The 57,671-nt window shown below is 31.9% G+C and carries 50 protein-coding genes, 7 tRNA genes, 3 rRNA genes and 1 other annotated feature (1 of these 61 running past the window's edge); of the genes, 28 read left to right on the forward strand and 32 right to left on the reverse strand.

Annotated features, from left to right (window positions below; genetic code table 11):
• A protein-coding gene (locus AC0N0V_RS23565; protein WP_474461360.1) for a pyruvate, water dikinase regulatory protein crosses the window boundary here: on the reverse strand, positions 1–149 show its 5' portion. Its footprint begins 667 nt before the window's first position; 149 of the gene's 816 nt are visible here — the first part of the coding sequence; the start codon lies at positions 147–149; the stop codon falls past the left edge of the window.
• Between the two features lie 75 nt (positions 150–224).
• Complete coding sequence (locus AC0N0V_RS23570; RefSeq protein ID WP_474461361.1) at positions 225–605, reverse strand: CoA-binding protein; 381 nt, start codon at positions 603–605, stop codon at positions 225–227.
• Between the two features lie 400 nt (positions 606–1,005).
• Between AC0N0V_RS23570 and AC0N0V_RS23575 the strand changes: the two genes are divergently transcribed.
• Positions 1,006–2,238 (forward strand): BaiN/RdsA family NAD(P)/FAD-dependent oxidoreductase, encoded by a 1,233-nt coding sequence (locus tag AC0N0V_RS23575; protein WP_474461362.1) that lies wholly within the window; start codon positions 1,006–1,008, stop codon positions 2,236–2,238.
• 27 nt (positions 2,239–2,265) lie between these two features.
• Here AC0N0V_RS23575 and AC0N0V_RS23580 read toward each other — a convergent pair whose 3' ends face one another.
• The 17 genes from AC0N0V_RS23580 to AC0N0V_RS23660 all read right to left on the reverse strand — a co-directional run bounded on the left by AC0N0V_RS23580 (position 2,266) and on the right by AC0N0V_RS23660 (position 19,259).
• A complete protein-coding gene (locus AC0N0V_RS23580) occupies positions 2,266–3,552 on the reverse strand; it encodes an adenylosuccinate synthase (RefSeq protein WP_474461364.1) in 1,287 nt (428 codons plus the stop codon).
• A gap of 109 nt (positions 3,553–3,661) precedes the next feature.
• Positions 3,662–5,038, reverse strand: coding sequence for an NAD(P)/FAD-dependent oxidoreductase (locus AC0N0V_RS23585; protein ID WP_474461365.1), 1,377 nt, complete (start codon positions 5,036–5,038; stop codon positions 3,662–3,664).
• 304 nt (positions 5,039–5,342) lie between these two features.
• Entirely contained in the window at positions 5,343–5,552 is a 210-nt protein-coding gene (locus tag AC0N0V_RS23590) for a DUF3006 domain-containing protein (RefSeq protein WP_474461366.1), read from the reverse strand.
• Between the two features lie 54 nt (positions 5,553–5,606).
• On the reverse strand, positions 5,607–7,226 hold the full coding sequence (locus tag AC0N0V_RS23595) for a response regulator (protein ID WP_474461367.1): 1,620 nt from the start codon (positions 7,224–7,226) through the stop codon (positions 5,607–5,609).
• A 163-nt stretch (positions 7,227–7,389) separates the two neighbouring features.
• A complete protein-coding gene (locus AC0N0V_RS23600; protein ID WP_474461368.1) occupies positions 7,390–9,126 on the reverse strand; it encodes a phosphoenolpyruvate carboxykinase in 1,737 nt (578 codons plus the stop codon).
• Between the two features lie 185 nt (positions 9,127–9,311).
• Positions 9,312–10,646, reverse strand: a complete 1,335-nt coding sequence (locus tag AC0N0V_RS23605; RefSeq protein ID WP_474461369.1) for a replicative DNA helicase — start codon at positions 10,644–10,646, stop codon at positions 9,312–9,314.
• Positions 10,647–10,671: 25 nt separating this feature from the next.
• Positions 10,672–12,567, reverse strand: coding sequence for a Lon family ATP-dependent protease (lonC, locus tag AC0N0V_RS23610; protein WP_474461370.1), 1,896 nt, complete (start codon positions 12,565–12,567; stop codon positions 10,672–10,674).
• A 12-nt stretch (positions 12,568–12,579) separates the two neighbouring features.
• Positions 12,580–13,023, reverse strand: coding sequence for a 50S ribosomal protein L9 (gene rplI, locus AC0N0V_RS23615; protein WP_474461372.1), 444 nt, complete (start codon positions 13,021–13,023; stop codon positions 12,580–12,582).
• Positions 13,023–15,008, reverse strand: a complete 1,986-nt coding sequence (locus AC0N0V_RS23620) for a DHH family phosphoesterase (RefSeq protein WP_474461373.1) — start codon at positions 15,006–15,008, stop codon at positions 13,023–13,025. The genes rplI and AC0N0V_RS23620 overlap by 1 nt, the downstream gene beginning before the upstream one ends.
• 15 nt (positions 15,009–15,023) lie before the next feature.
• Complete coding sequence (locus AC0N0V_RS23625; protein ID WP_474461374.1) at positions 15,024–16,016, reverse strand: YybS family protein; 993 nt, start codon at positions 16,014–16,016, stop codon at positions 15,024–15,026.
• A gap of 11 nt (positions 16,017–16,027) precedes the next feature.
• Entirely contained in the window at positions 16,028–16,345 is a 318-nt protein-coding gene (locus AC0N0V_RS23630; protein ID WP_474461375.1) for a MazG-like family protein, read from the reverse strand.
• Between the two features lie 348 nt (positions 16,346–16,693).
• Positions 16,694–16,948, reverse strand: coding sequence for a 30S ribosomal protein S18 (gene rpsR, locus AC0N0V_RS23635; protein WP_474461376.1), 255 nt, complete (start codon positions 16,946–16,948; stop codon positions 16,694–16,696).
• Positions 16,949–16,968: 20 nt separating this feature from the next.
• Positions 16,969–17,415 carry a single-stranded DNA-binding protein gene (locus tag AC0N0V_RS23640; protein WP_474461377.1) on the reverse strand — a complete coding sequence of 149 codons (447 nt, stop codon included), beginning with the start codon at positions 17,413–17,415 and terminating at the stop codon, positions 16,969–16,971.
• A gap of 12 nt (positions 17,416–17,427) precedes the next feature.
• Complete coding sequence (gene rpsF, locus AC0N0V_RS23645) at positions 17,428–17,715, reverse strand: 30S ribosomal protein S6 (RefSeq protein WP_474461379.1); 288 nt, start codon at positions 17,713–17,715, stop codon at positions 17,428–17,430.
• 100 nt (positions 17,716–17,815) lie between these two features.
• Entirely contained in the window at positions 17,816–18,013 is a 198-nt protein-coding gene (locus tag AC0N0V_RS23650) for a DUF951 domain-containing protein (protein WP_474461380.1), read from the reverse strand.
• Positions 18,014–18,018: 5 nt separating this feature from the next.
• Positions 18,019–18,891, reverse strand: coding sequence for a mechanosensitive ion channel family protein (locus AC0N0V_RS23655; protein WP_474461381.1), 873 nt, complete (start codon positions 18,889–18,891; stop codon positions 18,019–18,021).
• Between the two features lie 116 nt (positions 18,892–19,007).
• A complete protein-coding gene (locus AC0N0V_RS23660) occupies positions 19,008–19,259 on the reverse strand; it encodes a putative Se/S carrier protein (protein WP_474461382.1) in 252 nt (83 codons plus the stop codon).
• 319 nt (positions 19,260–19,578) lie between these two features.
• Here AC0N0V_RS23660 and AC0N0V_RS23665 point away from each other — a divergent pair, with 319 nt between their 5' ends.
• The 3 genes from AC0N0V_RS23665 to yyaC all read left to right on the forward strand — a co-directional run bounded on the left by AC0N0V_RS23665 (position 19,579) and on the right by yyaC (position 22,536).
• Positions 19,579–20,733: an aminotransferase class V-fold PLP-dependent enzyme gene (locus tag AC0N0V_RS23665; protein ID WP_474461384.1), complete on the forward strand. Its 1,155-nt coding sequence runs from the start codon at positions 19,579–19,581 to the stop codon at positions 20,731–20,733.
• 9 nt (positions 20,734–20,742) lie between these two features.
• Positions 20,743–21,798, forward strand: a complete 1,056-nt coding sequence (gene ytvI, locus AC0N0V_RS23670; protein WP_474461385.1) for a sporulation integral membrane protein YtvI — start codon at positions 20,743–20,745, stop codon at positions 21,796–21,798.
• Between the two features lie 135 nt (positions 21,799–21,933).
• Entirely contained in the window at positions 21,934–22,536 is a 603-nt protein-coding gene (yyaC, locus tag AC0N0V_RS23675; RefSeq protein WP_474461386.1) for a spore protease YyaC, read from the forward strand.
• A 29-nt stretch (positions 22,537–22,565) separates the two neighbouring features.
• Here the strand turns inward: yyaC and AC0N0V_RS23680 are convergent, their stop codons facing one another.
• The 13 genes from AC0N0V_RS23680 to rpmH form a co-directional block, all read right to left on the reverse strand.
• Positions 22,566–22,820 (reverse strand): YkuS family protein, encoded by a 255-nt coding sequence (locus tag AC0N0V_RS23680; RefSeq protein WP_474461387.1) that lies wholly within the window; start codon positions 22,818–22,820, stop codon positions 22,566–22,568.
• 68 nt (positions 22,821–22,888) lie between these two features.
• Positions 22,889–23,389: a DUF4446 family protein gene (locus AC0N0V_RS23685; RefSeq protein WP_474461388.1), complete on the reverse strand. Its 501-nt coding sequence runs from the start codon at positions 23,387–23,389 to the stop codon at positions 22,889–22,891.
• 316 nt (positions 23,390–23,705) lie between these two features.
• On the reverse strand, positions 23,706–24,572 hold the full coding sequence (locus tag AC0N0V_RS23690; RefSeq protein ID WP_474461390.1) for a ParB/RepB/Spo0J family partition protein: 867 nt from the start codon (positions 24,570–24,572) through the stop codon (positions 23,706–23,708).
• Positions 24,573–24,580: 8 nt separating this feature from the next.
• Positions 24,581–25,348: a ParA family protein gene (locus AC0N0V_RS23695; RefSeq protein ID WP_474461391.1), complete on the reverse strand. Its 768-nt coding sequence runs from the start codon at positions 25,346–25,348 to the stop codon at positions 24,581–24,583.
• A 284-nt stretch (positions 25,349–25,632) separates the two neighbouring features.
• A complete protein-coding gene (noc, locus tag AC0N0V_RS23700) occupies positions 25,633–26,409 on the reverse strand; it encodes a nucleoid occlusion protein (protein WP_474461392.1) in 777 nt (258 codons plus the stop codon).
• A 105-nt stretch (positions 26,410–26,514) separates the two neighbouring features.
• Positions 26,515–27,234 (reverse strand): 16S rRNA (guanine(527)-N(7))-methyltransferase RsmG, encoded by a 720-nt coding sequence (rsmG, locus tag AC0N0V_RS23705; RefSeq protein WP_474461393.1) that lies wholly within the window; start codon positions 27,232–27,234, stop codon positions 26,515–26,517.
• 25 nt (positions 27,235–27,259) lie between these two features.
• Positions 27,260–29,146 (reverse strand): tRNA uridine-5-carboxymethylaminomethyl(34) synthesis enzyme MnmG, encoded by a 1,887-nt coding sequence (gene mnmG / locus AC0N0V_RS23710; RefSeq protein WP_474461394.1) that lies wholly within the window; start codon positions 29,144–29,146, stop codon positions 27,260–27,262.
• A gap of 9 nt (positions 29,147–29,155) precedes the next feature.
• On the reverse strand, positions 29,156–30,535 hold the full coding sequence (gene mnmE / locus AC0N0V_RS23715) for a tRNA uridine-5-carboxymethylaminomethyl(34) synthesis GTPase MnmE (RefSeq protein WP_474461395.1): 1,380 nt from the start codon (positions 30,533–30,535) through the stop codon (positions 29,156–29,158).
• Positions 30,536–30,597: 62 nt separating this feature from the next.
• A complete protein-coding gene (gene jag, locus AC0N0V_RS23720; RefSeq protein WP_474461397.1) occupies positions 30,598–31,224 on the reverse strand; it encodes an RNA-binding cell elongation regulator Jag/EloR in 627 nt (208 codons plus the stop codon).
• A gap of 11 nt (positions 31,225–31,235) precedes the next feature.
• Entirely contained in the window at positions 31,236–31,895 is a 660-nt protein-coding gene (locus tag AC0N0V_RS23725) for a membrane protein insertase YidC (RefSeq protein WP_474461398.1), read from the reverse strand.
• A gap of 20 nt (positions 31,896–31,915) precedes the next feature.
• Positions 31,916–32,125, reverse strand: coding sequence for a membrane protein insertion efficiency factor YidD (yidD, locus tag AC0N0V_RS23730; RefSeq protein ID WP_474461400.1), 210 nt, complete (start codon positions 32,123–32,125; stop codon positions 31,916–31,918).
• Complete coding sequence (gene rnpA / locus AC0N0V_RS23735; protein WP_474461401.1) at positions 32,126–32,458, reverse strand: ribonuclease P protein component; 333 nt, start codon at positions 32,456–32,458, stop codon at positions 32,126–32,128. It lies immediately after the preceding gene.
• 55 nt (positions 32,459–32,513) lie between these two features.
• Entirely contained in the window at positions 32,514–32,648 is a 135-nt protein-coding gene (gene rpmH / locus AC0N0V_RS23740; protein WP_474461402.1) for a 50S ribosomal protein L34, read from the reverse strand.
• A gap of 596 nt (positions 32,649–33,244) precedes the next feature.
• Here rpmH and dnaA point away from each other — a divergent pair.
• The 24 genes from dnaA (at position 33,245) to AC0N0V_RS23860 (ending at position 57,376) form a co-directional block, all read left to right on the forward strand.
• Positions 33,245–34,594: a chromosomal replication initiator protein DnaA gene (gene dnaA, locus AC0N0V_RS23745; protein WP_474461403.1), complete on the forward strand. Its 1,350-nt coding sequence runs from the start codon at positions 33,245–33,247 to the stop codon at positions 34,592–34,594.
• 260 nt (positions 34,595–34,854) lie between these two features.
• Positions 34,855–35,958, forward strand: a complete 1,104-nt coding sequence (dnaN, locus tag AC0N0V_RS23750; protein ID WP_474461404.1) for a DNA polymerase III subunit beta — start codon at positions 34,855–34,857, stop codon at positions 35,956–35,958.
• Between the two features lie 23 nt (positions 35,959–35,981).
• Positions 35,982–36,188, forward strand: coding sequence for a S4 domain-containing protein YaaA (gene yaaA, locus AC0N0V_RS23755; RefSeq protein ID WP_474461405.1), 207 nt, complete (start codon positions 35,982–35,984; stop codon positions 36,186–36,188).
• A gap of 102 nt (positions 36,189–36,290) precedes the next feature.
• Positions 36,291–37,391, forward strand: coding sequence for a DNA replication/repair protein RecF (gene recF / locus AC0N0V_RS23760; protein WP_474461406.1), 1,101 nt, complete (start codon positions 36,291–36,293; stop codon positions 37,389–37,391).
• A gap of 14 nt (positions 37,392–37,405) precedes the next feature.
• Positions 37,406–37,669 (forward strand): extracellular matrix regulator RemB, encoded by a 264-nt coding sequence (remB, locus tag AC0N0V_RS23765; RefSeq protein ID WP_474461407.1) that lies wholly within the window; start codon positions 37,406–37,408, stop codon positions 37,667–37,669.
• Between the two features lie 15 nt (positions 37,670–37,684).
• Positions 37,685–39,598 carry a DNA topoisomerase (ATP-hydrolyzing) subunit B gene (gene gyrB / locus AC0N0V_RS23770; protein ID WP_474461408.1) on the forward strand — a complete coding sequence of 638 codons (1,914 nt, stop codon included), beginning with the start codon at positions 37,685–37,687 and terminating at the stop codon, positions 39,596–39,598.
• 16 nt (positions 39,599–39,614) lie between these two features.
• Complete coding sequence (gene gyrA, locus AC0N0V_RS23775) at positions 39,615–42,074, forward strand: DNA gyrase subunit A (RefSeq protein WP_474461409.1); 2,460 nt, start codon at positions 39,615–39,617, stop codon at positions 42,072–42,074.
• Positions 42,075–42,603: 529 nt separating this feature from the next.
• Positions 42,604–44,110, forward strand: a 16S ribosomal RNA gene (locus AC0N0V_RS23780).
• 132 nt (positions 44,111–44,242) lie between these two features.
• Positions 44,243–44,318 (forward strand) — tRNA-Ala (locus AC0N0V_RS23785).
• 106 nt (positions 44,319–44,424) lie between these two features.
• A 23S ribosomal RNA gene (locus AC0N0V_RS23790) occupies positions 44,425–47,328 on the forward strand.
• An 85-nt stretch (positions 47,329–47,413) separates the two neighbouring features.
• Positions 47,414–47,530: ribosomal RNA gene (gene rrf, locus AC0N0V_RS23795) — 5S ribosomal RNA — on the forward strand.
• Together the 16S, 23S and 5S rRNA genes with 2 tRNA genes alongside form the textbook arrangement of a ribosomal RNA operon.
• A gap of 6 nt (positions 47,531–47,536) precedes the next feature.
• Positions 47,537–47,613 (forward strand) — tRNA-Ile (locus tag AC0N0V_RS23800).
• A gap of 132 nt (positions 47,614–47,745) precedes the next feature.
• Entirely contained in the window at positions 47,746–48,240 is a 495-nt protein-coding gene (locus AC0N0V_RS23805) for an HDIG domain-containing metalloprotein (protein ID WP_474461410.1), read from the forward strand.
• Positions 48,241–48,360: 120 nt separating this feature from the next.
• Positions 48,361–48,876 (forward strand): 3H domain-containing protein, encoded by a 516-nt coding sequence (locus AC0N0V_RS23810; RefSeq protein ID WP_474461411.1) that lies wholly within the window; start codon positions 48,361–48,363, stop codon positions 48,874–48,876.
• A 39-nt stretch (positions 48,877–48,915) separates the two neighbouring features.
• Positions 48,916–50,079, forward strand: coding sequence for a DUF362 domain-containing protein (locus AC0N0V_RS23815; protein WP_474461412.1), 1,164 nt, complete (start codon positions 48,916–48,918; stop codon positions 50,077–50,079).
• A gap of 5 nt (positions 50,080–50,084) precedes the next feature.
• Positions 50,085–52,802: a UPF0182 family protein gene (locus AC0N0V_RS23820; protein ID WP_474461413.1), complete on the forward strand. Its 2,718-nt coding sequence runs from the start codon at positions 50,085–50,087 to the stop codon at positions 52,800–52,802.
• 204 nt (positions 52,803–53,006) lie between these two features.
• Positions 53,007–54,398 carry an FAD-dependent oxidoreductase gene (locus AC0N0V_RS23825; protein WP_474461414.1) on the forward strand — a complete coding sequence of 464 codons (1,392 nt, stop codon included), beginning with the start codon at positions 53,007–53,009 and terminating at the stop codon, positions 54,396–54,398.
• Between the two features lie 19 nt (positions 54,399–54,417).
• The gene (locus tag AC0N0V_RS23830; RefSeq protein WP_474461416.1) at positions 54,418–54,768 is read left to right on the forward strand and encodes a DUF1667 domain-containing protein; all 351 of its coding nucleotides are present in this window, start codon (positions 54,418–54,420) and stop codon (positions 54,766–54,768) included.
• A 91-nt stretch (positions 54,769–54,859) separates the two neighbouring features.
• Positions 54,860–55,053 (forward strand) — a binding site (T-box leader).
• A gap of 55 nt (positions 55,054–55,108) precedes the next feature.
• Positions 55,109–56,389 (forward strand): serine--tRNA ligase, encoded by a 1,281-nt coding sequence (serS, locus tag AC0N0V_RS23835; RefSeq protein WP_474461417.1) that lies wholly within the window; start codon positions 55,109–55,111, stop codon positions 56,387–56,389.
• Positions 56,390–56,459: 70 nt separating this feature from the next.
• Positions 56,460–56,550: transfer RNA gene (locus AC0N0V_RS23840), tRNA-Ser, on the forward strand.
• Between the two features lie 25 nt (positions 56,551–56,575).
• Positions 56,576–56,666, forward strand: a tRNA-Ser gene (locus tag AC0N0V_RS23845).
• Positions 56,667–57,046: 380 nt separating this feature from the next.
• Positions 57,047–57,137: transfer RNA gene (locus tag AC0N0V_RS23850), tRNA-Ser, on the forward strand.
• A gap of 25 nt (positions 57,138–57,162) precedes the next feature.
• Positions 57,163–57,253 (forward strand) — tRNA-Ser (locus tag AC0N0V_RS23855).
• A 46-nt stretch (positions 57,254–57,299) separates the two neighbouring features.
• A tRNA-Arg gene (locus tag AC0N0V_RS23860) sits at positions 57,300–57,376 on the forward strand.
• Positions 57,377–57,671: the final 295 nt, after the last annotated feature.

Raw genomic sequence — 57,671 nt, forward strand, 5'->3', positions numbered from 1 at the left:
GTATTCATAAAATCATTAACGTCCTCAAAACTCTTAACATAAGGTATTCTTTGTATCTCTATCTTTTCACAAAATTGACTTGCTGTTGCTCTAGCTACTTGTTCTGCGGTTTCTCCTATAGAATCTGATACAGCATATATTTTTAACATTAGTATTCCCCCTTCAGCCAGTCTAGTAACTCAGGCTTGACTATTTCCCCTATTTAAACCTTGAATAACAGGTATTTATCTAGAATTATAGCTTGAAAGTTCCACAAGAGCACAACCTTGTATAGCTGTAATTCCCTTTTCTTTACATAATGTTAATATATCACTACTTTCGGCTCCTGGCTGTATCAAAACCTTACTAATTCCTAATTCACTTGCTTCCTCTATTAACTTTATGCCAGTTATTGGATTTATACATAAATCTATAACATCAATTTTATAAGGTACTGTCTTAAGTTCCTTAAAGGCGTTTCCAGTAGTATCTCTTGGGTTAACTCCCGATACATTAAAACTAGCATCTTGTAAAGCATTAAGTATTCTGTATGCATATTTTCCTTGATTGAGTATATCTCCAACAACTACCCAATTTTTATAATTTAATAATTCTGATGCTTCCATAAACCTATTACCCCTTTCAAGTTTTAATAAAAAATTCTATACTTTAATTAAGTAATACATACTCTATTATATACTAAATTAAAGGTAAATATAAGAAATGCGTCTTATGAAGTCTTAGAAATATATGATAATATAAAGTGAAACTTTAATCAGATGGGGTTTTAACCCCACCTGATTCTTAGTTGAACGAATCCAGGGACGTAGCCGCTCTTTACTCCCTCTTGGAGAAGAGGGAGTATTAGAGCGAATAGTCATCGGATAAAAGTTGCTAGACTTTTGGTTAATACTAAATTTATATATGATAACTCTAAAATAAAATTCTTAAAATTTATAGATTTAATTTAAAAGGTTTTTCGGGTAAAATATTATAGAATAATTTAATCGCAAGGAGTTGTTATCTTTGTTTCATGAACTAATAATAATTGGCGGTGGAGCCTCTGGTATTATGGCAGCAATCACCGCAAAAGATATAGGAAAAGATGTTGCCATACTAGAGGGAAATAGTAGAATAGGAATTAAAATATTAACTACTGGAAATGGTCGTTGCAATATAACTAACCAAAACATTAACTATTCACGATATCACAGTAAGAGCCCTAACTTTTTTGAATATACATTGGATAAATTTAACTTACAAAATACAATAGACTTTTTTTATTCGCTAGGTCTTCCACTAACTACACTTGATGGTGATAAAATGTTCCCCTTATCTCTTCAGGCGTCTTCTGCACTTGATATATTCAGAATGTCTTTAGAGGATCGTAATATTCCACTTTATTTTAATTCAAAAGTAAAAGACATAAAATATTCTACAAAAGGATTTAAAATGACTACAGAATCTGGAGATATTTATGAAAGCAAGAAACTAATACTCTGCTGTGGGGGTAAATCAGCACCTAATACAGGCTCAGATGGATCAGGATTGAGCTTAGCTAAACAACTAGGCCATAGTATAGTAAACCCTGTTCCTGCCCTTGTACAGCTCAAATTAGCGTATAATCATCTAAAGGCTCTATCAGGAGTAAAATTTAATGGCTTTGCTCAAATATTAGTTAACGGAACACTTCAGCGAAAAGAATTTGGAGAAATATTATTTACAGATTACGGTATATCTGGGCCCCCTATACTTCAATTAAGTCGTATCGCTTCTTATGCTCTATTTGAAGGTAAAAAGGTAACTCTGTCTATTGATATGATGCCTGAATTAGATAAAGATGGTTTAATAGAATTTCTAGAAAATCACTGGGGATTATTTAGCTATAGAAGTGTTTTTAATTCATTTATAGGTATTATTAATAAGAAAGTTATCCCAGTAATCTTAAAAGAAGCATCGATAGAAAACATACACAAACCATGTTCTGATTTGTCTTGGTCTGAAAAACAAAAAATATATGAATTGCTTAAAAGTTGGAGCTTTTCAGTAAGTGATACTAACTCTTTTAAGAATTCACAAGTTACTGCCGGTGGCATAAATACAGAAGAAGTAAATCCACAAACATTAGAGTCTAAAATAGTTAAAAATTTATACTTTTCTGGCGAAATATTAGATGTAGACGGAGACTGTGGAGGCTTTAATCTTCAATGGGCTTGGAGCTCAGGATTTATTACTGGAAAAAGTGCTGCTGAAAATTAATATCAGCAGCACTCATTATATTAAAATCTAAATATCTGAGATTTTCATAGTTTGATCTCTTCTTGGTCCAACAGATACTATAGATACTTTTGTATCAGTGAACTCCTCAATCTTCTTTAAATATATCTTTGCATTTTCAGGAAGTTCTTCGTAGCTTCTTGCACTTGCTATACTTTCGTCCCAACCATCAAATTCCTCATAAATCGGTTCACACTTAGCCAAATCTTCAAGACTTGCTGGAACATAATCTATAATTTGCTCATTAAACTTATAACCTGTGCATACTTTTATCTTTTTCATTCCTGCTAAAGTATCTATTTTAGTTACAGCAAAACTTGTAAGTCCTGAAATTCTAGCTGCACTCTTAAGTATTACTAAATCTAGCCATCCACATCTTCTTGCTCTTCCTGTAGTTACTCCATATTCGTGACCTTTTTCTCTTAACCATTCACCTGTTTCCTCAAGTAATTCTGTAGGAAATGGTCCTTTTCCAACTCTTGTAGTATAAGCTTTAGCAATTCCTACAGCATTTGTTATCATTGTAGGACCTATTCCAACACCATTAGACACTCCACCTGCAATAGTATTTGATGATGTTACATAAGGATATGTTCCGTAGTCAATATCTAAAAGAGTTCCTTGTGCTCCTTCAAATAGAACATTTTTACCTGCTTTAATATTCTCATATACTTTAACAGAAATATCTTTTACAAATGGTCTCATTCTTTCAGCATAAGCTAAATATTCATCATATATTGATTGAAACTCTAAGGCTTCTCCATTAAACACCTTAGTAATTATAGAGTTCTTAATTTCTACATTATCTCTTAATTTTTCTTCAAATACATTTGTATGCATAAGATCGCAAATTCTTATACCGCTTCTCTCCATCTTATCTGTATAGCAAGGTCCTATTCCCTTACCTGTTGTTCCTATATCTTTCTTGCCTCTTGCCTTTTCTTTTATTCCATCAAGAACCTTGTGGTAAGGCATTATAAGATGCGCTCTGTCACTTATTATCAAGTTTTCTGGAGTAACTTCAACTCCAAGATTTGTTAAATAATCTATTTCTTCAAACAATGCTTTCGGATCAACAACTACTCCATTACCTATCACATTTAACTTTTCTTTATAAAGTATTCCTGAAGGAATTAAATGAAGCTTATATTGTTTATCTCCAACTTCAACAGTGTGTCCTGCGTTATTCCCACCTTGAAACCTAACTACTACATCTGCATCTTCTGCAAGATAATCTGTCATTTTTCCTTTTCCTTCATCTCCCCATTGTGCTCCTAATACAATAAATGCTGACATAAAATTTCCTCCTCTTAATTACCTGGCTATAATATACTAATATAGTATTATCCATTATATTTACTATAAATACCTAAACAATAACATTATTAACTCTTTGATAAATAACTTATTCATCTATCTCATTAGCAAGAATTCTCGCTAAGTAGACTCCACTTGCCGACGCTTGTGAAAGAGAATGCGTAACTCCTGATCCATCTCCTAAAGCGTATAATCCTTTAATACTTGTTTCTAAATTATTATTAACTTCTACCTTAGAATTGTAAAACTTAACTTCTACACCATATAGCAAAGTATCCTCATTAGCAGTACCTGGTGCAATATTATTTAAAGCATAAATCATTTCTATAATACCATCTAATTGTCTTTTTGGAATTACGAGACTTAAATCTCCTGGTGTCGCTTTCAAAGTTGGTATTGTAAAGCTCTTAGCCATTCTACGTTCATTAGTTCTTCTACCATTAACTAAATCTCCAAATCTTTGAACTAAGACTCCTCCACCAAGCATATTACTTAGTCTTGCAATAGATTCTCCATATTCATTACTATCTCTAAATGGTTCAGTAAAATGATTAGACACAAGTAATGCAAAATTCGTATTATTTGTATGTAGTGAAGGGTCTGAATAACTATGACCATTTACTGTTATTATACCATTAGTATTCTCACTTACAACTTCTCCATGTGGATTCATACAGAACGTTCTTACCATATCATTATATTTCTTTGTTTTATAAACAATTTTACTTTCATATACTTCTCTAGTTATATGTTCAAATACTTCTGCTGGTAGTTCCACACGAACGCCTATATCAACTCTATTACTCTCTGTTTTGATTCCCATTTTACTGCAAATGTTTGAAATCCATTTTGAACCTGAACGCCCAGTAGCTAATATTAAATTTTTACATTGAAATGTATCTTTACTAGTAATTACTGAAAACTCTTCATTAATCTTATCAATATCAACTACTTCTGTATTAAATATCATTTCTATCTTATCACTTAAATACTTATAAATGTTAGACAAAATCACCAAATTCCTATCTGTACCTAAATGCCTAACCTTCGCATCTAGTAGATGTAAATCATATTGTAACGCTCTACTTTTTAGTTGGGAATTTGCAGTAGAGTAAAGCTTAGCTTCTGCTCCTCCCATATCACATAGCACTTCATCTACATAATTCATTAAATTTATTGCTTCTTCTTTTCCAACATATTTATGAAGTTCACCACCAAAGTTATTCGTTATATTATATTTTCCATCTGAGAGACTTCCAGCACCCCCATATCCATTCATAATATTGCAAACAGAACAGTGAATACAGGATTTTATTTTTTCTCCATCTATAGGACATACTCTTTTCTCAAGACTATTTCCTTTCTCTATCATTAATATCTTTACATTAGGATTTATCTTAACAAACTCATAAGCAGTAAAAATTCCGCTAGCACCTGCCCCAACAATTATTAGATCATATTTCATAAGTAGCCTCCTTTATAAAGATTAGAAAAACGAACATTATACTGTGCACTCAATCGTTACCCTATCTCTTAATATCTTGATATGAATCTATATTTGTATCAAACATAAATCTACTACTTTATGGTATCAAAACTAGATGTTCAAGTCAATAATAATACGAATATTTATTTATTATATTAAGTTAAGATTCGTAAATTTACATTGTAAGACGATTTAGTTTCTTAAAATTAAAGTTTTAAAATAGAACTTACAAAAAGAGCTATCTTAAAATGGGAATCAATTCCCACTTTAAGATAGCCTCCTTTTATTTCCACATGTTTTCTGTTAATATATCTGTGCATCTTTTCCTTTTTATTGTTTCTTCGAAATTTATGGTTATGTTGCTATCTATATTTAGCACATCCCCTTCTTTAGCCTGCAAAGGGATTCTTTCTCTATCAATATTAATCATCTTATTACTTTCCAATTCAACAATGGCAATACTACCTTCAAACCTATCAATAACTCCAATCATAATATACCCTCATTTCAGTAAACTATCGCTTTAAATAAAATATATATCACTTAATTATAGGAGATACAAGAATAGTGAACCCCCATCTATACTATTTATAGTACTAGTTTTACTTTCGCTAATATCAGCTTCCTTAATTACACCATAAACTGTTTGAAGCAGTTCTTCTGCATTAAAAGGTTTGGATACATAATCATCCATCCCTGCTTCTAGAATCTTCTCTTTATCTCCTTTTAAAGCATATGCGGTAAGCGCAATAATTGGCGTATGCCTATTCTTATTATGTTCAAACTTTCTTATTAATTTAGTAGCCTGTACTCCATCCATTATTGGCATCTGTATATCCATAAGTATTAAATCATATTTCTTGTTTTCCAATATATTTATAGCTTCTTGTCCATTATTAGTTATATCACATATATGGCCATACTTTTTGAATAAATTATATAGTACTATTTGACTAGCTTTATCATCTTCAACAATTAAAATATTTAATCTTCTATTTAACTTTAATGGTAGCATATTTTTATTTTTTCTTTCTGCTACATCTAGTGAACTATATTTTTTTCCTTTTTCTAAAAATATATTAAAATTGACCGAGGTTCCAACTTCCTTTTTACTCTTTATTTCTATTTTTCCATCCATCATTTCTACAAGTCCTTTACAAATAGAAAGCCCTAACCCAGTTCCATTACTTTTTTTACTATAACTTTTATTAAATCCCTTAAATAATTTAGATATATCCTTCTTATCTATTCCTATTCCAGTATCTTTTATACACATTTTTAAATTAATTTTTTTATCAATTTCTTCTCCCTTTTCAATAATTAAAGATATAGTTCCATACCTTGTAAATTTCATCGAATTATCGATAAGGTTGTCTAGTATTTGCTTTACTTTCATAGAGTCTCCTATAAGTAGCTCTGGAATAGACTCATCTATCTTTGCTTTAAAATCTATCTTATTTTCTAATGCTCTTAGGCTATTCACTCTTATAATTTCATTTATCATTTCTTTAAAATCAAATTCCACTTTATCTATAGTTAGATTCTCCAACTGAATCTTGGAAAACTCTAGTATACTATTTACTGTATTTAGTAATTTCATTCCACTAGATTTTACTAAACTAAGATTTTCTTTCTGTTCTAAAGTTAGATCTGTCATAAGAGTTAGGTCTGTCATACCAATTATACCATTAATTGAAGTTCTTATTTCATGACTAACACTTCCTAAAAACTTGTTTTTATTTAGATTACTATTTTCTATATCACTTTTTTCTTTTTTTAATTTTTCTTCTAATAACTTATGTTTAGTGAAATCATTTAAAAATAGTATACTTCCAGCATATAAGTTTTCTTCATCAAGCATAGTTTTAATATTAAATTCAAAATATCTTGAGCCAGCTTCTGTTAAAATCTCTGTCTCAAAATATATTTCCATATCATTATTATATTTGTTTGCTTCTATTTTTTCTATTATCCCCTTAAGCTGACTTTTTAAATCGATATTACCAAATAACGAAAGTGCTTTTCTATTCAATTTGTGTATTCCATTATGTTTGTCCAACATTATTATAGGACAAGGTACTTGATCAAATAAACTTATATTATTATGATTGTACTCTACTTTTTCATTAGAAAATAGCTCATTTCCTTTACTCTCCTTAATTGACAACTATAGTCCCCCCACACCTATCTAAGCATTTATTTAACTCTATCTTATCAAACATACTATCCCTATTGTTTTTAATTATAATACAGTTAAAAAAAAACTCAACACATTTATCAGAAATTTAACAAACTTTGTTCTAATAAATGTATTAAGTCTTTAGCTAAATCTACATATTTTTGATTTCCTCTAACAATCTTAATGCGGCTTTTTTAGGTCCTTCTTTTTCTTTCCCCTCTATCCCTAGATAAGTTCTAAGTTGGCCAACCTTTACTCCTGAATAAAAAAATTCTCTAAAATACATTGATAAAAGCTTATCTGTATCTTGTATTCTCTGCATTGGTCCAAATGGATTGGAAAAATATGTTTTTACAAGACCGTCTTCACTGGTAGTTCCTTTTGCCATCCTTGCCCCTTCTCTAAATACACTTATTGCAATATCCTCATTGTCAAAAAACTCTAATTCCTCTCCTTCTTCATAATTGTTTGCGTATAAAAACATATCTATAGGATATCCTTTCATAATCTCTTTATAAGTTGCTACTGGTATAATAAGTCTAGCATTTATTTTATCTGGATTCATAAATATACTTCTATCTATTTGTCTAAATGCATACCCAGTATCAAGATCATCTAATCTAACAAATGCCCCTATTTCGGTGCCATAACCTAGTGGTTTGCTACTTTTATCTAATTTTATAACACCCATATCATCAAAAACTATAGTAGTATCCGTTATATAATTTCCTGCTAATTGCCTAAATGCCTCTAAACTTTCCGATTTCCCAGCTCCACTATCTCCAACTATAACTATATTAGCTGTTTTTCCATCCTTTGTTACAACATTAATCATAGCTCCATGTATAGGTAAATATCCCTGTTTTATCATAATAAGATTATGAAGTGTAAGTGTCATTTTTTTCATATAACCAAAATAATCTATACATTCATTATAATTTACATATCCAAGCATTATGTTATTTTCCTGATCATCAAAAAAGATAGTTTTTATTTTCTTTTCTTTGTCCCTAACACCAAACACATAAACTATATCTGGCTTTTTCCCTCCATATTCTTCTTCGCTAGCCATCTCAAATAAGTTACAAAGGCTTACTCCATGAGCCATAAAATCTCTGTGGAAATATATATAAGCTAGTAAACTTCCTATTTTAGCAGGAAAACAAAACCAATGGTCTACATTTACAGAACTATTTACTAATGGATTAGTAATACATTCATTAAATATTCCATCTCTTTTATTTTTCTTTGGATAAATTATAAAGGGTGGATCTAAAAGTATTGATTGAATAAACGGAATATCTTTTAAGCATAAGTAATCCTGAGGATATTCCCATGGTACATAGCTTAATATTAAGCCTGCGTTGCCGCCAACAGGAAGCTGCCTATAGACTTTAGGACTCACCCCTATAACATTTTCTTCTATGGCTCTGTATGTATCTAAGATTAGTTTACATAGTTCATTATTTGCATCAATAAAACTAGCACTTTGTAATCCTTCTCCAATCTTATTATTTTGAACTACAGTATATCTCTCCAATCTTCTCCAAAAATTATATAAGTCTTCGATAAAAGAAATAAATTTATCTTTATCACCTAAAAGCTTATCATATTTTAAATTAAGTCTTTGTATTTCCTCTACATTTAAAACCATAAGAAGCTTAAATAATTCAGTAATACTTTTTATCTTTTCTTCAGTATCTTTTCCACCTATACTTTGTTCTATATACTTATATATATTGGATTCCTTTTTCTTTACTTTAAGCAAATATGTCCTTAGTATCGTTTTAAAACCATAACTACTCAGCAGCTTATCTGCTGAATTACAATACTTTGCAGTAAAATTAATCATAGCCTTACCATTACTTAAAGAAAATTCTTTTTGCATTGACATACCTCCAATAACACCGCTACTAAAACTAATATTATTTTAAATTCTCCGTCAGCATAAATTACAGTCTTAAAGACCCTACGTCTTTAACTATTATATGCTGATAATTGGTTATCTTGATAAAAATAAAAAAAGAACACAAACTTTTAATATCCTTAATATTAAAAGCTTGCGTTCTTTTTTTATTCTTGATGTATAACATCTAAATTACCAAACTTACTGAATTGTCCAAGCCAAGCTAGCTTTACTGTTCCTGTAGGACCATTTCTCTGCTTAGCAATTATACATTCTCCTACATTTTTTTCTTCTGTTTCTTTATCATAATATTCATCTCTATATAAGAACATAACAAGGTCAGCATCCTGCTCAATAGATCCTGACTCTCTTAAGTCTGAAAGCATTGGTCTATGATCTGTTCTCTGCTCTGGCGCACGAGATAACTGAGAAAGTGCAATAACTGGGCACTCCATTTCCTTAGCTAGTGCTTTAATAGATCTGGATATCTCAGATACCTCTTGTTGTCTACTTTCAGATCCTTTTCCACCTGACATAAGCTGAAGGTAGTCAATCATTATCATATCTATTCCGTGCTCCATCTTTAATCTTCTACACTTAGATCTCATTTCCATTACTGTGATTCCAGCTGTATCATCTATAAATATTTTAGCAGCCGCAAGAGGACCTGAAGCCTTTGCTATATTCTCCCAATCCTTATCATCTAGATTACCAGTCCTAAGTCTTAACATATCTACATGAGCTTGTGAACACAAGAGTTTATATGCTAATTGTTCCTTTGACATTTCTAGTGAAAAAATAGCCACACTTTTTCCTGACCTTAATGCTGCATTCTCAGCTATATTTAAAGCAAATGTTGTTTTTCCCATAGAGGGTCTTGCTGCAATAAGTACCATATCTCCCCTCTGAAACCCTGATGTTTTTGCATCAAGTTCTCTAAATCCTGAAGGTACCCCAGTAGTTTGACCTTTATTATTAAAAAGTCTTTCTATTTCTAGAAATCCTCTTTCAAGAACAGCACTCATTGATTCAAAATCTGCTGTGTTTGTATTGTTAGATATGTTAAATATTTCCTTTTCCGCTAAATCAATAGTTGCTAATACGTCATCTTGATTATTATAACTTTGTTCAATGATTTTAGTTGAAGACCTTATAAGTTTTCTAAGAATGGCTTTATCCTTAACTATTTTTACATAAGATTGTATGTTAACAGTTGAAAATACCGAACCACCTAATTCGCTTATATATGTTATTCCTCCTGCAGAGTCCAATAAATCCTTAGATTTTAAATTCTCTGTAATAGTTATTATATCTACCCCTATATCCTTTTGATATAACTCCAATATACAACTAAATATAATCTTATGTGCATCTTTATAAAAATCCTCTGGTTGTAAAACTTCCATAGCCTCGGCTATGGAAGTTTTGTCTACAAGCATTGAACCAATTACACTTTGTTCTGCCTCTATACTATGCGGCATACTCCTAAGAGGTGCATCCATCTGTCATCTCTCCTTAGTAATAACTTTAAAATACTAGTTCCATTAGTTCATCTATATCTTTAACAGCTTTAACTTCTATATCTTCTAATCCTGTGGGAACTTCTTTTGAGTTATCCTCAGGTATTATTACAAGTTTTACTCCTTTTCTTCTTGCACCATATATCTTCTCAAAAATACCTCCAACCGGTTTAACTTTCCCTCTTAAGGAAATCTCTCCAGTTATAGCTACATCTTGCCTTATTGGCTTGTTTAAAAGCGCACTTATAATACACACAGTAATAGCTGCACCAGCTGAAGGGCCATCAATTCTCCCTCCACCTATTATATTTACATGTATATCATAATCACTCATATCTTTATCTGTTATTTTTCTAATAACAGATGCAGCATTAAATACAGAGTCTTTAGCCATACTTCCAGCGGTATCATTAAATCTAACAGTACCTCTACCTTTTTCTTTTGCTTCAAAAACTGCTGTTTCTATTTCCAATGTAGAACCGATATATCCACTTACCCCTAAGCCATATATATGTCCAATATCGCAGCTTGACTCTTTATTAACCACCTCAAAAGGTATCAATCGACTTATAGATATAACTTGTTTTAAGTCTTCTATTGTTATTTTTATCTTGTTTTCTAGCACTACAGCTTCTCTAGTATAAAGAACATATCCATAAACATCTGCTAATATACTAACTGCTTTTCTTCCTTCTATTGTATATCTACTTATAAGCTCAGATACGCCATTTTCAAGTTCTATATTTAACTTTTTAGCTGCATTTTGTACTATTTGTTGTATATCTATTGAAGTTAATGGCTCGAAATAAACTTCCGTGCATCTTGACCTTAAAGCAGGATTAATTTCACTTGGTTCTCTAGTTGTTGCACCAATAAGAACAAAATCAGCAGGAGCCCCATTTTCAAATAGATATTTAATATACTTTGGAGTATTTTCATCATCTGGATCATAATAAGAAGATGAAAACTCTACCCTTTTATCTTCAAGTACCTTTAGTAATTTATTTTGTAACATTTCGTCTAATTCACCAATCTCATCAATGAAAAGGACCCCTCCATGTGCTTCAGTGACAAGTCCAAGTTTCGGCTCTGGTACCCCTGTTTCAGCTAAATCACGTTTTGTTCCCTGGTAAATTGGATCATGTACTGATCCGAGTAGTGGATTTGTAATTTCTCTCGGATCCCATCTTAATGTGGTTCCATCAACCTCTACAAATTTAGCATCCTTATTAAATGGAGTATGCTTTAATTTTTTAACCTCTTCTAATGCAAGTCTTGCTGCTGTTGTTTTTCCAACTCCAGGTGGCCCATACAAAATAATATGTTGAGGATATGGTGATGCTATTTTTGATAAAATGGATTTTATAGCTCTTTCCTGTCCAACTATTTCAGAAAAAGATTCAGGTCTTAAAAGTCCCTGAATACTGTTATTTAAGTTTTTAGAATCAAGAACCTCTAGCTGAGCATACTTTTTTAAAGTCTTTGCATTTTCAGGTCCTTTTTGCTTTTTTAGTATACTTAATCTAACTTCATCCATATACTTATCTTGCTTTTCCATTAGATTCTTTTCAACTTCTGTTTCAATCTTGTTCTTAACGTACTTTTTCGCTAGTACTTCTGATATCCAGTTATTTGTGTCCTCTAATGCTTCATAAACATTTGATTCATCTGGTATAGTATTTAATCCTTTTCCATCGCTTATTATCTTATTAAGCGCATATATTCTCTTGAATATATCCTTGCTTTTTATATAATTTTGCAGTTTATATTTTACTGTTCTTGATCTTACAGTTCCCTCATCTATAACCTTATTCAAAATTTCATATAAAACACTTACTTGAGTATCAATAGGTATAGTATTGATTAGCTCTTTCTCTAGTCCATCTACAAATTGTGATTTCACACAGTTTCCCCCTTATTTTTCTTCGATCACCACTTTAACCTTTGTGGAGATCTCTGGATATAATTTTATCTCTACTTCATATGTTCCAAGCTGTCTTATAATATCTATTACTATCTTCTTTTTATCAATTTTTAAATTAAACTTTTTATTTAATTCATCTGCTATGTCTTTACCAGTTATTGAACCAAATAATCTACCATTTTCTCCTGACTTAACAGTAAGCTTTATTTCTTTTCCTTTAAGACTTTCAGCAAGCTTTTGAGCTGCTTCTATTTCAGCAAGCTTTTGTCTTCTTTCAGCCTCTTTTTTATTATTTAAAACATGTAGATTCGCATCTGTTGCTTCTTGTGCAAGCCCCCTTGGAAATAAATAGTTTCTTGCATAACCATCTGAAGTGTTTACCAAATCTCCTTTTTTTCCTAGTGATTTTACGTCTTTTAATAATATAACCTTCATTACTCTTCACCTTCCATGATATATTTGCCTATGGCATCTTTTAGCTTTTCTAAAGCTTTATCTATTGTAATTAATTTTAACTTTGCTCCTGCCATAGTCATATGCCCTCCTCCACCTAAGGATTCAAGTATTAGTTGAACATTTACATCACCAAGCGACCTTCCACTAATAAAAATCTCTTCTTTTATTTTAACAAAAACAAAAGACGCTTGAATACCTGTAATATTTAGCAACTCATCCGCTGCCTGTGCAGCTAATACAGTATCTTCTATTTCCTCTGGGCATACTGCTATAGCAATGTTATTAAATACCTTAACTGTCTTAATAATCTCAGCTCTTTTTAGATAGTTATCTAAATCATCTGCAAAAAATTTCTTTACATCTACAGTATCGGCTCCAAGCCTTCTTAAAAAAGAGGCTGCCTCAAAAGTTCTTACTCCGGTTTTAAAACAAAAATGTTTTGTATCAATAAAAATACCGGCAAGAAGTGCTTCTGCTTCTATAGGTTTAACTTTTGGCTTCTCAATCATATACTGAAGCATCTCTGTAACTAATTCAGATGTAGATGATGCATATGGTTCTATATAACTTAAAAGTGAACCATCTATAAAATCTGCAGATTTTCTATGATGATCTATTATAACTATTTTTTTAAATTTATCTACTACATTAGTATTTTGAACATATCCCCTACTATGAACATCGACTAAAATAAGGAGACTATCCTCATCAGATTCTTCTATAGATTCTTTATTATTTATAAATACGCCTTCATAGTCTTCTTCACTTTTAATCTTTTCTAAAATGGGTTTTACACTATTATTAGTGGGATCAAATATTATAAAACATTCTTTTTCTAAAAGTCTGACTGCCCTATTTAACCCAACGGCTGCTCCTAAACAATCAATATCTGAGTTTATGTGACCCATTATAAATACTTTATTACTTTCATTTATTAGATCTACCAGAGCATGAGCTACAACTCGTGCTCTAACCTTAGTTCTCTTTTCAACTTCCTTAGTCTTTCCACCATAAAATAGAAGCTTATCTTTATTTTTAACAATAGCCTGATCTCCGCCTCGTCCAAGAGCTAATTCTTTAGCTGACACTGCATAACTCTCATTTTCTAAAGGATTTTCTCCCCCTCTACCTACTCCTATACTCAAAGTTACTGCCAACTTATTACCCATGTTTATTTCTCTTATAATGTCTAGTATATCAAATTTTTTTTCCAATTCCTTTTCAATATACTTATTCTGCACAGATAACACATACTTATTTTCGTCATACTTTCTAATCATAGCATTTAAACTTTGAGCGTAACTATTAATATTTCTTTCTATTTCAGCTATTATTAATGGCCTTTTATCTTCATCAATTGTTTTTACTACATCATCAAAATTATCAACTTCTACAAGCATTACAGTTTCCTTATTTGATTCTATATTATCAACTATTTGGAACATATCTGTAACGTCATAAAAATAAAGTAGAAGTAACTTATCATTAATATTTTCAGATGTGTCTACAATATTGGTATATATATCGTAATATCTTCCTCTAAGTTTAGAGTATCTAAATACACTTTGTTTTCCTTCTAATACTTGTTTTAAATTAAATTCCTTAACCATACCACGTATGTTTTTACCTAATACATCTTCGTCTTTTAATTTTGATAGAAAGTTTTGGTTATACCAAAGTATCTCTCCTTCAGCACTAACTATGACTAATGGAAATGGAAGCTTTACAAGTGTTGTTCTTGTTGCATTATCTAACTTAGAAGAAAACTCCTCCACAAACTTTTCCCATTGATTCTTTTTTAATTTGGTATTCTTTGTGTTATAAACTACAAGTAATCCATATAGACTTATACAGACTATCCCTATCATCAAATGCCCATAAATTATTAGTAAAAAGATAAGAAGTGCTATAATTATCATATACATTCTATTACTTGTCATAAAGTAATCGTATTTATTATCCATTTAATAAGCCTCCAGTTATTCCTTTATAGGCTTTCTTCTATATGGGTCAAGCTTTCTAAAATCAAATAACATATCTGCAAAACCTGCATATAAATAGATTATTGAAAGCTGAGAAGTTGATGTAAAAATTAATATAAAAGCAATAACTACTTTTGACATATTAAATCTATTCTTTAAGTAGTATGCTGCTAATGCTAAACCATCTAACAATACTATGAGTTCTAGTATAATCTGTGAAGAATTAGTTATATATTCTCCTGCAGGAAGCTTACTCTTGTTAAGAAGTAACCCTATTATGAGACATAAAACTATAAGTGTTCCAATTCTTGTATTAATATATAATTGATTAAATGGTTTTATTTCCTTCATATTATATTTTAATTTTTTTAATATAGATTTTGTTATAACATAGTTTAAATATGCTGATGCAAATGAAACCATCACTAACATCGCTGGCATAAGTCTTAATATAAAGTTAGGTGTAAAAATCTCAAAGGACTTTTCTATAGGTGCAAATTGCTCGTTTGTCACTCCTAATTTTCCATATATGTCCTTACTCATTTCTATTGATTCATGCATTACTTTTAAATTTGAATTTATGAATCCCATAATTCCTGTTTTATCCACCAAGTTTGCATAAATCGTAAAATTTATACTTATTGCAATAGCTGATGCAAGTGCTAAAAATAATATGGTAATTCCTACTTCCTTATCATTTTTTATGCAATAACCAAGTGTTACTCCAGTAGCCCCAAATAAGATAGACGCTGTTAAAGCCGATAAAGGATTATATAACATAGCTATTAGTATAGCACTTACCAAAACTGCTCCTAATGTTACCTTATGATTATGCCTTATGTAAAGTACAGTTATAGGAACAGGTAATATAAACGTACCGAGAGTTGAAAAAATTGGTACATATACATTAAGTAGCATTATAATTACAATAAGTGCTGATATCAAGCCTGCTTCTATTACTGCTCTTGTATTGTAAATTCTATTTTGCATTCTTACCTCCGCTATTCTCTTTCTTTGAGATGATTATATAACTTACTTAGATCTTTGCCTTCTTTCTCTATTTTATCTTCTTCAACAATTCCAATTTTTAACCTTTTCTTCATATTCTCATCTACTGCAGCATGAGAATATCCAAGCCTTTCTCCTAATAAATATAGTATAATTATTGCCGCGGAAATACAGTCTAGTATGGCTTCTTGTGCAACGTTACTTCCCCTAGTAAGAAGTCTAAAAAAATCTCCAATTAAACAGAGAAGCTCTGCTTTTAATTCTTCTATTATTTTAACATTATACATAATATTAAAGTCATCTCTCTTCATCTAACACATCCCCCTTAAATATATAATTATATTTTATTTATTTTTATGTATTTCTGCAATAAACTAATATTTAAATATAATCATAATTAATACATAATCTTATTATACATAAATTCTTACATAATATTAAACTAATTTATTAAAATTTCCCACAATTAAAGGCGATGAATTTAATAATATCCCAAATATTAACTAGTATCAACCTTAATCTCATTTATAATTATTGCATAAAGCTTAATTTTTCAAACATACTTTTAATATCTAGTACGTTAATTACAAAAGTTATTTTTTCATTTGAAATAAAATAAAAAGCTGAAGAATATCCAACGTTTATTCTCCAGCTTTTATTTACTCAGTTGTAAATGGTAATAACGCTATGTTTCTTGCTCTCTTTATAGCATCAGTAACCGATCTTTGATGCTTAGCACAAGCACCGGAAATTCTTCTTGGAAGAATCTTTCCTCTTTCAGTAACATATTTTCTTAATTTATTTATATCTTTGTAATCTATAAATTCAACTTTATCCATACAAAAAGCACAAACTTTTTTTCTTGCTCTTCTCATCTTAGCTGAATTTCTTCTTCCGCCTTCTCTATCTGCCATGCTTTTCCCTCCTTACCTTTTTAGAATGGGATATCTCCATCATCTACTGGAGTTATATCCTGTCCATATGCTTCTTCATTAAAACCTTGAGTTCTTACAAATTCTTCAGAATGATTTTCGTTAAATGATGATCCTACAGCCTTATTTCCACTTCCCCATTCAAGGAATTGAACTTCTTCTGCAATAATCTCAGTAACGTATCTTTTAGTGCCGTCTTTAGCATCATAGCTTCTTGTTTGAATTCTACCGCTAATACCTATAAGCTTTCCTTTGCTCATATAGTTTGCTGTAGATTCAGCCTGTTTTCCCCATACTACTATAGGAATAAAATCGGCTTCTTTCTGTCCGTCTTTAGAAAATCTTCTATCAACGGCTACAGTAAAGGTGGCAACAGCTGTACCAGACCCCGGAGTAAATTTCAACTCTGGATCCTTGGTTAATCTTCCGATTATAACAACTTTATTCAATTAAAACACCACCTAATTTTCATTCTTAACTATTATGTGTCTTACAACAGCATCTGATATTCTGAAAACTCTGTCTAACTCTTTTGGTAATTCAGGGTTAGCAGTAAAGTTTACTAGAGTATAATATCCTTCGTTAACTTTGTTTATTTCATAAGCAAGTTTTCTCTTGCCCCAAAAATCAACGTTTTCGATTACTCCTCCACCATTTTCTATTACGCCCTTAAACTTTTCAACGTTAGCTTTAAAAGCTTCTTCGTCTAATGATGGGTGTAATATGAATATAGTTTCATATTTTCTCATTAGATTTCACCTCCTCCCCTTGGACTAACGGCCGTGTTTTTCACAGCAGGGATTACAATTCTCTATTTTATCACTAAACTAACTAGAAATCAACACATTTTTATTCTGAAGTATTTTGCTTCACTATTTTTTTTGCATCTTTCTGGAACTTATTTCTTGGTATCATAACAATTCTTGAACAAATACAGCATTTTATCTTTATATCCGCACCAACTCTTATTATCTCCCATTCCCTACTTCCACATGGATGTTCTTTTTTCATTTCAACAATATCCCCAAGATTGAAAGTTTGAATCATGCTTATCACTCCTTTACTAATCTTACTTTAGGATAAGGTATATTTATATTTTCATTTTTCAAAGTTTCTCTAATTTCTTTTCTAAGTTTCATTTCTGTATCCCACTGTGTCATGGGTTTTGTTTTTCCCGCAACCCTTATAGTAACTCCGCCTTCTTTAAAGGCATGCACTCCTAATACCTTTGGTCCTTCTGTAACATTATCATTTTCTTCTCTAAATTTCACACAAAGCCTTGATATTACATCTATAGCTTTGTCGACGTCTTCATCATAAGCAATATCTGCATCAATGGTTATTCTAATATTACCTCTAGAGTGATTTGTAACTTTTGTTATAAGACCATTTGGTATTATATGTAAATCGCCGTTAAAATCCCTTAGTTTAGTAACTCTAAGTTCTATACTCTCTACTATTCCACCTTTGTCCTCGATATGGATATAATCTTCTACAGCAAACTGATCTTCAAACAATATGAAAAAACCATTAATTATATCTTTGACAAGACTTTGTGATCCAAGGCCAATTGCCACTCCACCTATTCCTGCAAAAGTTAATCCAATTCTTCCAAAACTAGTTTCAATTATAGTTAAAACTCCAATAAAATAAACTGAATATTTTACTATACTCTTTAAAATAGCACCTATTGTTCTTGCCTTCTTCTCATCCAAAGAGAATCTAAAATCTTTTTGCTTTAAAATATATCTCTCTATTATCTTATTTCCTATCTTAATAGCCAGATACATGGATATTAAAATTATTATTATTTTAACTACAGTTGAAGCTAAGCTGTATACATTTTCCTTTTGTATTATATAGTTACCGATTTGAATACTGTCACTACTCATATTAAAACTAAACAAAGAAGCTAAATTGTCCATTATATTCCCCCTCGCAATCCTCTTTGAAAATAAATAAAAAATTTTATAGATGCTATTATATACTTCGAGCGTATGAGAATGTCTAATGCCCACTTTATCTTCCTATGATACAATTTTTAAAACTCGACTATTTTATACTCATTACTATCCTTAAAATAAATATTTTTCACATTGATTTTATTTTCTTTTATCAATTGCTTTACTACTTCTATGTAATCATTACTGGTTTTTATACTTATACCACAACTTTTTGTAATTGCTGTTGGTGTAGGCATAATTTCAATCTTTACCTTCTTCTCCTTTAGAGCGCTTTCCCCATTAATAGCTCCTAGCGTGTTTTGAAAAGTTAAAATATAGTATCTATCCATAATCCTAATTTAGCTCAATAAATTGAACTACGCCTCCCTTCTAAAATTTTCCTTTTACTCATGTACAATTGTCATTGTTTGGTTTATAATATCTTATATATAATTTATAACTACAAATTTCAAGAAAAAACTATATAAAACATTATATTTAAACTTTATTTAACTATTTGTAATTGGTTATATTATAACAGAAAACTATTAAATGTGGATAACTACATTAGTAGTTTATAAAAATTTTACATACATGTATTATGTAAACTTAATTAATATGTCTTTAACTATATAATTTAAATATATTACATACTAAGGAGGATTAATCATGAAAGTTTATTTAGATAACTCAGCTACTACATATCCAAAACCAGAGGAAGTATATAACTCTGTTTATAACTATATGAAAAACATAGGAGCAAACCCTGGTAGAGGAGGCTATGTAAATGCATTGGAAGGTGATAGAATTATTTTTAATTGCAGACAATCCTTAATGCAGCTTTTTAATTTTAATAGTATTGAAAATATAGTCTTTACATCAAATATAACTCAATCATTGAATATTATATTAAAAGGTATAGTTAAGGACGGTTGGCACATAATAACCTCCTCTATGGAACACAATTCAGTTATAAGACCACTTTTTTCTCTTAAAGAAACTAAAAATATAGAGCTTGACATATTGAAATGTTCAACAGAAGGCCTAATAGATATAGAGGATTTTAAGAGTAAAATAAAACCAAACACAAAATTAGTAGTCTTAAATCATGCTTCAAATGTAATAGGTACTATACAACCTCTTGAAGAAATTGGTAGGATATGTAAAGAAAAAGATATATACTTTGTAATTGATTCTGCTCAAAGTGCCGGTGCTATACCTGTAGACTTTAATAAACTTAATTGTAATGCTTTAGCCTTTACTGGCCATAAAGGTCTTTTAGGCCCTCAAGGTATAGGTGGTTTTTTAATAGACGATACTCTAAATAAAGAAGCTTCATCTTTTATTGAAGGAGGAACTGGTAGTATATCTCAAAGTACTATTCAGCCAGACTTTCTTCCTGATAAATTTGAAAGTGGAACTTTAAATGCTCCCGGTATTGCTGGCTTACTTTCTGGAGTTAAATACATAATTAACGAGGACATCTCAGCTATTAAGGAAAAAGAAACAGAACTTTGTCAAAGACTTATTGATGGGCTTTTAAATATTAACTCTATCGAAGTTTACGGATTAAAAGATGCATCACTAAGAACTGCTACAGTTTCTATAAACTCAAGTAGAATTAATAACTCAGAACTTGGATTTATTCTGGATAAGGATTTTGGAATTATGGCACGTACAGGCTTGCATTGTTCTCCTTTAGCACATGAAACTATTGGTACTTTTCCTATTGGAACACTAAGATTTAGTATAGGGCCATTTAATGATAAAAAAGATGTAGACTATGCCCTACATGCAGTTGACTCAATCTTAAAGAGGATGTGATTATAATTAATGCATTACATTATGGATAAGATTGACAAACTACTCTTATTTTTTATTATATACACAGCTGTATTTTTTGTATTTTTTAGTACATTAAATTATACATTGCCATTTGTATTGGCATTAATATGTGCCCTTTTATTAAAAAAACCTACTAAAATCCTTTGTGAAAAATTTAAGCTGAAGCCATCTATTGCTTCTCTTATAACAACTTTTATACTGTTTACAGTTATAGTGCTTATTTTAGCTTTTGGAATAACAACTTTAAGTGAAGAAGCTATTCATCTTGGAAAAAGCACTCAAATATACTTCTCCAGGAATTCAGATAATATATATAATTATTTTGATAATCTAAAGAAGTATTATACTAACCTAGATCCTTATATAGTAAATGCTGTAGAGAAGAACTTCTCAACTTCTATTACGCGATTATCAAATATTACAGTACAATTAACAGGAAAAATAGTGTCAACATTGATAGGAATATTAACAGCTATTCCATATATATTGATGGTTATATTATTCACCTTACTAACAACTTATTTCTTTACAAAAGATATGACTTCTTCTAAAAATAAAATTTTAAATATGATTCCAAGTAATGAGACTGATAAATTATCTTTTATTTACTCAGAAACTAAAAGAATGCTTGGAAACTACCTATTATCGTATCTACTTATAATAGGAATTACATTTATAGAAACAATAATAGTTTTTTCTATTTTTAAAGTAAAATATGCATTTATACTAAGTGTAATATGTGCCATTGCAGATATCTTACCTATACTTGGAATAGGCGCTGTATATATTCCACTTGCGATCATTTACTTTTTCTTAATTAAAAGTTACGTTACCGCATTTGGAATTATAATATCCTATATACTTGTATCAGTTATTAGACAGATTATTGAACCTAAAATAGTGTCATCTTCACTAGGTATTCATCCTGTAGCTGCATTAGCTGCACTTTTTATAGGCCTTAAAGCAAATGGTCTTTCTGGAATATTCTTTTGTATGTTTCTGGTAGTATTTTATAATATTCTAAAAAGAGTAGATATATTATAAAAAAAGCACATTATTTTCATGTAGTGATTATGAAAATAATGTGCTTTTTACTTTTTATTTTTCTATATAAATAAGAAAAATAACGTATAAATAACCTATTTGTGGTTAAAATTCATAATATAGGAGGTTGTTTATATGCTAAATAAATTAATAGTAGACCCTTCATTAAAAGATTCGATTTTCAAATTAAGAGATACATTAAGTAATGAGATAAGTCCTATAATAAAATCAGGTAGACCTCTAATAGTATTATGTATAGGTACAGATAGATCTACCGGAGATAGCTTAGGACCATTAGTTGGCGATAAGCTGAAATTTCTAATTCGAGATAAAGTTTATTTATATGGTAATCTCGAAAATCCTGTTCACGCAAAAAATCTTTCCGAAATTATAAATGAAATTTATACTAAATTTAAAAATCCATTTGTTATCGCAATTGATGCTTGTCTTGGTAGCCTTCAGAATGTGGGAAAAGTAATTGTCGAAGGAAAGCCACTATGTCCAGGTTCTGCTATGAATAAAGATTTACCTAAAATAGGTGATTTAAGTATAACTGGTATTGTAAATATATCTGGTGCAATGGAATTTATGGTTCTTCAAAATACGCGACTTTTTACGGTAATGCAACTAGCTGAAGTGATTTCTAGAGGATTATATCATTCTATTATAAAAACTATTGGAGGCAAAAGATCGAATAATATTCTTCAAGATAAATTAATAGAAAACATTGAGGCCTAATAATACTTTTATATAAGGGAAGGTGTACTTTATAATAAATTACTGTAAATCCTGTTATTAAGTATGTATTCAATTTCATCAACTGTTTTACTTCCTGAGTCAATGATTAAGGTACCTTCTCGTCTTATATTATTACTCATATTTAAACTTGTTAACCCTCCATTTTTTAGGTTACATATTATAGCATCACATAAGATGTTGCTATTTTCATTTATTACACTATAACCTCTTTCTTCTAATTGTTCTTTCACAGAGTGTAAATCATTTGAAACATATACCTTCATAAGAAAACCTCCTTTATGGAATAATATTCCCACAAAGAAGGTTTTTTATTCATTATATATCTTGAATTTTAATTTCTCTCTACACAATCCTGTAATACTTGTCTTTCTTCTTGAGACAAATCATATCTTGATATTCCTCTATCTATTGGTTTAGCATAAGTAGTACTTTCGTTTCTGCCGTATATTCCAGTAATCACAACTCCATCATTATTTTCATCTAATAATGCTATAGAAAAGCTCAAGTCACTTCCTACATCTTCAAAAGCTCTATATCTTACTATTGAAACTTTTTGAACACAAGACTTAAGTCTTTTACTTAAATTATCATATAGTCCTTTTATAATTTCTACTTCCTCATTAGACTTATCTATTTTATCTAAATATCCAGTTATCAATTCTTCTAAATTCTTATTATCTACACCTCTCATAAATTTTCTATACTTATTTTCTAACCTATTTATTGACTTTAATGCAACTAGAAGAATAATAAATAATACTATTATAATACATACAAGTCCTAATATAATGTAGCCTTGAAAATTTGTAATTATACTTATGATATTCTGCATATCTTTTCTCCTTCTGTGAATGTTTCACGTGAAACATAATATTTGCTATTTTAGGTCATGTTAGATCTTGTGGCTTTTCAATGATCTATCGATATAAACCTTCAGTATAAATTAATTTAGTTATAAATATTTTGCTATATTGAATTAAAGATTATAATCTTATCATATTTTTAAATTAATAAATAAAACTATTCATTTCATTTTTAATGAATATTACAAAATTAGTTCACTTTGACTTAATAAAGTTATGCAAATTACTTATATAGATACAATCAATAATCAGGTGGCATTGAATTGTCACCTGATGTAATTTATTTTATATATGTAATATATCCAATATTCTTTGAAGATCTTCTTGAGAATAATATTCTATTTGGATCTTTCCCTTACTTTTCTTATCAGCTAATATTACCTTTGTATCAAATAAACTTTCTAATTTTTCCTTTATATCTGTATAATACGGATTATGTTCTTTAACTTTGTCTTCATCATTTTTCATTTTTTTATCTTGATTAATATTTTTAATTAACTTTTCAATATCTCTTACACTTAATCTTTCATCAATAATATTTTGAGCTAATTCATACTGCAAGTCCTTATCTTCTAAGGATAAAAGTGCTCTCCCATGTCCCTCTGTTATTACGCCATCAATTAAATATTCCTGTACTCTATTATCAAGGTTAAGTAGCCTTAAACAATTTGTAATAGCTGTTCTTGATTTTCCAATTCTAATACTTAACCTTTCTTGTGTTAAATTAAAATCATCTAATAGCTTTTTAAAAGCTACTGCTTCTTCAATAGGATTCAAGTCTTGTCTTTGGATATTCTCTATTAAAGATATTTCTAGTACTTCCTTATCTGATAAATTCATTATAATTGCTGGTATTTCTTTTATTCCCGCGATTTTAGCAGCTCTCCATCTTCTTTCGCCAGCTATTATAGTATATATCTTATCTTCCTTTTTTAATATTATAGGTTGTATTACTCCATGTTCCTTTATAGACTCAGAAAGCTGTATTATTTTATCTTCATCAAAGGCTTTTCTTGGCTGTTCTTTATTAGCCTTAATTAAATTAATGTCTATATAGGTTGTTCCAATATTATTTTCTACAACCTTTTCTTCCAATGTCTCCTCAGGTATTAAAGCTCCAAGCCCTTTTCCTAACCCATGTCTTTTATTCAATATAACCTTCACTCCTTTTGTCTTGCTAAAAATTCTTGAGTTAGACCTTCATAAGCTTCTGCACCTTTACACTTGTCATCATAAAGTACTATAGGTAATCCAAAACTTGGTGCTTCAGCTAATCTTATATTTCTTGGAATTGTTGCATTATAAACGCTATCCTTAAAGTACTTTTTAACTTCCGAAACAACTTCATTTGATAACTTTGTTCTTCCGTCATACATACTCATAATTACACCTTCAATTTGAAGGTCCTTATTAAGTGATTTTTTTACTAGCTGTATAGTATTGATAAGCTGCCCCACTCCTTCTAATGCATAAAATTCACATTGAATTGGAATAAGTACACTATTTGAAGATGTTAGTGCGTTTATTGTAAGTAAACCTAATGATGGAGGACAATCTATAAATACAAAATCAAATTTCGTTTCCATATTTTTAATTTTATTTTTCAATATGTTTTCTCTATTTGATTTGTTTATTAATTCAACTTCTGCTCCTGCTAATTCCATCGTTGATGGTACTATGTAAAAATTATCAACTAACTCACACTTCTTCATTACATTATCTATACTTTCATCTGAAGTTAAAATATCATATATTGATTCATTTATATTTTTCTTATCAAAACCAAGTCCACTAGTAGTATTTCCTTGTGGATCAATATCTATATTTAAAACCTTATATCCTTGCATAGCTAAATATGAGCTTAGGTTAATACTAGTAGTAGTCTTTCCAACTCCTCCTTTTTGATTGAATATTGATATTATCTTCATAAAATTCACCACCCTTCATAAATTAAACCTTCAATTTTAATTATATATTCTTATATAAAATAATAAAAGTCCCTTAATAGAAATTTATTATAAAGATTAACCTATATTCTAACTTATGCTTAGTACCATTAATACTTATTTAAATTAATTAATTTACCATTTAATATAATAAAGAAAAAGGCCCTTAAGTCTATGCTTAAGAACCAAAGAAATAAAATAAATAGATAAAAATTAATAAGACATTAAAAGTAATTATGGGATAAAAATGTTTCACGTGAAACATTTTACTTTTTTGGTATAGTTATTGTTATTTCAATTTTATCTTCAAGGTCTTTCGATTTATACTCAGCTGCGAGTCCGTATTTATCAAAAACCTGTTTAACAGTATTTACATACACTCTAGGAGAAAAAATCCCTTTAATCTTTTTCTTAATAGATTTATCTTTATTATTTGTAATTTTACTTAACTCTTTTTCTACAAGTTCTTCAGTATTTTTTACATTTAGAAATCTCTTAGTTACAACTTTCAATACCTTTCTTTGCAAATCAATTGTTGGAAGTTTAAGTAAAGCCCTAGCATGTCTTTCTGTTAAATTATGATCCAGTATTATATTTCTAATTTCCATGTCTAATTTTAGTAATCTAATTTTATTTGCAATTGTTGATTGTTTTTTCCCTATGAGTTCTGCTAACTTTTCTTGTGTATATGAATGGTCTTTTATTAAATTATAATAAGCCTCTGCCTCTTCTAGAAAACTTAGATTTTCTCTCTGTAGGTTTTCAAGTAGTGCAATAGCTGCAGATTCTCTGTCTGTAATATCAATTACTATAACAGGCACTTCTTGTAAACCTGCTAGTTCCGCTGCTCTAAGTCTTCTTTCACCTGCAACCAGTTCATATTTATCTTCTCCAAGTTTTCTAACAGACAAGGGTTGAATTATACCATATGTAATTATTGATTGTGCTAATTCTTCTAAACTTTCCTTATCAAAGTGTTTTCTTGGTTGATATACATTAGGCACAATTAAATTTATAGATACATAATCAACATTCTTTTGCATATTTACCCATCCCTCTTAAGCTTTCCTATTATTAAAATTTCTCCGTAATCTTATAAAATCCTTCTATTTTTTATAATTTTCGTATGACAAATTACTACATTTCTATTATCTTAAAGGTTTTCTATTAGCTGTGCCAGCTTTTCTCGGATAAATCTTTGGTGTACTTTTTATCTTTTTCACCACTACTAAATTATGATTTAAGTTACTATCTTCAATTTCTATCTTTATAACCTCTTCTACTTTTCCTCCAAGAGTTGAAATTGCATTCTTGCCTTCCTTGAGTTCTTCTTCCACAGAAGGTCCCTTCATTGCTATAAAATATCCTCCAACTTTTACATATGGAATACATAATTCGCTCAAGACAGAAAGATTCGCTACAGCTCTCGATACGGACAAATCAAATCCTTCTCTATATTCAGCTTTTACTGAAAAATCCTCAGCCCTACCATGAATAGTAGTAATATCTTTTAAATCAAGTTTATTTATAACCTCATTTAGTACATTGATTCTTTTATTCAGTGAGTCTAAAAGCACTACATTAATATCAGGTTTCACAAGTTTAATTGGAATTCCTGGAAATCCTGCACCTGTTCCTATATCAATAATACTTTTTGCTTCATTCAAAGGAGAAAATTTAAAAATTTTAATACAATCTATAAAATGCTTTTTTATTATTTGTTCATCTTCCGTAATAGCTGTAAGATTAATTTTTTCATTCCAATACTTAATCATCTCTTTATACTGCATAAACTTGTTATATGTTTCCTCATTAAAATCTAGTTCTACATCTGAACATGCAGTTCTCATAATATCAAAATAGTCCATACCTTTTCTCCATTCCAATAAATTCTTATTTACTACTTTTTACTCTATATTCGCGTTCAAGATAAATTAGAAGCACAGATATATCAGCAGGTGAAACACCTGAAATTCTTGATGCCTGACCTATACTAATAGGTCTTATTTTAGTAAGCTTTTGAACAGCTTCAATTCTTAATCCCCTAACATCATCATATTTGATATCCTTAGGTATCATCTTGCTTTCAAATTTTTTAAACTGTTCAATTTGTTCTAACTGCTTATTTATATATCCTTCATATTTTGATATAATATTCACTTGTTCTTTTACATCAAAATTAAGTTCGGGCCTATCTTTATCTAAATCTTTTAAAATGAAATAATCCAGTTCTGGTCTTTTAATAAGTTCATATAAGTTAATAGGCTTTTTAAGTTCTGATGTATTCAGTGAAGTTAAAAAATCTATTATCTCCTTTTTAGGTGTAATCTGAACACTCTTAATTCTTTCGACCTCTTGTTCTATCTCACTCTTTCTTTTCAAGAACTTTTCATATCTTTCTTTAGTAACAAGACCAACCTTATATCCCATTTCTGTCAATCTTAAATCTGCATTATCCTGTCTTAAAAGTAACCTATATTCTGAACGAGATGTCATCATTCTATAAGGTTCTTCTGTTCCTTTAGTTACTAAATCATCAATTAGAACTCCTATATATGCATCCGACCTACTTAGTATAAGTGGATCTCTATCCTGTACCTTCAAAGCAGCATTTATTCCAGCAATTATACCTTGAGCTGCAGCTTCTTCATATCCAGATGTTCCATTTAATTGCCCAGCTCCAAAAAGTCCTTCTATATTTTTAAACTCTAAAGAAGGTTTAAGTTGCAGTGGATTTATGCTATCGTACTCTATAGCATAAGCGGTTCTTACAATTTCAACATTCTCAAGCCCTATTATTGTTTTATACATAGCAAGCTGAACGTCCTCAGGTAAGGAACTTGAAGCACCACCTATGTAAAGTTCTTCTGTGTTTTCTCCCTCTGGTTCTACAAATATCTGATGTTTTTCCTTATCTGGAAATCTCACGACCTTATCTTCAATTGAAGGACAATATCTCGGTCCAACAGATTTAATAGTTCCGTTATATAAAGGAGACCTGTGTATATTATCCTGTATAACCTTCAATGTTTCATCCGTGGAATAAGTAAGATAACATGATACTTGATCTCTATCAATATTCTCACTCATAAAAGAAAATGGAACTATATTTTCATCACCTTTTTGTTCAATCATCTTTGAAAAATCAACACTTCTTCTATTTACTCTTGCTGGTGTACCAGTCTTAAATCTTCTAAGCTCTATTCCTAAATCTAATAAACTTTGGGATAAGTCATTTGATGGCATAAACCCATTTGGACCACAGTTATAACTCACTTCACCTATAATAACCTTACCTTTTAAATAAGTTCCTGTTGCAAGTATTATTGTCTTAGTTTTGAAATATGCTCCATTCTTTGTTAATACTCCAACAACTTTTCCACCTTCTGTTTTTATGTTTATTACCTCTAGTTGTCTTAAGTGAAGATTAGGTTCCTTTTCAATTATATGCTTCATTCTTCCAGAATATTTGTTCTTATCTGCTTGAGCTCTTAATGAATATACCGCTGGCCCCTTAGATGTATTAAGCATTCTAGATTGAATAAAAGTATTGTCTATATTAATACCCATTTCGCCACCTAGAGCATCTATCTCTCTAACTAAGTGTCCTTTAGCTGTTCCACCTATGCTCGGATTACATGGCATGAACGCTATACTATCTAAATTCATAGTACAAAGTAACGTTTTACATCCAATTCTCGCAGAAGAGAGAGCAGCTTCGCAACCAGCGTGCCCTGCTCCAATTACTATTACATCGTATTCTCCACCGAAGTATTCCATAATTTATACCTACTTTCCTAAACAAAATTCTGAGAATATCTTATCAATAATATCCTCATCTAAGGTTTCACCAGTAATTTCACCCAAGCTGCTCCATGCATTCCTTATATCAATGGATGCAAGATCTATTGCTGAAGTATTCACTAGTGCATCTATAGCCTGCATACAATGCTCTTTTGCTCTTACCAATGCCTCTTTATGCCTTGTATTTGTTATAATTACTTCTTTAGACTTAACTTCACCCTTAAAGAAAAGTTCCTTTATACACTCTTTTAACTTATCTAATCCCTCGCCTGTTTTAGCGGAAGTTTGTATTATATACTGTGAGTTTAAGTCTTTAATTTCATCTCTATCTATTTTACCACCTAAATCAGATTTATTTAATAAAATAATATATTTTTTATCCTTTATATACTCTATAATTTCCTTATCTTCGTCATCTAGTTCTCTACTCAAATCTAACATAAAAATAATTAAGTCTGCCTCATTTATTTTCTCTTTAGATTTTTCTACCCCTATCTTTTCGACCACATCTTTTGTCTCTCTAATTCCAGCTGTATCTATTACTTTTACTGGAATACCTTCAATATTAATATATTCTTCGATAACATCCCTAGTTGTTCCTGGTACATCTGTTACAATTGCTCTCTTTTCCATAAGAAGCGAGTTTAAAAGAGAGGATTTTCCTACATTGGGCTTTCCAACGATAACGGTATTGAGTCCTTCCCTAATTATTTTTCCCTCATCAGCCGTACTTAATATCTTATCAACTACCTCTAAAATATTATTTAATTGCAAGGATACCTTTTCAGCTGTCATTTCCTCTAGATCATCCTCTGGATAATCTACTGTAGCTTCAATATGAGCTATGATTTCTAATAACCTTGATCTTACATTGTTTATTTCCTTAGAAACTCTACCGCCCGACTGTTGTACTGCGGATTTCATTGAAAGTTCTGTTTTTGCTCTTATTATATCAATAACAGCTTCAGCCTGACTTAAGTCAATTCTTCCATTTAAAAAGGCTCGTTTAGTAAATTCACCAGGTTCCGCAAGTCTTGCACCATTTTTAATAAGTTCTTCAAGTATTCTTTTTGTAGCAATAACTCCTCCATGACAATTTACTTCAACAGTGTCTTCTGAAGTAAAACTTCTTGGTGCCTTCATATAGCTAATTAAAACTTCATCTAACATATCTCCAGTTTGTTTCTCTACAATAAAGCCATATCTCATAGTATATGGTTTTATGTCTTCTAATCCCTTTTCACCTTTTCCTTTAAATATACTACTTACTATACCTAAAGATTTATTTCCTGAAACCCTAATAATTGAGATTCCACCCTCACCTAAAACTGTTGCGATTGCTGCAATAGTATCAAATTCTCTCATTTTTTCACTCCCTCTATAAGATTATATATATATTATTTACCAATAAAGCAAAAAGAAAGCCATTAGGCTTTCTTTAAATCCACTACAACTCTTCTAAAAGGCTCATCACCTTCACTATAGGTATTTACATAAAAGTCGCTTTGAAGCGCAGAATGAATTATTCTTCTTTCATAAGGATTCATAGGTTCAAGCTTAACAGACCTTCCTGTCCTTCTCACCTTATCCGCTATCCTTCTTGCTAATCTTTTTAAGGTCTCTTCTCTCTTTACTCTATAGTTTTCAGTATCTAAGATTACTCTTTTATATTCTGTATCATGTCCCTTGTTTATAACAAGGCTTACAAGATATTGAAGTGAATCTAAAGTTTCCCCCCTATATCCTATAAGTATTCCCATATCAGGACCTGTTAAAGATATCTTTATAACATTATCTTCTTCATTTATTCTTATTTCGGCCTTTATATTCATAGAGTCCAAAATATTCCTTATAAATGACTTAGCCTCATAGATATAGTCTCTTTTTACTTTTACTCTTATCTTCGCTGGTCTTGCCCCTATTAAACTTAAAAATCCCTTATTTCCTGCATCTAAAACTTCTACTTCTACCTTTTCTTCTGTAACTTTAAGTTCAACTAAAGCATTTTTCAAAGCTTCTTCAACAGTTCTCCCTGTCATTTCTATAACCTTCATAAAACCACCCCCTAGGCTTTACTAGTAGACTTACTTACACCAAATCTTTTCATAGCTAATGTCTGTACTATTTGAATTAAATTATTTACTACCCAATATAAAACTAATGCTGACTTTAAGCTCCAACTAATAAATATCATAAATATTGCCATACTAATATTCATAGTAGCTGATTGCTTTGCTTGTGCACTATCGCCTGATGGCATCATTAATTTACCCGAAAAATATGTAGTCAATCCAGAAAGAACAGCAAGAACTACATCTCTACTTGCTAAATCCTTAATCCATAAAAATTGAACACCACTTATATTATGTAAATTATTAAAAACATAGTATAGTGCTATAAAAATAGGCCATTGAATAAGCATTGGTAAACATCCACTTAATGGACTCGCACCTTTTTCTTTATATAGCTTCATAATTTCTTGTTGAGCCCTTTGAGGATCACTTTTATATTTATCTTGTATCTTTTTAGTCTCTGGCTGTAACTCACTCATAGCTACCGAAGACTTAGTCTGTTTTATACTTAAAGGAAGTAATACAAGTCTAATTATAAGTGTAACTAGGATTATTGCTAAACCATATGAAATATTTTGGTTTGGAACAGCCGAAGATATACTTTGATGTATAAATTCAAAGAATTGAACAAATGCATTATTTAAATACTGCAAAACATAAACCTCCTGACGATTTATTTAACTGGATCATACCCACCCTTGTTAAAAGGATTGCATCTTAATATTCTATTTATAGACATAAATCCACCTTTTAAAACACCATACTTTTCTAAAGCATCCAAACTATATTGGGAACAAGTTGGATAAAACCTACAACATGGTCTTTTTAAAGGAGATATATATTTTCTATATAAAGTAATAAAAAAAACTAAAAATTCTTTCATTTAAGTGTATAGACCTGCCTTTTTGAAGAGATTTTTAACAGCATCACCTATTTGGTCATAGTCTTTATCATTTGCAGCATTTCTAGCTATAAAAACTAAATCATATCCTGTTTTTAAATTTTTACTATTTAATCTGTAGTTTTCTCTAATTAATCTCTTAACCCTGTTTCTTATCACACTTTTGCCAACTTTTTTACTAACAGATATGCCTAATCTATTAATATTCTTTTTATTCTTATATATATAAAGAACTAATAAGTTATTAGAAAAAGATTTTCCTCTTCTGTATACAGCTCTAAACTCTACATTTTTTCTTATTTTATTTTCCTTCATTATATACTTTGCTCCTTTTTTCTGCAGTTGCAGAAAAAGGCCACAAAAGCGGCCCTTATGCTGTTAATCTTTTTCTACCTTTTTGTCTTCTTCTTTTAAGAACATTTCTTCCTGATGAAGTACTCATTCTTTTTCTGAAACCATGTTCTTTCTTTCTTTGTTTCTTTTTTGGCTGGTAAGTCATAAACATATTACTACACCCCCTTTTAAGTAAGTTATATTTACCTCTCCACATTACTTAAGCTTATGAGGACATTTGCTGTAAACCAAAGATTACTCTATTAAAGTAATTACGCCATTTATAGGCTTCTTAAAGTTTTACTATTAAATTATATATTCACGAAGTTCCAATGTCAACATAAATTCTGCAACAACTAAATATGGATAAAAAACTATGTGTTAATATTTTTTATTACTTTTTTTGTGGATAACTTCTTGAATAGGTTGTCGGCTTTTGATATTATTAATAGTGAGTTGTGAATAACTTTTAAATTTCTAATCTTATCCACAACTGTGCATAACTTTGTGCATAACTTGTTTAATTATTATAAAAAGTAATATTATCATCCATATTTTTGACTGATTTTCAAACATTATTCACTTTTCGAAATGTTAATACTTATTTTTTTTAACTTGTTGATAATCTTTTTAATTCTATATTATCAACAAATTTGTTAACATGTGAATATTTTAATGAACATTTGTCAAAAAAATATAATGGTGTTTATAATTTTGTTTATATAATGTTAATTTTATTTTTTATCATTCAAGACTGGAGGATATAAGATGAATGCCCATCCAAAAGAAATATGGGAAAAGACTCTAAACATAATAAAAGGTGAACTTACGGAAGTAAGTTTCAATACTTGGATTAAAAGTATAGATCCTATATCAATAGAAAATGACACCGTAAAACTAGGCGTTCCTAATGATTTCACTCGAGGAATACTTAGCAGTAGATATAAAGACTTAATAATCAATGCATTAAAGCTTATAACGTCAAAAAAATACAGTGTAGACTTTATAATAATATCCGAAGAGGTTTCTGAGCCTACTGATTCTAAACCAAAAAAGGCTCCTAAATCTAATATTATTGTTAATGATGAAATGTCTACTATGTTAAATCCAAAATATACTTTTAATTCTTTTGTCATAGGTAATAGTAATAGATTTGCCCATGCCGCGTCTTTGGCCGTAGCTGAGGCTCCGGCCAAAGCTTATAACCCGCTATTTATATATGGTGGTGTTGGGCTTGGAAAAACTCACTTAATGCATGCTATTGGACATTACATATTAGAAAATAACGTAAACTCAAAAGTAATGTATGTTTCTTCCGAAAAATTTACCAATGAATTAATTAACTCAATTAAAGATGATAAAAATGAACAATTTAGAAACAAGTACAGAAACATAGATGTGCTATTAATTGATGATGTTCAGTTTATAGGTGGTAAGGAACGAACTCAAGAAGAGTTTTTTCATACTTTTAATGCACTCCATGAAGCTAATAAACAAATAATTCTTTCAAGCGATAGACCTCCAAAGGAAATACCTACGCTTGAAGATAGATTACGTTCTAGATTTGAATGGGGACTTATAGCTGATATTCAAGCCCCTGATTTTGAAACACGAATGGCAATATTAAAAAAGAAGGCAGACGTTGAAAATTTAAATGTACCAAATGAAGTTATGGTTTACATAGCCACAAAAATAAAAGCTAATATAAGAGAACTAGAAGGTGCCTTAATTAGAATTGTAGCATTCTCATCCTTAACTAATAAAGAAATTAGTGAAGATTTAGCTGCAGAAGCCTTAAAGGACATAATTTCAAATAAACAGTCAAAGCAAGTAACTATAGATTTAATACAAGATGTAGTAGCAAATTACTTTAGTCTTAAAGTAGATGATTTAAAATCATCCAGAAGAACAAGAAATGTAGCATTTCCAAGGCAGATCGCTATGTACCTATGTCGAAAGCTAACAGACATGTCTCTTCCAAAGATAGGAGAAGAATTTGGAGGAAGAGATCATACTACGGTAATTCATGCATATGAGAAGATATCTACGAACCTTAAAGTCGATGAAGGACTTCAAAATTCAGTAAATGATTTAACTAAAAGAATAAATCAAAAATAGATTATTAACATATGTTTATATTAATTATATAATATATTGTGGATAAAAAAATAGTCCCTATTATGTTTTTATAACTGTGGATAAAGTCAATTATTTATGATTAACTTATCCACACTTATTTTTTTCTATTTTTAAGTGTTTTCAATGCTTCTAGGGGTTATACACATATTAACACCCCCTACTACTATTACTACTAAGAAATATATATTATCTAATCTATTAATATTAAAAGTATATTGTGAATAAGGAGGCTAAAATAAATGAAATTTACATGTGAAAAGTCTATATTACAAGAAGGAATATCCACAGCCCAAAAAGCTGTTACAGGAAAATCTACAATGCCTATATTAAATGGTATTTTATTAAAGGCTAAGAATACTGAAATAGTTATAACAGGTTCAGATATAGATTTAAGTATTGAAACCAAGGTAAGCGCACAAATATTAGAAGAAGGAAGCATTGTTATAGATGCAAAATTATTTGGTGAGATAATAAGAAGGTTGCCTAATGATATAATTCATATAAATACAATTGACAATAATTCTATAGAAATTCTATGTCAAAAATCTAGATTCACACTTATTCACATGAATCCAGAGGACTTTCCATCATTACCAAACATAAACGAAAATATGATATTTTCAGTTTCTCAGAAGATACTAAAGAATATGATAAAAGGAACTATTTTCGCTACGGCTCAAGATGAAACAAGACCAATTCTTACTGGAATATTATTTGAGATAAATAACAAAAATTTAAATTTGGTAGCACTTGATGGATACAGACTAGCATTGAAATCAGAATATGTAGATACAGAAAATATGATTAGTGCTGTAATTCCCGGAAAAACGTTGAGTGAAGTCTCAAAAATATTAGAGGATGATGATGAGAATGTAAATATAACATTTACTCCTAATCACATTTTATTTAATCTAAAAGAAACAAAAATAATATCAAGACTTTTAGAAGGCGAGTTTATAAAATATAATTCTATAATTCCAGAAGAGTTTAACCTAAAGCTTATAGCAAAAAGAGGCGATCTTTTGCATTGCATTGAAAGAGCATCCTTAATGGCTAAGGATAGTAATACTAATCTTATAAAATTAAGTATGGAAGATGAGAACATTATTATAACATCCAATTCTCAATTGGGAATGGTAAGGGAAGAAATGAATATAATTTTGCAAGGTCAATCACTTCAAATTGCATTTAATTCAAAGTACCTTATTGATGTCTTGAAAATCATGGAAGAAGATGAGATTGTAATGGAATTTTCTAGCAGTGTAAGCCCTTGTGTTATTAAAAATAAAGATATTGACAATTGCACTTACCTAGTGCTTCCTGTAAGATTATTAAATAACTAAGTTTTGGAATGGAGAAATAGGGAATGAAAGAGGTAAAAATAAACACTGATTTTATAAAGCTTGATTCATTTTTGAAATGGGTCGGTGCAGTATCGCTTGGATCAGAAGCAAAAATGGTAATTCAAGAGGGTGAAGTTAAGGTAAATAAAGAAATTGAAACCCGAAGAGGAAGAAAATTAAAAATAGATGATATAATAGAATTTAATGATGAAATTTATAAAATAATATAGTTTACATAATTATATAGAATTGTTTATAATTATAATTTAGCAATAAATTATTGTTAATTGTTAATTAGATATATTGTGATATAATTATATTTAGGTGTTTTTATGTATATTAAATATTTACAGCTTATTAACTTTAGAAATTATGATGAATTAAGCATAGAATTAAGCAAAAATATAAATGTTTTTATAGGAGATAATGCTCAAGGAAAAACTAACATATTGGAGAGTATATATTATTGCAGCATAGGAAAATCACCAAGGACCAATAAGGATAAGGAACTTATAAATTGGAATGGAAGAGAAGCATATATAAAAACATATGTTTCAAAAGAAAGACTAGATAAAAAAATAGAAATAAAAATTTTTAAAGAAGGCAAAAAAGGAATTAATGTAAATTCTATTAAGATTAATAAGATATCGGAGCTTATTGGTATTTTTAATGTTGTTATGTTTTCCCCCGAGGATTTAAAAATAGTAAAGGAATCTCCAGTATATAGAAGGCGCTTTTTAGATATTGAATTATGTAAGTTAAGTAAAAAGTATTATTTTAATTTAGTTCAATATAACAAAGTGTTAAACGAAAGAAATATCATGTTAAAAAAGTGGAATGAGCATAATACTGATATACTACAAGTTTATGATGAGCAACTTTCTAAGTACGGAGCATTTATTATAAGAATGAGAGATAAGTATGTAAGAAATCTAAGTGAAAAGGGAAATATAATACATAGAGAAATAACTACAGGCAATGAGAATATAGAATTTAAATATTTAACATTGATTAAAAATATAGATAATGTAGATGAGGCGGAAAAAGAACTCTTAGAAAATCTAGTAAGAAATAGAAAAAAAGACTTTGATAAAAAAATTACTTCTTTAGGACCTCACAGAGATGATTTTGATATAAAAATAAATGGTATTGACACAAGAAGTTTTGGATCGCAAGGACAGCAAAGAACTTCCGTTTTAACTATTAAATTTGCATCTCTAGAAATAATAAAGGATGTTACTGGAGAGTATCCAGTTCTTTTATTAGACGATGTTTTATCAGAGCTTGATGTAAATAGACAAAGATATATATTAAGTTCTATAAATAACATACAAACATTTATAACTTGCACTGGTATTGGAGATATAAAAAAGTATTTGAGAGATGAAGCGCAGTTATTTGTAGTAGAAAACGGAACTGTAAGTAAGGTTTGAAAGGAGAGTATCTTATGTTTTTACACTTAGGTGAAAATATAGTTGTGCCCATAAAGGATATAATTGGTATATTTGATGCAGAAACATCAATGTATGGTTCTGATACAATTCAATTTTTGAGAATGGCTGAAGAAGATGGATTTGTTCAGAGAATTACTAAGGATAAACCAAAATCCTTTATTATAGCTGAGGTTAACAAAAAAAGTAAGGTTTACTTATCGCCTATATCATCATCCACACTAACTAAGAGATCAGAAACATTATACTATGAGCCTTAAGATTGGAGGATAGATATGTCAGAAGACAAGAATCAAATTTATGATGAAAGTCAAATACAAGTACTTGAAGGATTAGAAGCTGTAAGAAAAAGACCAGGAATGTACATTGGAAGTACAAGTTCAAGAGGACTTCATCATTTAGTTTATGAAATAGTAGATAACAGTATAGACGAAGCTTTAGCAGGATTTTGTAAAAATATATATATTAAAATACATAATGACAATTCTATAACGGTAATAGATGATGGTAGAGGTATGCCAGTTGGTATGCATCCTAAAATGCAAAAACCTACTGTAGAAGTTATAATGACAGTGCTTCATGCTGGAGGTAAGTTTGGTGGAAGTGGATACAAGGTTTCGGGTGGACTTCACGGTGTTGGAGCATCTGTTGTAAATGCGCTATCAGAGATTTGTGAAGTCGAAGTAAAAAGAGAAGGTCATATATGGAAACAAGTATACAACAGAGGAAAAGTAATGACCGGACTTGAAATAGTAGGTAATACTGATGAACAGGGAACAAAAACTTATTTTAGGCCAGATCATCAGATATTCGATGAACTTGAGTACGATTATGATACATTGGCCCAAAGACTAAGAGAGTTAGCTTTTCTAAATAAGGGAATAAGAATAACTTTAAGTGATGAAAGATTTGATAAAACAGAAACTTTTTACTATGAAGGTGGAATAAAGTCTTTTGTTGAGTATTTAAATAGAAATAGAGAAACTGTTCATAAAGAACCAATATACATAGATGGTAAAAAGGATGATTATTCACTAGAAATTGCAATTCAATATAATGATAGTTACATTGAAAATATTTTTTCCTTCGCTAACAACATAGATACAGTTGAAGGTGGAACACACTTAGCTGGATTTAAGTCAGCTTTAACTAGAACACTAAACGATTATGCAAAAAAGTTTGGTATTTTAAAAGAAAGTGATAAAAATTTATCTGGGGAAGATGTAAGAGAAGGATTAACTGCTGTCATATCAGTTAAACTTATAGACCCACAGTTTGAAGGTCAAACTAAAACTAAGCTTGGAAATAGTGAAGTTAGAGGGATAGTTGATACAATTGTTGGAGAACAAGTAAGTATTTTCCTTGAAGAAAATCCTCAAATAGCTAAATCCATAATAGATAAATCGCTAATGGCTGCAAGGGCTAGAGAAGCTGCAAAAAAAGCAAGAGAATTGACAAGACGTAAATCAGTTTTAGAAAGCACTTCACTTCCGGGAAAACTTGCTGATTGCTCATCTAAGGATCCTAAAGAATGTGAAATCTATATAGTAGAGGGTGACTCCGCAGGTGGTTCAGCTAAACAAGGAAGAAATAGAAGATTTCAAGCTATTTTACCTCTTCGTGGTAAAATAATGAATGTAGAAAAGCAGAGATTAGATAAAATTTTAGGTTATGAAGAAATAAGGTCTATGATAACTGCGTTTGGAGCAGGAATTGGTAGCGACTTTAACATAGAAAAAATAAGATATGATAGAATAATTATAATGACAGATGCTGATGTAGATGGTGCACATATAAGAACTTTATTACTTACATTTTTCTACAGATACATGAAAGAATTAGTAGAGCAAGGACATGTATATGTAGCTCAACCACCACTTTATAAGGTGATAAAAAGTAAAAAAGACTACTATGCTTATAGTGATAATGAGTTAGAAAAATTGTTGCAGGATATAGGCGGCAAAGATAACAATACAAACATTCAAAGATACAAAGGTCTTGGAGAGATGGATGCTTCTCAGCTTTGGGATACGACAATGAATCCAGAAGAGAGAACATTACTTCAAGTGACAGTAGATGATGCTATGGCTGCGGATGAAATTTTCACTATACTTATGGGTGATAAGGTAGAACCTCGCAGGGAGTTCATACAAGAAAATGCTAACAAGGTTGTAAACTTAGACATATAACAAAGAGGTGTAATTGATGTTTAATGAAGGAAGAGTATTGCCAATAGAGATAAGCTATGAAATGAAAAAAAGCTATATAGATTACGCTATGAGTGTTATTGTAGGTCGTGCATTGCCAGATGTAAGGGATGGATTAAAACCTGTACATAGAAGAATTCTTTATTCTATGCATGAATTAGGTTTAACTCCAGATAAGGGGCATAGAAAATGTGCAAGAATAGTTGGAGATGTTTTAGGTAAATACCATCCACATGGAGATACAGCGGTTTATGATGCATTAGTTAGATTAGCTCAGGATTTCTCTATTAGGTATACACTGGTTAATGGTCATGGGAACTTTGGGTCTGTTGATGGTGATAGTGCAGCTGCAATGAGATATACAGAAGCAAAAATGAATAAAATAACACTTGAAATGTTAAGAGATATTAATAAAAATACAGTAGATTTTATTCCAAATTTTGATGGTGAGGAAGAGGAGCCTTCTGTAGTACCCTCAAGGTTCCCTAACCTGCTTGTTAATGGTTCAGCGGGAATTGCAGTTGGTATGGCGACTAATATACCACCACATAACTTAACAGAAGTTATAAATGGAATAAGTATTCTTATTGATAATCCGGATTGTTCTATTTTGGAGTTAATGACTGAAATTAAGGGACCAGATTTTCCAACCGCAGGAATAATACTTGGTACTTCAGGGATTAGATCTGCATATGAAACTGGAAGAGGAAAAGTTATTATACGGGCAAAAACTGAGATTGAGGAAGAGAATGGAAGACATAAAATTATCGTAACTGAGCTACCCTATCAAGTTAACAAGGCGAAATTAATAGAAAATATGGCAGAATTAGTTAAAGACAAAAAAATAGAAGGTATATCAGACTTAAGAGATGAATCAGATAGAGATGGCATGAGAATGGTAATAGAGTTAAAAAGGGATGCAAATCCTAATATAGTATTAAATCAACTTTATAAGCATACTAAGATGCAAGATACATTTGGTATTATTATGCTTGCTTTAGTAAATAATGAGCCTCAAGTTTTAAATTTAAAACAGATGCTCGTTTACTATTTAGATTTTCAAAAAGAAATCATTAGAAGAAGAACAATATTTGATCTTGATAAAGCACTTGCTCGTGCTCATATTCTAGATGGATTAAGAATAGCGCTTGATCACATAGATGAAGTTATAAACCTTATAAGGTCATCTAGGAATACTGAAGAAGCAAGAAATGGACTGATGAGTAAGTTTAATCTATCGGAGAAACAGGCTCAGGCTATACTTGATATGAGATTACAAAGACTTACAGGATTAGAAAGAGAAAAAATTGAAGATGAATATAATGAGCTAATGAAAAACATAGCATATTTTAGAGAAATTTTAGAAAAAGAAGAATTAGTATTAAGTATAATAAAAGAAGAATTAATAGAAATTAAGAATAAATATGGTGATGAAAGAAGAACCGAGATACAGAGAAATAACGATGAAATTAACATAGAAGACTTAATTCAAGAACAAGAAGTAGTGATAACCCTTACTCATGCAGGCTATATAAAAAGAATAACTGCAGATACTTACTCTGCTCAAAAAAGAGGAGGAAAGGGAATACAGGCAATGGCTACAAAGGAAGATGACTTTGTAGAACATATGTTTATAACTTCTACACATAATAATATTTTATTCTTTACAAACAGAGGTAGAGTTCATAAGCTAAAAGGTTATGAGATTCCAGAAGCAGGAAGAACTGCAAAAGGAACTAATGTTATAAATTTAATACCAATAGAGGCTGATGAGAAGATACAAGCGGTTATAACCTTTAAAGAAGTTGACGAAAATAACTATTTCATAATGGGAACTAAAGAAGGTTTAATCAAAAAGACTCAGATGAGTCAATATTCATCAATAAGGAAGAATGGACTAAACGCCATAAACTTAAAAGATGGAGACGAACTTATAGGGGTTAGGATGACAACTGGAAAAAGTGAAATAATTATATTCACTAGAAATGGTTATGCAATAAGATTTAATGAAACAGACGTAAGACCTATGGGAAGAACTGCAACTGGAGTAAGAGCTATAAACTTAAGAGAAGGTGATATAGCTGTAGCTATGGATATTGTGGAAGAAGGTCAAGATGTTTTAGTAATAAGTGAAAATGGGTTCGGAAAAAGAACTCATGTTGCAGAATACACTGCTCACAGAAGAGGTGGCAAGGGAATCATAACCTATAAAATAACAGAAAAAACAGGTTCGATTGTTGGTGCTAGAATAGTGAAAGATGGAGACGAAATGATGCTTATAAACAGCAGTAATGTTGCCATAAGACTAAATGTATCTGATATATCGACCACAAGCAGAAATGCTATGGGCGTTACTTTGATGAGAACGGAAGAAGAGCAGAAGGTAGTTGCTATAGCTAAAATAAACTGTGATGATCAAGTAAAAGAAGTAAATGAAGAAGAAGAAGTTCAAGAATAATAGAAAACTCTCTAGTTACTCATATACTAGAGAGTTTTTTTTATAAGTTTTTAAATAAAGATTAGTTTGTATATCTATAATTATCTATATTTCTAGATTGATTATCAAAGTTATAAAAAACTTTGCCACGTGTATCATTATGTGCAAACTGAAGGAAAAACATATAAAAATGAGATAATTATATGTAAATGCCAGTAATCAATGATAGTATTATTATATAATTATTTATATTTGATAAAATATGACTTGTCCTTAAGAAATCTGACATAAACTTGTTTAAATACAAGAAAAAAATGTTGACAAAGATTAATTAGGATGTTAAAATATGAAAGTCTTATGAATTTGTTTCAATGTAAGTATTAATAATAATATATTTACAAAAATAAATTTATATGATAGTATAAGAACAAATTTTTGATCCTTGAAAATTAAACAGAGTAAAAGATAAGTTAAAACTTGTTTTTAAATAAACCAGCAATTCTTTGAGTTACTTTTAAAGTAACAAAACAGTAATGAGCAAGCAAACTTTTAAATTGAGAGTTTGATCCTGGCTCAGGACGAACGCTGGCGGCGTGCCTAACACATGCAAGTCGAGCGATGAAACCCTTCGGGGTGGATTAGCGGCGGACGGGTGAGTAACACGTGGGTAACCTGCCTCAAAGAGGGGGATAGCCTCCCGAAAGGGAGATTAATACCGCATAACATTAGTTTTTCGCATGAAGGACTAATTAAAGGAGTAATCCGCTTTGAGATGGACCCGCGGCGCATTAGCTAGTTGGTGAGGTAAAGGCTCACCAAGGCGACGATGCGTAGCCGACCTGAGAGGGTGATCGGCCACATTGGAACTGAGATACGGTCCAGACTCCTACGGGAGGCAGCAGTGGGGAATATTGCACAATGGGCGAAAGCCTGATGCAGCAACGCCGCGTGAGTGATGAAGGCCTTCGGGTTGTAAAGCTCTGTCTTTGGGGACGATAATGACGGTACCCAAGGAGGAAGCCACGGCTAACTACGTGCCAGCAGCCGCGGTAATACGTAGGTGGCAAGCGTTGTCCGGATTTACTGGGCGTAAAGGATGCGTAGGCGGATATTTAAGTGAGATGTGAAATTCCCGGGCTTAACTTGGGAGCTGCATTTCAAACTGGATATCTAGAGTGTGGGAGAGGAGAATGGAATTCCTAGTGTAGCGGTGAAATGCGTAGAGATTAGGAAGAACACCAGTGGCGAAGGCGATTCTCTGGACCATAACTGACGCTGAGGCATGAAAGCGTGGGTAGCAAACAGGATTAGATACCCTGGTAGTCCACGCCGTAAACGATGAGTACTAGGTGTAGGGGGGTCCAACCCTCTGTGCCGCAGTTAACACAATAAGTACTCCGCCTGGGAAGTACGATCGCAAGATTAAAACTCAAAGGAATTGACGGGGGCCCGCACAAGCAGCGGAGCATGTGGTTTAATTCGAAGCAACGCGAAGAACCTTACCTGGACTTGACATCCCCTGAATTACTCGTAATGGAGGAAGCCCTTCGGGGCAGGGAGACAGGTGGTGCATGGTTGTCGTCAGCTCGTGTCGTGAGATGTTAGGTTAAGTCCTGCAACGAGCGCAACCCTTATCATTAGTTGCTACCATTAAGTTGAGCACTCTAGTGAGACTGCCCGGGTTAACCGGGAGGAAGGTGGGGATGACGTCAAATCATCATGCCCCTTATGTCCAGGGCTACACACGTGCTACAATGGTGAGTACAATTAGATGCAAACCCGCGAGGGGGAGCCAAACTAAAAAACTCATCCCAGTTCGGATTGTAGGCTGAAACTCGCCTACATGAAGCTGGAGTTGCTAGTAATCGCGAATCAGAATGTCGCGGTGAATACGTTCCCGGGCCTTGTACACACCGCCCGTCACACCATGAGAGCTGGCAACACCCGAAGTCCGTGAGGTAACCGTAAGGAGCCAGCGGCCGAAGGTGGGGTCAGTGATTGGGGTGAAGTCGTAACAAGGTAGCCGTAGGAGAACCTGCGGCTGGATCACCTCCTTTCTAAGGAATAACAACTAGAAGCTTAGGTTTTTAGTTACATTGGAATTCTGGTTTACACTCTGTTTAATTTTGAGGGATTAAAACTATTAACATTTAAGTATGTATATGGTAGAATAATTCCCAGAAATATATGGGGGTATAGCTCAGTTGGGAGAGCACCTGCCTTGCACGCAGGGGGTCAAGGGTTCGAATCCCTTTATCTCCACCATTGTTCTTTGAAAATTGCACAGTGATAAGCGTTGAATAATGAAAATTATTTAACATAAACAAAGTAAAGCTAAAGGTATATATACCTTTGTAGAATTATGATTTAAGGTCAAGCTACAAAGGGCGCATGGTGAATGCCTTGGCACCAGTAGCCGATGAAGGACGCGATAAGCTGCGATAAGCTTCGGGTAGGCGCAAATAGCCTGCGATCCGGAGATTTCCGAATGGGGCAACCCACATAGCTAACGCTATGTACTGTAAACTGAATTCATAGGTTTATAGAGGTAGACCCGGGGAACTGAAACATCTAAGTACCCGGAGGAAGAGAAAGAAAAATCGATTTCCTAAGTAGCGGCGAGCGAAAGGGAAAGAGCCCAAACCAGGAACTTGTTCCTGGGGTTGCGGACAGATCATTAAATACTGTGATTTCTTAATTGAAGAGAGCTGGAAGGCTCCGCCATAGAAGGTAACAGCCCTGTAGGTAAAAAGAATAACAGTCAGATCTGATCCAGAGTACCACGAGACACGTGAAACCTTGTGGGAAGCAGGGAGGACCACCTCCCAAGGCTAAATACTAACTGGTGACCGATAGTGAAGCAGTACCGTGAGGGAAAGGTGAAAAGAACCCCGGAAGGGGAGTGAAATAGAACCTGAAACCGTGTGTCCACAATCAGTCGAAGCAGTTTTACCTGCGACGACGTGCTTTTTGTAGAACGAGCCAGCGAGTTACGATGTGTAGCAAGGTTAAGTATTTAAGATACGTAGCCGAAGGGAAACCGAGTCTGAATAGGGCAAAAAGTTGCATGTCGTAGACCCGAAACCGGGTGACCTATCCATGGACAGGTTGAAGCGGAAGTAAAATTCCGTGGAGGACCGAACCACATTGGTGTTGAAAAACCATGGGATGAGCTGTGGATAGCGGAGAAATTCCAATCGAACTCGGAGATAGCTGGTTCTCCTCGAAATAGCTTTAGGGCTAGCGTTTTGAATGAGTAGTGGAGGTAGAGCACTGAATGGGCTAGGGGCTGACAACAGTTACTGAACCCTATCAAACTCCGAATGCCATATACTTGAATCAAAGCAGTCAGACTACGAATGATAAGATCCGTGGTCAAAAGGGAAACAGCCCAGACCATCAGCTAAGGTCCCAAAGTGTAAGTTAAGTGGAAAAGGATGTGGGATTTCTAAGACAACTAGGATGTTGGCTTAGAAGCAGCCACTCATTTAAAGAGTGCGTAATAGCTCACTAGTCGAGAGATCCTGCGCCGAAGATGTTCGGGGCTAAAACTTACCACCGAAGCTATGGATTGATACGTAAGTATCAGTGGTAGAGGAGCTTCCTGTATGGGTTGAAGTCGTACCGTAAGGAGCGGTGGACTGTACAGGAGTGAGTATGCTGGCATAAGTAGCGAGAAATAAGTGAGAATCTTATTGGTCGAAAACCTAAGGTTTCCTGAGGAAGGCTCGTCCGCTCAGGGTTAGTCGGGACCTAAGCCGAGGCCGAAAGGCGTAGGTGATGGACAATCGGTTGATATTCCGATACCACCAGTTTGCGTTATTACAAATGGGATGACGCAGGAGGATAAGATGTGCGCACTATTGGATGTGCGTCTAAGCACTTAGGCAGACTAGATAGGCAAATCCGTCTAGTTAATGCTGAGGTGTTACGGGGAGCCCTTTTGGGCGAAGTATCTGATTCCACGCTGCCAAGAAAAGTCTCTATGGAGTGAACTGGTGCCCGTACCGCAAACCGACACAGGTAGGTGAGGAGAGAATCCTAAGACCAGCGGAAGAATTGTTGTCAAGGAACTCGGCAAATTGACCCCGTAACTTCGGGAGAAGGGGTGCCACCGCAAGGTGGTCGCAGAGAATAGGCCCAAGCAACTGTTTAGCAAAAACACAGGTCTCTGCTAAAGCGAAAGCTGATGTATAGGGGCTGACGCCTGCCCGGTGCTGGAAGGTTAAGGGGAACACTTAGCGCAAGCGAAGGTGTGAACTTAAGCCCCAGTAAACGGCGGCCGTAACTATAACGGTCCTAAGGTAGCGAAATTCCTTGTCGGGTAAGTTCCGACCCGCACGAATGGCGTAATGACTTGGGCACTGTCTCGACAACAAATCCGGCGAAATTGTATTGCGAGTGAAGATGCTCGCTACCCGCGATTGGACGGAAAGACCCCGTAGAGCTTTACTGCAGCTTAGCATTGAGTCTCGGTATTGTCTGTACAGGATAGGTGGGAGACTGCGAAGCAGAGGCGTCAGCCTTTGTGGAGTCGTCCTTGGGATACCACCCTGACAGTACTGGGATTCTAACCGGCGGCCATGAATCTGGTCACGGGACATTGTTAGGTGGGCAGTTTGACTGGGGCGGTCGCCTCCTAAAAAGTAACGGAGGCGCCCAAAGGTTCCCTCAGAACGGTTGGAAATCGTTCGTAGAGTGCAAAGGCAGAAGGGAGCCTGACTGCGACACAAACAAGTGGAGCAGGGACGAAAGTCGGGCTTAGTGATCCGGTGGTACCTCGTGGGAGGGCCATCGCTCAACGGATAAAAGCTACCTCGGGGATAACAGGCTGATCTCCCCCAAGAGTCCACATCGACGGGGAGGTTTGGCACCTCGATGTCGGCTCGTCGCATCCTGGGGCTGAAGTAGGTCCCAAGGGTTGGGCTGTTCGCCCATTAAAGCGGCACGCGAGCTGGGTTCAGAACGTCGTGAGACAGTTCGGTCCCTATCCGTCGCGGGCGTAGGAAATTTGAGAGGAGCTGTCCTTAGTACGAGAGGACCGGGATGGACTGACCTCTGGTGCACCAGTTGTTCCGCCAGGAGCACAGCTGGGTAGCTATGTCGGGACGGGATAAACGCTGAAAGCATCTAAGCGTGAAGCCCACCTCAAGATAAGATTTCCCATAGCGTAAGCTAGTAAGACCCCTTGAAGAACACAAGGTTGATAGGTCAGAGGTGTAAGCATGGTAACATGTTCAGCTGACTGATACTAATAGGTCGAGGGCTTGACCTAAAACATCACTGTGCAATTTTGAGAGAACATCTCAAAGCTATGCATAACTGAACATACCAAATCAAAAATTTGGAATGCCTAGTTATCTAGTGGTTATGACGTGAAGGCTACACCCGTTCCCATTCCGAACACGATGGTTAAGCTTCACAGTGCCGATGGTACTGCACGGGAGACTGTGTGGAAGAGTAGGTCGCTGCTAGGTTAACATGGATCTTTAGCTCAGTTGGTTAGAGCAACCGGCTCATAACCGGTTGGTCCGGGGTTCGAGTCCCTGAAGGTCCACCAAGAGACATCTGTAATATAAAGTTACAGATGTCTTTTTTATTTACAAATTATTAATACATTCTATAATTTGAATAGTTTAGAATATACTTAATGGTGATAGTTATCTACATATAAATCAGGGAGTGAATATAAATGAATGTATATAGAGTAAGGCAGTTTTATTGGGCAATAAATTGCAAAATAGATAAAGAGGATTTAGAGTTCTTACATACTCATTTAAATGAACAAGAGTTAAATCTGTTTTATGAGTTATCTGTACAAGAACAAAAACACTCTATCAAAGTGGCATATGATGTAGAGAATGTCTGTAAAAGTAAGCAAATTGACTCTAAATTACTTTTAAAAGCTGCATTATTACATGATATAGGTAAAAGTTATAAGAAGTTAAGTGTAATAGATAAATCTATTTTAGTTATGTTTAATAGTGTAACAGGAGGAAATCTAAAAAAATTATCTAATATAAAGAAAGTTAATGTTTACTATAATCATGCCCAAATAGGTAAAAATATACTTGCCAAGTATAATTACGAAGAAAAGTTGCTATATTTAATTGAAAATCATCATAATGATAAATTAAAGGGGAATATAGAATTAGAAATATTAAGGATGTGTGATAATAGAAATTAATAAATTGTATTAATAACTATAAAGTGATTTAATTTAATTTAAGATAATGGTAATATATAGATATAAATTTACTTTTATTTGAAAATTAAAATTTATTATTTTAAACTACTGGAGGTTAATATGAATTCAAAAGAAAGAAGAATGTATATTGATAATGTATTAAAAAATAGTGATATGCCTCAGAAAGGTCATCTTTTAGCAGAAGAACTAGGTGTTACAAGACAGATAATAGTGAAGGATATTGCTATTTTGAGAGCTGAAGGTAAAAAGATTATAGCAACTCCAGAAGGGTATTTAATACCTAAGGATGAAAGAGATATGATAAAGAAAGTAATAGCTTTTTCTCACAAGCCTGAAGAAATAGAAGATGAATTAAAGACTATAGTAAAGTATGGAGGAATCATAGAAGATGTAATAATAGAACATACAGTATATGGTGAGATAAAAGGAATGCTCATGATTAAAACTCTATATGATATAGAAAATTTTATACATAAGATCAATGACTATAAGGCAGAACCTCTTCTAATATTAACTGGTGGAATACATCTTCACACAATATTAGCGGAGGATTATGATTCTATGGAGAATATAATTAGGGAACTAAAAATAAAAAAATACTTAGTATCAGATTAAAATCAAGATAAAAGTAATTAAAGGAAATGGAGATAAAATATGGACAAGGTTGCACTTTTAAGGTGTGAAGAGTACGATGTAAAACTTATTGAAGAAAGATTAAGAGATGGATTTCAATTGTTAGGTGGAGATGAATTCTTAAGGAATTTAATACCATACAATAGTAAGGTTCTATTAAAACCTAATATGCTATCAATAGAAGTACCAGAATCTCCTGTAGTGACAAATTTTAATGTATTTGAAGCTGTTATAAGAATTATAAGTGATTACACTAGTAATATATCTTTTGGGGACTCCCCAGGGTTCGGTGATTCAAAAAAAGCTGCCGAAAAGTCTGGACTTTTAAAAGTTGCTCAAAAATATAATGTTAAATTTGAAGATTTCAAAGAATCTCTTAATGTAAAACTTGATGATTCTATTTTATGTAGATCTTGGACTGTAGCAAGGGCACCATATGAATCAGACATACTTATAACCCTTCCCAAACTTAAAACCCATGCAATGGCTTATTACACAGGAGCTATAAAAAATCAATTTGGATGCATACCTGGTACGTTAAAGGCAACATGGCACACTAGAATGCCAGATGCAAATAATTTTTGTAAGATGCTTCTAGACCTAAATACATTAGTTAACACAAACTTTGCAATATTAGATGGAGTTATTGCTATGGAGGGTAATGGACCAAAGAATGGAACTCCTAAAAAGATGAATACGATAATTATGGGAGAGAGTGTAACTGCAGTTGACTCAACAGCGGTTAGATTAATAGGCTACGATAACCCATTGGACATACCCCTATTAAAAGAAGCTTATGACAATAAGTGGGGCCAAGTTTTGCCGGAAGAAATACAAGTATTAGGTGAAAAGTTAGAAGATATGAAGGTTAATGATTTTGAGCTTTGTAGAAAGGCGGGAAACTTTCATTTTATAAATCCTGTAGTAACTAATTTTCTAAGAGATCTAATAGCACCAGATCCATCACTTATCGAGGAAAAATGTGTAGGTTGCGGAAGATGTGATGAAGTTTGTCCGGAAAGAAAAAAAGTAATAAAAATGACTGAGAAAAATGGAAAAATCATTCCATTATGGGACATGAAGCAATGCATAAGATGTTTTTGTTGTCAGGAATTATGTCCATGTGGAGCAATAGAACTTAAGTATTCTTTAATAAGCAAAATATTAAAAATGAATAAGAGGTGATATAAATGAGAAAAAGAGCTATTATCGGTATGACTATATTCATTATATTGATAGGTTTGGCATTCTTAGATAGAATTGTTAGCTTTATAGTGAATGTAGAATGGTATAAGGAGGTTGGATACCTATCTATATACTTTACTAAACTTATAGCTATACTTAAGCTTATGATACCCATATTTTTAATAAGTTTTATTGGAATATGGGTATATTATAAAAGTCTAAGGTTAAGTATCATTAAGTTTAGAAAGGTTGTAGAAGTAACTAATACCAAAAGTGGTATTGAGAAAAAGATATTCTTTATATTTAATACATTTGTATCTTTTATAATATCTTATATATTTTCAGTAACTTATTGGTATAGAATTTTACAATTTAATAATTCAATACCTTTTAATATTAAAGATCCAATCTTTAATTTAGATGTATCCTTTTATATTTTTAAGCTCCCACTTATACAGTCTATATATAGTGCTATGATAACTCTATTATTTTTCTTAGTGCTAATTACCTTTGTAACATATTTTTTATTAAGTGCTAAGGATAGGATACTTTCGGGTAGGAATGTAAGAAAAGGGTTCTCAAATGTTACTATTTTGAATAGTGGGATTACAAGGTTTGCAGGGAAACAATTGGCTGTTGTTTCTGCCCTTATAATGATTTGTGTTTCTATGGGTTACTTACTAAAAGCGTTAGGATTAGTATATAGTCTAAGAGGGGTTGCATTTGGTGCTAGTTATACAGATGTACATGTAAGCTTAATTTTCTATAAGATTATTATTGTGGTTTCATTAATTGCTGCAATTATTATTTTTACTAGTGTGCTTACATCAAGAGTAAAGCCAATAGTTATATCTATAGGCATAATAGTAGTACTAATTATAAGTGAAGGCGTAGTATCAGCAGGAGTTCAGAGACTTATCGTAAAATCAAATGAAAAAACATTAGAACAACCCTATATAAAATATAATATTGATTATACAAGAAAGGCATTTGATATTGAGCATATAAGTGCAAGTCCTTTTGAAGTGAAGGATAATTTAACAAAGGAAGATATAGAAAATAATAAGGATACTATAGATAACATAAGAATAAATTCATATAAGCCAGCTCTTGAGTTTTATAATCAAGTTCAAATTATAAGATATTATTATGGATTTAATGATATAGATGTAGATAGGTACAATTTAAATGGTAAATATAATCAAGTTTTTATAGCGGCAAGGGAAATTAATGGTCAGGCTATAGATCCAAATACATGGCAAAATAGACACTTAATATACACTCATGGATACGGAACAGTAATGAGTAAGGTTAATTCTGTAACTTCAGAGGGGCAACCAGACTTCGTTATAAAGGATATACCTCCTGTTAATGGAACTAATGCAAAATTAGATAACCCAAGAATATATTTTGGTGAAAAAACAGATAACTATGCTATAGTAAACACTAAAATAAGTGAATTTGACTACCCTAAAGGGGAGGATAATCAAACTAATAAATATGATGGTGCGGCAGGCATAAAGATGAATTTTATAAATAAGCTTTTATTTGCTGCAAATCAGAAAGATATAAATTTTCTTCTATCTAGAGATATAACAAGTGAAAGTAAAATACTTATAAACAGGAATATAGTTGATAGGGCAAAAAAAATAGCACCATTTTTAAGCTATGACTCTGATCCATATATAGTTATTAACAACGGGAAGCTTTACTGGATTTTAGATGCTTATACTGTTTCAGATAAGTATCCATTCTCACAACCTCAAGATAATATAAACTATATAAGAAACTCTGTAAAAGTTGTTATAGATGCAGTAAATGGAGAAACAAATTTTTATATGTTTGATAAAAATGATCCTATAGTTCTTAGCTATTCAAGAATATTTCCTGGGCTATTTAAAGATCCAAAAGACTTATCTGATAATATAAAGCAGCATTTTAAGTATCCTGAAGACATATTCAATGTTCAATGCAGTATTCTTGGAAAGTATCATGTAACAGATCCGGGAGTATTTTATAACGGAGAAGACTTATGGGAAGTAGCAAAAAATCAAAAACAAGTTGACGGAGAAAAGGATTCCACAGAATCTCCTTATGTAGTTATGAGACTTCCAGGCGAAAAAAGTGAAGAAATGATTTTATTGCAGTATTTTAATATGAGAAATAAGGACAATATGGTTGCTTTATTTGGAGCTAGGATGGATGGGAATAACTACGGAAAAATGGTATTATATAAGTTTCCACCTCAAAAAACAATTTATAGCCCTTATCTCTTTAAACAAAAGTTAAACCAGGATACTACTATATCTAAAGAGTTATCATTGTGGAATAAGGGTAGCTCACAAGTTCAATTTGGTGATACTATGATTGTTCCTATAAATAATTCACTACTATATATAGAGCCATTATATTTGAGATCCAGTGGTAAGAATAGTATACCTGAAATGAAAAGAGTAGTAGTTTCATATGGTGAAAAGATAATTTTAGCTGAAAGTATTGAAAGTGCTCTTGAACAAGTGTTTAATTACAAGGCTGATAATAAAGATACTGATAAAGGTACAAATGAACCTTCTATAATCAATGACTCGGAAAAAGCAGATAAACTTAAACAAGCAAGAGAACTTTATGATAAGGCGATAGATGCACAAAAAAATGGAGATTGGGGTAAGTATGGTGAATATATAAAAAATCTTGGTGACATTATAGATCAATTAAGTAAGTAATAATTTTTAAATGAAAATCTTAGATTTAAGATACAGGTTTAAAGTAAAAGTTATATGCGGATAATACCAGTATCATATTTACCTGGGGATATATTCCGATGGCAAAACATTAATTTGTAGCTTTATACTTTTGCCTGTATTTTAAGTTTAATAAGTTATTTATGATACAATAACTAATATAGGTCTTGAAAGGAAGGTTTGGATATGGATTATGATGTACTTATATTAGGAGGAGGAATAATAGGATGTGCAGTTGCCTACGAGCTTTCAAAATATAGTTTAAATATAGCGCTAATCGAAAAAGATTATGATATAGCTGATGATGTTGCTTTGGTAAACTCCGCCATAGTTTATGATGGAACTGAGTGTGAAGATACTTTAGTATCGAAATTAGAAATTATGGGGAATAGGCTAATTGAGGAGTATGCTGATAAGTTCAGCGTGGCCTTTAAAAAATGTAGTTCTTTAATTATTGCAGAAGATAATAAAAGTGAAGAAAAGCTACTTTATATGTATAACAAGGCACTAAATGCAGGTATAAATAATGTACATTTATTAGAGAGTAAACAGGTATATGAGATGGAACCCAACTTAAATATAAGTGTAAAGAAAGTAATATTATCTAAAAATACAGGAGTTATATCTCCTTATGATCTTGCAATTGCATATGGGGAAATAGCGTTCGATAATGGAGTGAATTTTAAATTAGAAGAAGAGGTTATGGATATTCAAAAAATATCTAGAGGTTTTAGGGTAATAACAAATAAGAATAAATTCACTTGTAATATGGTTTTAAACACAACTCCAGGGGAAAATTATAGTATTGATAAATCGAATAAAATAAGTAAAAATAGAAGTTATCTAAAGTATTTTTTATTGGAAAAAAATTTTAAAGGTAATTTTAAAAATATTATATCCACATTAGATAGAAAAGGCGAAAAAATATATGCTGTTTCTACATTACAAGGAGGATCTATAGTAGCAATAAAAACTGATGAAAATATTAGTTACGATGAATGTCTAAAAAAGATACGAAGTTTTATAGGAATGGTAAATGAAGATGAATTAAATACATTTTACGAATCGCCATTTTATAATGATACTTTAATCATAGATGATAGTCTTATTGATAAAGGATATATTAAAGTTACAGGAAAGCATTATGGACAGGTCACAATGACTCCAGCAATTGGAAAAATTGTATGTGAGACAATAGTAAATAACTTAAATTGTGTATTAAAAAAGGATTTTGTAGATAAACGAAGAGAAAGTTATAAATTTAGAGATTTATCAAATGAAGAAAGAAATAGTATAATTAAAATGGATAGAAAATACGGAAAGATAATATGTTATTGCCAGAAAGTAACTGAGGGAGAAATTGTAGATGCTATACGAAGACCCTTAGGTGCAAGAACTCTAGAAGGTTTAAAAAGAAGAACTGGTGTAGCTTTTGGTAGCTGTAATGGAGCACAATGTTTACATAAGGTTGTAACTATTTTAGCTAGAGAGACAGATAAAAAGCTAACTGAAATAGTTAAAGACTCCAAAAACTCAAAAATAATGGTATCAAGAATTAAAGAATTTGATGAAATGTAACTATCGGAGGAATTTAAAGTTGATTAGACATATTATTTGCAATAAGTGTGATAAACAATGTGTGTTATCCGTCAATGATGGTGATGATCAGTTAGAGTTTTATGGTCATTTATGCAATGATGGAATAAAATATGATGATATGAAAATAAATGACCAGGGAATATTTACAACATTAGTAAGAATAAAAGGAGCAAAACATAATGTAGTTCCTGTAAAAAGTAATAAGCCATTAGATAAAAAATTATGGGTGGAGTGTTCAAAAGCATTAAGTAGATTATATGTGGGATCACCAATAAAAGCTGGAGATATAGTTTGTAAAAATGTTCTTAATACAGGAGCGGATATAATTTGCACAAAAAGCGTAGACTAATATAACAAAAAATTATTTAATATTTAAAAATTAAATACAAATAGGTATTGACATAAAAAGTAAATATATATATAATTAAGTAAAAATTAAAAATAAACCTATGATAAGGCTAGTAATAGTATGAAAGTTTAAGAGATTCAGTGGTTGGTGCGAACTGATACTTTAATATTATGAATCCACCTTTGAGGTACTGTTAATTGCAGTTCGGTGATACCGTTATAATTTTCGAGTGAATCAATTTTATTGATTAATTAGGGTGGCAACACGGAGTCTTTCGTCCCTTTATAGGGAAGAAAGACTCTTTTTATTTTATATAAAAACTTTTAGGAGGAATTAAGTTATGCTAGATTTAAAAAGAATAAGAAATAATCCAGATGAAATTAAAACTGCTTTAGGAAATAGGGGGGAAGATTTTGATATATCAGTTATAGATGAAGTATTATCATTAGATGAAAATAGAAGACAAATCTTAACTGAAGTTGAGGTCTTAAAGAATAAGAGAAATGCAGATTCAGCTGAAATAGCTAAATTAAAGAAATCAGGACAAAATGCTGACGACCTTATGGCTGAAATGAAAGAGCTTTCAGATAGAATAAAACAATATGATGTAAAACTTTCAGAAATAGATCAAAAGATAGAGTACATAATGTTAAGAATCCCTAATATACCAAACCCAGCAGTACCAGATGGAGAGACAGATGCGGATAACGTAGAAATAAGAAAATGGTCAGAGCCTACTAAGTTTGACTTCGAACCTAAGGCTCACTGGGAAGTAGGAACTGGTCTTAATATACTTGATTTTGAAAGAGCAGGAAAAGTTGCAGGTTCAAGATTCACATTCTATAGAGGCTTAGGTGCTAGACTTGAAAGAGCGGTAATATCATACTTCTTAGATATTCACACAGAAAAGCATGGTTATGAAGAATTGTTTCCACCATATATGGTTAACAGAAATAGCATGATAGGAACAGGTCAGCTTCCTAAATTTGAGGAGGATGCATTTAGAGTTGCTAATAACGATTTCTTCTTGATTCCTACTGCTGAAGTTCCTGTAACTAATTTTTATTCAGGCGAGGTATTAAAAGGAGAAGATTTACCAATAAAACATGTAGCTTATAGTGGATGTTTTAGAGCAGAGGCTGGCTCAGCTGGTAGAGATACTAGAGGATTAATAAGACAGCATCAATTTAATAAGGTAGAACTTCTTAAGTTTACAAAACCAGATCAATCTTATGCAGAACTTGAAAAACTAACTAACGATGCTGAAGAAGTTTTACAAGAGCTTGGAATACCATATAGAGTAGTTAGAATATGTAAAGGTGATTTAGGATTTACTGCAGCATTAAAATATGATATAGAAGTTTGGATGCCAAGTTATAATAGATATGTTGAGATATCAAGCTGTAGTAACTTTGAGGATTTCCAAGCAAGACGTGCTAATATAAAATATAAAGAAACTTCTAAGGATAAACCACAGTATGTTCACACTCTAAATGGATCTGGTGTTGCTGTAGGAAGAACAGTAGCGGCAATTTTAGAAAATTACCAACAAGCTGATGGAAGTGTAGCAATTCCAGAAGTTTTAAGACCATATATGGGTGGTAGAGAAGTTATAAAATAAATAAAAAAATCTAAAATAAGTGTTGACATGTATATATAGTGCTGATATAATAATACATGTCAACAGGCGTGGAAAGATGGTCGAGTTGGTTTAAGGCACCGGTCTTGAAAACCGGCGTACGAGTGATCGTACCCAGGGTTCGAATCCCTGTCTTTCCGCCATTTATTTTAATATGAAGTAGGGCATGGAGAAATACTCAAGTGGCCGAAGAGGCGCCCCTGCTAAGGGCGTAGGTCGGGTAACCGGCGCGAGGGTTCAAATCCCTCTTTCTCCGCCAGAAAAACACCTATTTATAGGTGTTTTTCTTTTTTAAAAAGTTATAGATTTATAAGATAGTTAATAGCAATAATGCTTTAATAACTTGAATTATAAATAATAAGTTTAGATAAATAACTTATTTATCCGATGACTACCCGCTCTAATACTCCCTCTTCTCCAAAGAGGGAGTATTAGAGCGGCTACGTCCCTGGATAACGATTTCTAAGCATCAGGTGGAGTTAAAACTCCATCTGATGCCAAGAACTCTGTTTATCTAAAAATCTGTTTATATCAATATTCATAAAATATGGTACCTAACAATAACAAATTAAATAATTTTTAAAAAAAGTATTTGATTTTTTTCATTGTATATGTTATTATATTTATGTTGTCAAATGAGGAAAGATGGTCGAGTTGGTTTAAGGCACCGGTCTTGAAAACCGGCGTACGAGTGATCGTACCTAGGGTTCGAATCCCTATCTTTCCGCCATTTATTTTAATATAAAGTAGGGCATGGAGAAATACTCAAGTGGCCGAAGAGGCGCCCCTGCTAAGGGCGTAGGTCGGGTAACCGGCGCGAGGGTTCAAATCCCTCTTTCTCCGCCAGGAAAGCACTTTAAATTTAGGTGCTTTTAATTATATTATTGAATATGCGATGGTAGCTCAGTTGGATAGAGTAGCTGGCTACGAACCAGTTGGTCGGGGGTTCGAATCCTCTCCGTCGCACCATAGTAAACCCTAGAAGTTACAAGGCTTCTAGGGTTTTTTTATTTTAAATATTAAATGCTAAACTGTATGAAATACAGCAACGGTACAGAGATATAATAAAATTATTCTCAGGAACTTATGCTAGCAATATTAACGTTTTTGTTTAATAACGTATTGTTTTATCTGTAGCATATTGTTTGATCTCTATATAATTGAAATAGTTTGCATCAAAAAATAGTTGAATTAAAATTATGGATTCAGTTAGCCGCTTTTGGAACACTTTAAAGATAATATTTAGATATTTTTATTTTAAAAG

The organism is Clostridium sp. CS1-1, from assembly GCF_056135525.1.

What these genes read in the sequence shown, in the direction of transcription:
- AC0N0V_RS23585 (WP_474461365.1), bottom strand. Translation starts at nt 5,038, where the DNA reads ATGAAATATGATCTAATAATTGTTGGGGCAGGTGCTAGCGGAATTTTT.
- AC0N0V_RS23590 (WP_474461366.1), bottom strand. Translation starts at nt 5,552, where the DNA reads ATGATTGGAGTTATTGATAGGTTTGAAGGTAGTATTGCCATTGTTGAA.
- serS (WP_474461417.1), top strand. Translation starts at nt 55,109, where the DNA reads ATGCTAGATTTAAAAAGAATAAGAAATAATCCAGATGAAATTAAAACT.
- yidD (WP_474461400.1), bottom strand. Translation starts at nt 32,125, where the DNA reads ATGAAAGAATTTTTAGTTTTTTTTATTACTTTATATAGAAAATATATA.
- AC0N0V_RS23660 (WP_474461382.1), bottom strand. Translation starts at nt 19,259, where the DNA reads ATGGATAGATACTATATTTTAACTTTTCAAAACACGCTAGGAGCTATT.
- AC0N0V_RS23810 (WP_474461411.1), top strand. Translation starts at nt 48,361, where the DNA reads ATGAATTCAAAAGAAAGAAGAATGTATATTGATAATGTATTAAAAAAT.
- AC0N0V_RS23600 (WP_474461368.1), bottom strand. Translation starts at nt 9,126, where the DNA reads ATGCAAAAAGAATTTTCTTTAAGTAATGGTAAGGCTATGATTAATTTT.
- rsmG (WP_474461393.1), bottom strand. Translation starts at nt 27,234, where the DNA reads ATGGACTATTTTGATATTATGAGAACTGCATGTTCAGATGTAGAACTA.
- AC0N0V_RS23625 (WP_474461374.1), bottom strand. Translation starts at nt 16,016, where the DNA reads ATGCAAAATAGAATTTACAATACAAGAGCAGTAATAGAAGCAGGCTTG.
- gyrB (WP_474461408.1), top strand. Translation starts at nt 37,685, where the DNA reads ATGTCAGAAGACAAGAATCAAATTTATGATGAAAGTCAAATACAAGTA.
- AC0N0V_RS23655 (WP_474461381.1), bottom strand. Translation starts at nt 18,891, where the DNA reads ATGGACAATTTAGCTTCTTTGTTTAGTTTTAATATGAGTAGTGACAGT.
- AC0N0V_RS23825 (WP_474461414.1), top strand. Translation starts at nt 53,007, where the DNA reads ATGGATTATGATGTACTTATATTAGGAGGAGGAATAATAGGATGTGCA.
- gyrA (WP_474461409.1), top strand. Translation starts at nt 39,615, where the DNA reads ATGTTTAATGAAGGAAGAGTATTGCCAATAGAGATAAGCTATGAAATG.
- remB (WP_474461407.1), top strand. Translation starts at nt 37,406, where the DNA reads ATGTTTTTACACTTAGGTGAAAATATAGTTGTGCCCATAAAGGATATA.
- recF (WP_474461406.1), top strand. Translation starts at nt 36,291, where the DNA reads ATGTATATTAAATATTTACAGCTTATTAACTTTAGAAATTATGATGAA.
- dnaA (WP_474461403.1), top strand. Translation starts at nt 33,245, where the DNA reads ATGAATGCCCATCCAAAAGAAATATGGGAAAAGACTCTAAACATAATA.
- rnpA (WP_474461401.1), bottom strand. Translation starts at nt 32,458, where the DNA reads ATGAAGGAAAATAAAATAAGAAAAAATGTAGAGTTTAGAGCTGTATAC.
- noc (WP_474461392.1), bottom strand. Translation starts at nt 26,409, where the DNA reads ATGCAAAAGAATGTTGATTATGTATCTATAAATTTAATTGTGCCTAAT.
- dnaN (WP_474461404.1), top strand. Translation starts at nt 34,855, where the DNA reads ATGAAATTTACATGTGAAAAGTCTATATTACAAGAAGGAATATCCACA.
- AC0N0V_RS23605 (WP_474461369.1), bottom strand. Translation starts at nt 10,646, where the DNA reads ATGGATGCACCTCTTAGGAGTATGCCGCATAGTATAGAGGCAGAACAA.
- yyaC (WP_474461386.1), top strand. Translation starts at nt 21,934, where the DNA reads ATGCTAAATAAATTAATAGTAGACCCTTCATTAAAAGATTCGATTTTC.
- mnmE (WP_474461395.1), bottom strand. Translation starts at nt 30,535, where the DNA reads ATGAGAGAATTTGATACTATTGCAGCAATCGCAACAGTTTTAGGTGAG.
- AC0N0V_RS23805 (WP_474461410.1), top strand. Translation starts at nt 47,746, where the DNA reads ATGAATGTATATAGAGTAAGGCAGTTTTATTGGGCAATAAATTGCAAA.
- AC0N0V_RS23570 (WP_474461361.1), bottom strand. Translation starts at nt 605, where the DNA reads ATGGAAGCATCAGAATTATTAAATTATAAAAATTGGGTAGTTGTTGGA.
- AC0N0V_RS23820 (WP_474461413.1), top strand. Translation starts at nt 50,085, where the DNA reads ATGAGAAAAAGAGCTATTATCGGTATGACTATATTCATTATATTGATA.
- AC0N0V_RS23695 (WP_474461391.1), bottom strand. Translation starts at nt 25,348, where the DNA reads ATGAAGATAATATCAATATTCAATCAAAAAGGAGGAGTTGGAAAGACT.
- AC0N0V_RS23680 (WP_474461387.1), bottom strand. Translation starts at nt 22,820, where the DNA reads ATGAAGGTATATGTTTCAAATGATTTACACTCTGTGAAAGAACAATTA.
- mnmG (WP_474461394.1), bottom strand. Translation starts at nt 29,146, where the DNA reads ATGGAATACTTCGGTGGAGAATACGATGTAATAGTAATTGGAGCAGGG.
- AC0N0V_RS23815 (WP_474461412.1), top strand. Translation starts at nt 48,916, where the DNA reads ATGGACAAGGTTGCACTTTTAAGGTGTGAAGAGTACGATGTAAAACTT.
- AC0N0V_RS23685 (WP_474461388.1), bottom strand. Translation starts at nt 23,389, where the DNA reads ATGCAGAATATCATAAGTATAATTACAAATTTTCAAGGCTACATTATA.
- AC0N0V_RS23630 (WP_474461375.1), bottom strand. Translation starts at nt 16,345, where the DNA reads ATGAAGAGAGATGACTTTAATATTATGTATAATGTTAAAATAATAGAA.
- rpmH (WP_474461402.1), bottom strand. Translation starts at nt 32,648, where the DNA reads ATGTTTATGACTTACCAGCCAAAAAAGAAACAAAGAAAGAAAGAACAT.
- AC0N0V_RS23650 (WP_474461380.1), bottom strand. Translation starts at nt 18,013, where the DNA reads ATGATTCAAACTTTCAATCTTGGGGATATTGTTGAAATGAAAAAAGAA.
- jag (WP_474461397.1), bottom strand. Translation starts at nt 31,224, where the DNA reads ATGAAGGTTATAGAAATGACAGGGAGAACTGTTGAAGAAGCTTTGAAA.
- yaaA (WP_474461405.1), top strand. Translation starts at nt 35,982, where the DNA reads ATGAAAGAGGTAAAAATAAACACTGATTTTATAAAGCTTGATTCATTT.
- AC0N0V_RS23665 (WP_474461384.1), top strand. Translation starts at nt 19,579, where the DNA reads ATGAAAGTTTATTTAGATAACTCAGCTACTACATATCCAAAACCAGAG.
- rpsF (WP_474461379.1), bottom strand. Translation starts at nt 17,715, where the DNA reads ATGAGAAAATATGAAACTATATTCATATTACACCCATCATTAGACGAA.
- rpsR (WP_474461376.1), bottom strand. Translation starts at nt 16,948, where the DNA reads ATGGCAGATAGAGAAGGCGGAAGAAGAAATTCAGCTAAGATGAGAAGA.
- AC0N0V_RS23580 (WP_474461364.1), bottom strand. Translation starts at nt 3,552, where the DNA reads ATGTCAGCATTTATTGTATTAGGAGCACAATGGGGAGATGAAGGAAAA.
- AC0N0V_RS23620 (WP_474461373.1), bottom strand. Translation starts at nt 15,008, where the DNA reads ATGGATAATAAATACGATTACTTTATGACAAGTAATAGAATGTATATG.
- ytvI (WP_474461385.1), top strand. Translation starts at nt 20,743, where the DNA reads ATGCATTACATTATGGATAAGATTGACAAACTACTCTTATTTTTTATT.
- rplI (WP_474461372.1), bottom strand. Translation starts at nt 13,023, where the DNA reads ATGAAGGTTATATTATTAAAAGACGTAAAATCACTAGGAAAAAAAGGA.